The organism is Flagellimonas amphidinii (genome assembly GCF_013090115.1).
In the GTDB taxonomy this organism is placed as follows: Bacteria; Bacteroidota; Bacteroidia; order Flavobacteriales; family Flavobacteriaceae; genus Flagellimonas; species Flagellimonas amphidinii.
This window is the reverse complement of sequence record NZ_JABFNN010000039.1, coordinates 230,005-287,675: the sequence shown is the minus strand read 5'-3', so window position 1 is coordinate 287,675 and position 57,671 is coordinate 230,005. Positions and strand designations below refer to the sequence as shown.

Annotated in this window: 58 protein-coding genes (2 of these 58 only partly in view); 24 read left to right on the top strand and 34 right to left on the bottom strand. The window is 37.2% G+C overall.

Translation table 11 applies throughout. The features are described 5' to 3' along the window. Positions 1-871, bottom strand: the 5' portion of a protein-coding gene (locus HJC33_RS13205) for an AAA family ATPase (RefSeq protein WP_171659293.1). 416 nt of this gene lie to the left of the window's left edge; only the first 871 of its 1,287 coding nucleotides appear in the window; the start codon lies at positions 869-871; its stop codon lies off the left edge, out of view. 188 nt (positions 872-1,059) lie between these two features. Between HJC33_RS13205 and HJC33_RS13200 the strand changes: the two genes are divergently transcribed. The 3 genes from HJC33_RS13200 to HJC33_RS13190 all read left to right on the top strand — a co-directional run bounded on the left by HJC33_RS13200 (position 1,060) and on the right by HJC33_RS13190 (position 2,462). Then, positions 1,060-1,284, top strand: a complete 225-nt coding sequence (locus tag HJC33_RS13200; protein ID WP_171659292.1) for a DUF2188 domain-containing protein — start codon at positions 1,060-1,062, stop codon at positions 1,282-1,284. Between the two features lie 111 nt (positions 1,285-1,395). Further along, entirely contained in the window at positions 1,396-2,265 is an 870-nt protein-coding gene (locus tag HJC33_RS13195; RefSeq protein WP_171659291.1) for a hypothetical protein, read from the top strand. Then, the gene (locus HJC33_RS13190; RefSeq protein ID WP_171659290.1) at positions 2,262-2,462 is read left to right on the top strand and encodes a hypothetical protein; all 201 of its coding nucleotides are present in this window, start codon (positions 2,262-2,264) and stop codon (positions 2,460-2,462) included. Before HJC33_RS13195 ends, HJC33_RS13190 begins: the two co-directional genes overlap by 4 nt. 327 nt (positions 2,463-2,789) lie before the next feature. Here the strand turns inward: HJC33_RS13190 and HJC33_RS13185 are convergent, their stop codons facing one another. Both HJC33_RS13185 and HJC33_RS13180 read right to left on the bottom strand, forming a co-directional pair. Continuing rightward, positions 2,790-3,251, bottom strand: coding sequence for a hypothetical protein (locus HJC33_RS13185; protein WP_171659289.1), 462 nt, complete (start codon positions 3,249-3,251; stop codon positions 2,790-2,792). A gap of 236 nt (positions 3,252-3,487) precedes the next feature. Next, a complete protein-coding gene (locus HJC33_RS13180) occupies positions 3,488-3,700 on the bottom strand; it encodes a hypothetical protein (protein ID WP_171659288.1) in 213 nt (70 codons plus the stop codon). A gap of 44 nt (positions 3,701-3,744) precedes the next feature. Between HJC33_RS13180 and HJC33_RS13175 the strand changes: the two genes are divergently transcribed. Further along, positions 3,745-4,257 (top strand): hypothetical protein, encoded by a 513-nt coding sequence (locus HJC33_RS13175; protein WP_171659287.1) that lies wholly within the window; start codon positions 3,745-3,747, stop codon positions 4,255-4,257. A gap of 201 nt (positions 4,258-4,458) precedes the next feature. Here HJC33_RS13175 and HJC33_RS13170 read toward each other — a convergent pair whose 3' ends face one another. Genes HJC33_RS13170 through HJC33_RS13160 form a run of 3 tightly spaced genes read right to left on the bottom strand, consistent with a single transcriptional unit; the run spans position 4,459 to position 8,481 of the window. Beyond that, on the bottom strand, positions 4,459-5,136 hold the full coding sequence (locus HJC33_RS13170) for a LytR/AlgR family response regulator transcription factor (protein WP_171659286.1): 678 nt from the start codon (positions 5,134-5,136) through the stop codon (positions 4,459-4,461). Beyond that, on the bottom strand, positions 5,133-6,167 hold the full coding sequence (locus HJC33_RS17375) for a sensor histidine kinase (RefSeq protein WP_171659285.1): 1,035 nt from the start codon (positions 6,165-6,167) through the stop codon (positions 5,133-5,135). Before HJC33_RS17375 ends, HJC33_RS13170 begins: the two co-directional genes overlap by 4 nt. Before the next feature lie 7 nt (positions 6,168-6,174). Continuing rightward, positions 6,175-8,481, bottom strand: coding sequence for a TonB-dependent receptor (locus HJC33_RS13160; RefSeq protein ID WP_171659284.1), 2,307 nt, complete (start codon positions 8,479-8,481; stop codon positions 6,175-6,177). 1,238 nt (positions 8,482-9,719) lie between these two features. Here HJC33_RS13160 and HJC33_RS13155 point away from each other — a divergent pair. The 6 genes from HJC33_RS13155 to HJC33_RS13130 all read left to right on the top strand — a co-directional run bounded on the left by HJC33_RS13155 (position 9,720) and on the right by HJC33_RS13130 (position 15,683). Next, a complete protein-coding gene (locus HJC33_RS13155) occupies positions 9,720-10,022 on the top strand; it encodes a hypothetical protein (RefSeq protein WP_171659283.1) in 303 nt (100 codons plus the stop codon). A gap of 465 nt (positions 10,023-10,487) precedes the next feature. After that, positions 10,488-11,006, top strand: a complete 519-nt coding sequence (locus tag HJC33_RS13150; RefSeq protein ID WP_171659282.1) for a hypothetical protein — start codon at positions 10,488-10,490, stop codon at positions 11,004-11,006. Further along, positions 11,003-11,773 (top strand): hypothetical protein, encoded by a 771-nt coding sequence (locus HJC33_RS13145; protein ID WP_171659281.1) that lies wholly within the window; start codon positions 11,003-11,005, stop codon positions 11,771-11,773. Before HJC33_RS13150 ends, HJC33_RS13145 begins: the two co-directional genes overlap by 4 nt. 221 nt (positions 11,774-11,994) lie before the next feature. Beyond that, positions 11,995-14,589: a sensor histidine kinase gene (locus HJC33_RS13140; protein ID WP_171659280.1), complete on the top strand. Its 2,595-nt coding sequence runs from the start codon at positions 11,995-11,997 to the stop codon at positions 14,587-14,589. Further along, positions 14,567-14,974, top strand: coding sequence for a hypothetical protein (locus tag HJC33_RS13135; protein ID WP_171659279.1), 408 nt, complete (start codon positions 14,567-14,569; stop codon positions 14,972-14,974). Before HJC33_RS13140 ends, HJC33_RS13135 begins: the two co-directional genes overlap by 23 nt. Before the next feature lie 10 nt (positions 14,975-14,984). Then, the gene (locus HJC33_RS13130; RefSeq protein ID WP_171659278.1) at positions 14,985-15,683 is read left to right on the top strand and encodes a hypothetical protein; all 699 of its coding nucleotides are present in this window, start codon (positions 14,985-14,987) and stop codon (positions 15,681-15,683) included. Between the two features lie 858 nt (positions 15,684-16,541). Here the strand turns inward: HJC33_RS13130 and HJC33_RS13125 are convergent. From HJC33_RS13125 to HJC33_RS13115, 3 genes are all read right to left on the bottom strand, one after another. Continuing rightward, on the bottom strand, positions 16,542-17,333 hold the full coding sequence (locus HJC33_RS13125; RefSeq protein WP_171659277.1) for a universal stress protein: 792 nt from the start codon (positions 17,331-17,333) through the stop codon (positions 16,542-16,544). A 134-nt stretch (positions 17,334-17,467) separates the two neighbouring features. Further along, positions 17,468-18,838 carry an aldehyde dehydrogenase gene (locus HJC33_RS13120; RefSeq protein ID WP_171659276.1) on the bottom strand — a complete coding sequence of 457 codons (1,371 nt, stop codon included), beginning with the start codon at positions 18,836-18,838 and terminating at the stop codon, positions 17,468-17,470. Between the two features lie 136 nt (positions 18,839-18,974). Then, positions 18,975-19,766: a hypothetical protein gene (locus HJC33_RS13115; protein ID WP_171659275.1), complete on the bottom strand. Its 792-nt coding sequence runs from the start codon at positions 19,764-19,766 to the stop codon at positions 18,975-18,977. A gap of 151 nt (positions 19,767-19,917) precedes the next feature. Here HJC33_RS13115 and HJC33_RS13110 point away from each other — a divergent pair, with 151 nt between their 5' ends. Further along, on the top strand, positions 19,918-20,397 hold the full coding sequence (locus HJC33_RS13110) for a hypothetical protein (RefSeq protein WP_171659274.1): 480 nt from the start codon (positions 19,918-19,920) through the stop codon (positions 20,395-20,397). Positions 20,398-20,407: 10 nt separating this feature from the next. Here HJC33_RS13110 and HJC33_RS13105 read toward each other — a convergent pair whose 3' ends face one another. From HJC33_RS13105 to HJC33_RS13095, 3 genes are all read right to left on the bottom strand, one after another. Further along, positions 20,408-21,058 carry a class I SAM-dependent methyltransferase gene (locus HJC33_RS13105; RefSeq protein ID WP_171659273.1) on the bottom strand — a complete coding sequence of 217 codons (651 nt, stop codon included), beginning with the start codon at positions 21,056-21,058 and terminating at the stop codon, positions 20,408-20,410. Between the two features lie 8 nt (positions 21,059-21,066). Next, complete coding sequence (locus tag HJC33_RS13100) at positions 21,067-24,318, bottom strand: WD40/YVTN/BNR-like repeat-containing protein (protein ID WP_171659272.1); 3,252 nt, start codon at positions 24,316-24,318, stop codon at positions 21,067-21,069. Positions 24,319-24,421: 103 nt separating this feature from the next. Further along, positions 24,422-24,838, bottom strand: coding sequence for a DUF3052 domain-containing protein (locus HJC33_RS13095; protein ID WP_246245552.1), 417 nt, complete (start codon positions 24,836-24,838; stop codon positions 24,422-24,424). 132 nt (positions 24,839-24,970) lie between these two features. Here HJC33_RS13095 and HJC33_RS13090 point away from each other — a divergent pair, with 132 nt between their 5' ends. Both HJC33_RS13090 and HJC33_RS13085 read left to right on the top strand, forming a co-directional pair. Beyond that, positions 24,971-25,399 carry an SRPBCC family protein gene (locus tag HJC33_RS13090; RefSeq protein ID WP_171659270.1) on the top strand — a complete coding sequence of 143 codons (429 nt, stop codon included), beginning with the start codon at positions 24,971-24,973 and terminating at the stop codon, positions 25,397-25,399. Then, positions 25,389-25,709, top strand: coding sequence for an ArsR/SmtB family transcription factor (locus HJC33_RS13085; protein WP_171659269.1), 321 nt, complete (start codon positions 25,389-25,391; stop codon positions 25,707-25,709). Before HJC33_RS13090 ends, HJC33_RS13085 begins: the two co-directional genes overlap by 11 nt. A 2-nt stretch (positions 25,710-25,711) precedes the next feature. On the opposite strand, the gene HJC33_RS13080 is transcribed toward HJC33_RS13085, so the two are convergent. Further along, positions 25,712-26,797 (bottom strand): DUF2652 domain-containing protein, encoded by a 1,086-nt coding sequence (locus HJC33_RS13080; protein ID WP_171659268.1) that lies wholly within the window; start codon positions 26,795-26,797, stop codon positions 25,712-25,714. Between the two features lie 212 nt (positions 26,798-27,009). On the opposite strand from HJC33_RS13080, the gene HJC33_RS13075 reads away from it, so the two are divergent. Continuing rightward, complete coding sequence (locus tag HJC33_RS13075; RefSeq protein ID WP_171659267.1) at positions 27,010-27,633, top strand: GntR family transcriptional regulator; 624 nt, start codon at positions 27,010-27,012, stop codon at positions 27,631-27,633. 232 nt (positions 27,634-27,865) lie between these two features. On the opposite strand, the gene HJC33_RS13070 is transcribed toward HJC33_RS13075, so the two are convergent. Genes HJC33_RS13070 through HJC33_RS13025 form a run of 10 tightly spaced genes read right to left on the bottom strand, consistent with a single transcriptional unit; the run spans position 27,866 to position 37,135 of the window. Then, on the bottom strand, positions 27,866-28,453 hold the full coding sequence (locus HJC33_RS13070) for a nucleotidyltransferase family protein (RefSeq protein WP_171659266.1): 588 nt from the start codon (positions 28,451-28,453) through the stop codon (positions 27,866-27,868). A 3-nt stretch (positions 28,454-28,456) separates the two neighbouring features. Continuing rightward, positions 28,457-29,464 (bottom strand): XdhC family protein, encoded by a 1,008-nt coding sequence (locus tag HJC33_RS13065; RefSeq protein WP_171659265.1) that lies wholly within the window; start codon positions 29,462-29,464, stop codon positions 28,457-28,459. A gap of 1 nt (position 29,465) precedes the next feature. After that, positions 29,466-30,662, bottom strand: coding sequence for a molybdopterin molybdotransferase MoeA (locus HJC33_RS13060; RefSeq protein ID WP_171659264.1), 1,197 nt, complete (start codon positions 30,660-30,662; stop codon positions 29,466-29,468). Beyond that, complete coding sequence (locus HJC33_RS13055) at positions 30,659-31,441, bottom strand: sulfite exporter TauE/SafE family protein (protein WP_171659263.1); 783 nt, start codon at positions 31,439-31,441, stop codon at positions 30,659-30,661. Before HJC33_RS13055 ends, HJC33_RS13060 begins: the two co-directional genes overlap by 4 nt. Next, positions 31,432-32,496, bottom strand: a complete 1,065-nt coding sequence (locus HJC33_RS13050) for a HesA/MoeB/ThiF family protein (protein ID WP_171659262.1) — start codon at positions 32,494-32,496, stop codon at positions 31,432-31,434. Before HJC33_RS13050 ends, HJC33_RS13055 begins: the two co-directional genes overlap by 10 nt. Before the next feature lie 3 nt (positions 32,497-32,499). After that, on the bottom strand, positions 32,500-33,096 hold the full coding sequence (locus HJC33_RS13045; protein WP_171659261.1) for an NTP transferase domain-containing protein: 597 nt from the start codon (positions 33,094-33,096) through the stop codon (positions 32,500-32,502). A 27-nt stretch (positions 33,097-33,123) separates the two neighbouring features. Continuing rightward, a complete protein-coding gene (moaA, locus tag HJC33_RS13040) occupies positions 33,124-34,110 on the bottom strand; it encodes a GTP 3',8-cyclase MoaA (protein ID WP_171659260.1) in 987 nt (328 codons plus the stop codon). Positions 34,111-34,133: 23 nt separating this feature from the next. After that, positions 34,134-34,388, bottom strand: coding sequence for a MoaD/ThiS family protein (locus HJC33_RS13035; RefSeq protein WP_171659259.1), 255 nt, complete (start codon positions 34,386-34,388; stop codon positions 34,134-34,136). Between the two features lie 4 nt (positions 34,389-34,392). Beyond that, positions 34,393-36,633: a xanthine dehydrogenase family protein molybdopterin-binding subunit gene (locus HJC33_RS13030; RefSeq protein WP_171659258.1), complete on the bottom strand. Its 2,241-nt coding sequence runs from the start codon at positions 36,631-36,633 to the stop codon at positions 34,393-34,395. A 40-nt stretch (positions 36,634-36,673) separates the two neighbouring features. Then, a complete protein-coding gene (locus tag HJC33_RS13025) occupies positions 36,674-37,135 on the bottom strand; it encodes a (2Fe-2S)-binding protein (protein WP_171659257.1) in 462 nt (153 codons plus the stop codon). Positions 37,136-37,313: 178 nt separating this feature from the next. Here HJC33_RS13025 and HJC33_RS13020 point away from each other — a divergent pair, with 178 nt between their 5' ends. Together HJC33_RS13020 and HJC33_RS13015 are read left to right on the top strand one after the other, a co-directional pair. Continuing rightward, positions 37,314-38,408: a vWA domain-containing protein gene (locus tag HJC33_RS13020; protein ID WP_171659256.1), complete on the top strand. Its 1,095-nt coding sequence runs from the start codon at positions 37,314-37,316 to the stop codon at positions 38,406-38,408. Positions 38,409-38,478: 70 nt separating this feature from the next. After that, the gene (locus tag HJC33_RS13015) at positions 38,479-39,426 is read left to right on the top strand and encodes a 3-keto-disaccharide hydrolase (protein WP_171659255.1); all 948 of its coding nucleotides are present in this window, start codon (positions 38,479-38,481) and stop codon (positions 39,424-39,426) included. Positions 39,427-39,443: 17 nt separating this feature from the next. On the opposite strand, the gene HJC33_RS13010 is transcribed toward HJC33_RS13015, so the two are convergent. Continuing rightward, positions 39,444-40,052: a 3-keto-disaccharide hydrolase gene (locus HJC33_RS13010; protein WP_171659254.1), complete on the bottom strand. Its 609-nt coding sequence runs from the start codon at positions 40,050-40,052 to the stop codon at positions 39,444-39,446. Between the two features lie 167 nt (positions 40,053-40,219). Here HJC33_RS13010 and HJC33_RS13005 point away from each other — a divergent pair, with 167 nt between their 5' ends. After that, a complete protein-coding gene (locus tag HJC33_RS13005) occupies positions 40,220-40,387 on the top strand; it encodes a hypothetical protein (RefSeq protein ID WP_171659253.1) in 168 nt (55 codons plus the stop codon). On the opposite strand, the gene HJC33_RS13000 is transcribed toward HJC33_RS13005, so the two are convergent. The 5 genes from HJC33_RS13000 to HJC33_RS12980 all read right to left on the bottom strand — a co-directional run bounded on the left by HJC33_RS13000 (position 40,384) and on the right by HJC33_RS12980 (position 45,344). Next, positions 40,384-41,850 carry a M14 family zinc carboxypeptidase gene (locus HJC33_RS13000; protein ID WP_171659252.1) on the bottom strand — a complete coding sequence of 489 codons (1,467 nt, stop codon included), beginning with the start codon at positions 41,848-41,850 and terminating at the stop codon, positions 40,384-40,386. The genes HJC33_RS13005 and HJC33_RS13000 overlap by 4 nt on opposite strands. 4 nt (positions 41,851-41,854) lie before the next feature. Beyond that, positions 41,855-42,514, bottom strand: a complete 660-nt coding sequence (locus HJC33_RS12995) for a peptidoglycan recognition protein family protein (RefSeq protein ID WP_171659251.1) — start codon at positions 42,512-42,514, stop codon at positions 41,855-41,857. Beyond that, positions 42,515-42,955: a 3D domain-containing protein gene (locus HJC33_RS12990; protein ID WP_272620393.1), complete on the bottom strand. Its 441-nt coding sequence runs from the start codon at positions 42,953-42,955 to the stop codon at positions 42,515-42,517. Then, positions 42,952-44,403, bottom strand: coding sequence for an FG-GAP repeat domain-containing protein (locus HJC33_RS12985; RefSeq protein ID WP_171659250.1), 1,452 nt, complete (start codon positions 44,401-44,403; stop codon positions 42,952-42,954). Before HJC33_RS12985 ends, HJC33_RS12990 begins: the two co-directional genes overlap by 4 nt. Positions 44,404-44,471: 68 nt before the next feature. After that, on the bottom strand, positions 44,472-45,344 hold the full coding sequence (locus tag HJC33_RS12980; RefSeq protein WP_171659249.1) for a pirin family protein: 873 nt from the start codon (positions 45,342-45,344) through the stop codon (positions 44,472-44,474). A 48-nt stretch (positions 45,345-45,392) separates the two neighbouring features. Here HJC33_RS12980 and HJC33_RS12975 point away from each other — a divergent pair, with 48 nt between their 5' ends. Further along, complete coding sequence (locus tag HJC33_RS12975) at positions 45,393-46,727, top strand: serine hydrolase domain-containing protein (RefSeq protein WP_171659248.1); 1,335 nt, start codon at positions 45,393-45,395, stop codon at positions 46,725-46,727. 249 nt (positions 46,728-46,976) lie between these two features. Then, the gene (locus HJC33_RS12970) at positions 46,977-47,381 is read left to right on the top strand and encodes a hypothetical protein (RefSeq protein WP_171659247.1); all 405 of its coding nucleotides are present in this window, start codon (positions 46,977-46,979) and stop codon (positions 47,379-47,381) included. A gap of 37 nt (positions 47,382-47,418) precedes the next feature. On the opposite strand, the gene HJC33_RS12965 is transcribed toward HJC33_RS12970, so the two are convergent. Both HJC33_RS12965 and HJC33_RS12960 read right to left on the bottom strand, forming a co-directional pair. Continuing rightward, positions 47,419-48,261 carry a 1,4-dihydroxy-2-naphthoyl-CoA synthase gene (locus HJC33_RS12965; protein ID WP_171659246.1) on the bottom strand — a complete coding sequence of 281 codons (843 nt, stop codon included), beginning with the start codon at positions 48,259-48,261 and terminating at the stop codon, positions 47,419-47,421. Positions 48,262-48,348: 87 nt separating this feature from the next. Then, positions 48,349-49,137, bottom strand: coding sequence for an NUDIX hydrolase (locus tag HJC33_RS12960; RefSeq protein ID WP_171659245.1), 789 nt, complete (start codon positions 49,135-49,137; stop codon positions 48,349-48,351). A 90-nt stretch (positions 49,138-49,227) separates the two neighbouring features. Here HJC33_RS12960 and HJC33_RS12955 point away from each other — a divergent pair, with 90 nt between their 5' ends. Beyond that, the gene (locus HJC33_RS12955) at positions 49,228-51,153 is read left to right on the top strand and encodes a glycoside hydrolase family 3 protein (protein WP_246245551.1); all 1,926 of its coding nucleotides are present in this window, start codon (positions 49,228-49,230) and stop codon (positions 51,151-51,153) included. Between the two features lie 52 nt (positions 51,154-51,205). On the opposite strand, the gene HJC33_RS12950 is transcribed toward HJC33_RS12955, so the two are convergent. Next, a complete protein-coding gene (locus HJC33_RS12950; RefSeq protein ID WP_171659244.1) occupies positions 51,206-51,568 on the bottom strand; it encodes a winged helix-turn-helix transcriptional regulator in 363 nt (120 codons plus the stop codon). 118 nt (positions 51,569-51,686) lie between these two features. Here HJC33_RS12950 and HJC33_RS12945 point away from each other — a divergent pair, with 118 nt between their 5' ends. From HJC33_RS12945 to HJC33_RS12930, 4 genes are all read left to right on the top strand, one after another. Then, positions 51,687-52,556 (top strand): SDR family oxidoreductase, encoded by an 870-nt coding sequence (locus tag HJC33_RS12945; protein WP_171659243.1) that lies wholly within the window; start codon positions 51,687-51,689, stop codon positions 52,554-52,556. Positions 52,557-52,614: 58 nt separating this feature from the next. After that, positions 52,615-53,445 carry a 4,5-DOPA-extradiol-dioxygenase gene (ygiD, locus tag HJC33_RS12940; RefSeq protein ID WP_216366710.1) on the top strand — a complete coding sequence of 277 codons (831 nt, stop codon included), beginning with the start codon at positions 52,615-52,617 and terminating at the stop codon, positions 53,443-53,445. 180 nt (positions 53,446-53,625) lie between these two features. Further along, complete coding sequence (locus HJC33_RS12935) at positions 53,626-54,507, top strand: hypothetical protein (RefSeq protein WP_171659241.1); 882 nt, start codon at positions 53,626-53,628, stop codon at positions 54,505-54,507. A 6-nt stretch (positions 54,508-54,513) separates the two neighbouring features. Then, a complete protein-coding gene (locus HJC33_RS12930) occupies positions 54,514-54,939 on the top strand; it encodes a hypothetical protein (RefSeq protein WP_171659240.1) in 426 nt (141 codons plus the stop codon). 71 nt (positions 54,940-55,010) lie between these two features. Here the strand turns inward: HJC33_RS12930 and HJC33_RS12925 are convergent, their stop codons facing one another. Together HJC33_RS12925 and HJC33_RS12920 are read right to left on the bottom strand one after the other, a co-directional pair. After that, a complete protein-coding gene (locus HJC33_RS12925; protein ID WP_171659239.1) occupies positions 55,011-56,252 on the bottom strand; it encodes a glycosyltransferase in 1,242 nt (413 codons plus the stop codon). 84 nt (positions 56,253-56,336) lie between these two features. Then, on the bottom strand, positions 56,337-57,671 hold the 3' portion of the coding sequence (locus tag HJC33_RS12920) for a DEAD/DEAH box helicase (protein ID WP_171659238.1). Its footprint extends 177 nt past the window's final position; 1,335 of the gene's 1,512 nt are visible here — the last part of the coding sequence; the start codon falls outside the window, past its right edge — the gene reads right to left on this strand; the stop codon is at positions 56,337-56,339.

Sequence of the window (57,671 nt, the reverse complement as noted above, 5' to 3'; positions counted from 1 at the left end):
TAAAGTAAATTTCATCAGATGCATTGTTTTTGTCATCAAAAACCAGGTGTTTAGTAGTGACAATAGTATTCTTTTCCCTTTTCTCAAGCAAAAATTTTCTTATTTCTTGAGGGATGTTAGATTTAGCTAAGACTTCTTCTGTTAAACTTATTTCTTTAGTTTTTATCTCTTCAAAACCCAATCTAGCACCTTTGATAAAATTATTAACGTAAATTCCATATTCAGGATCATTCAATAGGTCTACTGTAAAATCGATAGTTGACCTATCATCAACACCTGATAGATATTGAATATCACTTATTCCTTTAATAATTTCAATAGCACTGGTTATGTTAAATTGAGCGCACACCGATAAGAAAAGTGCATTTTCTCTAGTAATAGTGGTTAAATTGTTACTTGCAGAATCAAACTTGTTTGAAATTACAATATCTTGAAGAGTACGTTCAAATAGGAGGTTCTCTGTAGTTTTTTTTACTTCATATAACCATTCCTTATGTATTTTGAGCATATCTACTTCAAATCCATATCTATATTGTTTTTTACCAGCTATAAACTCTAATTCAAAATAGCTCGGTTTTAGACGGTTTTCTGTTGATAAAAGGAAAGGTTCGACCTTAATGGATTCTTCAGCTTGTGAATCTTTAGAAGAATTTAAAATCATTCTTCTAACAAATTTTATTGCTTTAAATAAATTACTCTTACCACTAGAATTTGCACCATAGATTACCAAACTTTTTAAAAGAGACAAGTTGTTAATCGACAAATTGAAAATGTTTTCGTCTCTATATTCTGATAATGAAGAAGCATTTAAATCTATAACAGTCTCATTTTTAAAAGACAAAAAATTACTTAATGTGAATTTTACGAGCATTTTAAGTGTAATAAGTTTTAAAAACGGGCAAAATTAGCCAATTATGAGAGATATTCTCATCAAATTTAAATGTTTTTTTGCACATAAAAAAAATAAATTGTATATTTGTGAGAAATATACGTGAATAATGAATATTTATTAATCATTTTTACGGTATTCATCATACATAAAACGAAAAATTCGATAATATGAGCGGAAAAAATCAACATGTAGTAAAGCATCAAAATGGTTGGGCTGTAAAGGGCGAGGGCAATTCTCGTGCAACAAAAGTTCTAAAAACACAAGAACAAGCCATAGAAATTGGTAAGTCTATAGCCAAAAACCAGAGAAGTGAATTATTGGTACATGGCACTAATGGACGGATAAGAGAAAGAAACACCTACGGTAAAGATCCATTTCCACCCGAAGGTTAATTTTTAAAATTAAATTAAATGAGTAACACTATTAAAAAACCCAGATTTTCGGAACATTTTAAAATAAACAAAGCCCAAAGGCATTTAGAGTTTGTAGATATTCTAGTCGACATGGACATTCCTTTATTTATAAGTCCTTGGAGAATCGCGGCTAGTGATTGTGAAATGAGCTATAGGATAGAAAAAACATTAAAAGTTTATTTCTCTAGACTCCTACAACTGATTAAGGATGAAAAAAAAGCCAAAGCAATTCATCATCTTAAATTCTTGAGGGAACCCAAAGAAATTCATTTAGGGTATAGTCAAGACAAATATAGCGGGAAGGCTATTGGAGATGAAAAGGCCAACCATTTGTATACAGTTTTTTCAGATTCAAAGGCAGGAAAGACAAGTTTATTATCAGATATCTGCAATAGCCAGATTTTGGTTGAAGGCATTGGTTCTGACAATGTTTCAGACATGATAGCGACAATCTGCAGAGGCATTTTTGCCGAATTTACTACGCAACAATGTATTTTAAATGGTGTTGAAACGTACGAAACAAAGTTAGAAGTCTTTAATCCTGAGAGTGAAAAGTGGGAAATAAGAAAGTTTTCTCTACCAACGTATTTGGGTGAGCACATTATTCTTGTTCCAAAAAAAATCATTTCGCATGATAAATATTACTCTGATTTGTTTGACAAATATGTAATAAGAAGCAGGACAATCCCTGAGGTAATGAAAGATGGAAATCAATTATCTGCACTATCTGGATTATTCAGGATTTTAAAAGATGACACTAAAAAGCCTAAGCTTAAAGCTTTTTACGGAGAGTTTTCAAAATCCAAAGGAGATTTGTTTGACCATGTGAAGAAACATGGGGACCTACCTTTAATAGAGTTTAAACAGGATGTTATTGAAAAATCTACCGCATTAACTGATGATGATATTAATATTACAATTAGTAAATTTTTGGACGAGATTTTGAAAAATCAAAAATGAGTAAGTTAAAAGATTACAAGGCAGTAGCGCTAAAGCAATCAACGTTAAGTGGAGAAAGCAGCTACACTTTTATAATAAAAGGTCATAATAGAAGCGAAGCTTTTATTAATGCAAAATATCACATCAAGAATAGTTTTAACGCCGATGCTGATTATCATATAGAATTGACATTTATAGGGGATAGCCTAATACAATAACTAAAAGCGTTAGCTATGGGACAGAAGAAAATGCGGGCCGGCGTTGGAGTGAATTTGTGGCTTGCTGCAAAGAGAGCCATTGCCCTGGGCTTTGTGTGTAGGCGTAAACGCCTAAAATAGCGAAGCTATTAAGACACAAAGGCACGAGAAATAGTCATTAGCCAGTGGCTGATTACTATTTTCGGTGAGATGGAGCGGAGGAGAAGCATGGCCAAGCTTCGGCTGCCCCATCATTCGAAAGGTAAATCGTTACCTTTCTCATTCTGTCCTCTTCTTGATTTTTTGTTTCTTTTTTATCAAGAAAAAAGAAAGGAATATTAAATTCCTTTATCCGTATTTTTTTTCTAAAAGATAGCAATCAAAAGAAACACTGTCATCGAAAACTTCCATTTCAAAAGCTTGTTCACAAATAGCCAATTTAGTCTCTGAATCAAAACTCGTTTGATTCATTTCTTCAACTTCCGCTAAATGAAATTGCCACATTAGCAGGTCAACTTTATGTTGATTTTCATAAAGAATTTTTGCAATTTTTAAATCAGGCTCTGAAGCTTTAATTAAAGCGGTCCACTTTTCAAATCCAGCCATTCGTGCAATTGCGTGTTGGGCTTTCATTAAGCTCAATTTTTCTTCATCAAGATTGAAATCTATCATTACCAGTAGAACGTCAAAATACTTTGGCTCATATTCATATAACCAAGCATTGTTCAGTTTGTCGGAGACAGGTTTTCTCCTTTTAAAATCTCTGTGTAAGTTTTTAGATTGAAGTTTGAAGAAATCAATAGTATTCATAATATAATCCTTTGTTTCAAAGATTATTATCCAAGAGATTATGCGTTCGTATACTATTGCTGGACAATAAGCCTTGAAGGTTTATATTATCTAATATGGTGGATGAAATCTTTGCACGAACGAGCAGGCGTACCATAAACACCTGACTAAATTTACACATTTTGTTTTAATTATTATCGGGTAAAGTATTTTTTATCAACGTATAGAATGTTTGCATAGAGCAAGTGCTTAGAAATTTATGCTCTTTCCAGCGCACCATCTCGCTCATATTTTAAAAGGTCTACAAGACCTTCCAAAATACTGCCGTAAGCTTTTGCGACAAGCTGGCGAGATTTTCCTGAAATTTTTCTTCTCAAAATTTTCAAGTAAACAATAGGATAGTATTTTACAACCAAAACTTTGTTGCAGAATTTGAATTTTCGATGTAAAACATCAATAACAAGTCTCATTTTTTTTTCTTTAAGTTTATTAGTGCAAAAATGAACTGACTGCAATGAAGTTTATAATTCTATTTTTTTCTTTAGGTGGATTGCTGCTAATTACATATAGGATGTTGTCCTTTAGATATCGAAACCGAGTTAGTGGACCAGAGCAAAGGAAAGCGTTAGATTTTTTTAATGAGAGAGTACTATTTTCTGAAAAGAATTTGAAATGCCATAATTGGAATCCAGGAATCAAAAATTATCACTACTTGTTCAACTTGGCCGATTTATATCTAACTGATAAATATTTACTTGTAATTCCATATATAAAATCAGTCTTAGGAACTGAAAAATGGACACCAATCTTACTCTATCTGGATGAACAACCAGAAAATGAAATTAAATCGCTCCATGGAATCATAAGAAAGCAAGTGCACCGTATTGAAAATAATCCAGTAGACGAAATAAAAATATTCTTTAAAGAAAAAAATCTTATTAGTTCAACAGTTGAACTAAACTTCAAATGCGTAAGCAAAAACTTTGTTCAAGAAGTTATTAAGCGAAAAAACAAGAGCGTATCATAATGTTCTGCGTTATGTTACTTTGCTTTGGAAAAGCAAAGTATGCTAACGTAATTTTCTTCGAAAAAAATCTCTTCTAAAAAGGTTCTTAAACTGAAACTAATGGAACACTCTTTGCCCGAAACGACAAAGAGGAGAGTAGGGGAATGTGTGTGGAATGGGTTCTATAAACCATTTACCAATAAAATTATGGGCTTAATCTCATCAAATATTTAAAGATTTCATAAAAGAATTTTTATATGATTGTCCAATGGGAATAGCTTCATTGTTTACAAACACTTGATTTCCATAAACTTTATCAATTTTATTAGTATTTATTATATAAGAACGATGTGATCTCAAAAAATCATGTTCAGCTACTTTCTCCTCCCAATTGCGCAAACTATCTAATACCAATAAGGAGACATTATTAGTAACTACTTTTATATAATCTACTTCTGCTTTTAAGTACAAAATATCATCAATAAAAATTCTGTGATGTGTTTTATCGGTGTAAACAAAAAGATACTTTTCCATTTCGTTTCTGCCTTTCAGAATTTGGTCTTTTGCACGTGCTATAGCCTTGAAAAAACGTTCATAAGAAAAAGGTTTTACTAAATAATCCAAAACGTTTTCTTCGAAAGCATCTACAGCATAATTAACATAAGCCGTGGTGATTATAACCTTTGGTGGTTTGTCTATGGTTTTTAAATATGATAAACCATTTAATTCTGGAAGTTCGATATCAAGAAATAAGATATCAGCTTGCTTTATGAGTAAGTGGGGAATGTCAATACCACTTTCATAAATCCCTATACATTGTAGAAAAGGTGTTTTTTCAATAAAATCCTGTAAGATTTCTTGAGCTGCTTTTTCATCTTCTAAAATCAAACATTTCATCATAATTGTATTTTCAATAGCACTCTAAAAATATTATCCTCTTTGGATATATGAAGCTGATAATTGTCTTTATAAAAATAATCTAATCGTTTTTTAGTATTTTCAATACCAATACCGCTTTCTTGCCAGTTTTTATCCATATGATTTTTTGAATTGGAATTAAATGGATTTTCACATTCAAAAGTTAACGTCTTGCCTTTTAAAATAACCGAAATATAAATTGGATATTGAGAACCCTTGATTGAATTAACATATTTGAAGGCATTTTCAATAAAAGGCAAAAATAGTAGTGGAGCTATTACTTGATTCTCGTCATCAATATCTGTAGAAAAATTCACTTGAATTTTATTAGCAAGACGCTCTTTTTGAAGACTTACATAATCTCTAATATGTATAATATCCTCTTGTATATTTACAGAATTATCTTGCCCTTTTTGCAATAGATATCTAAAATTGTCAGATAATTTCAATATCATTTCTGGAGTTTTATCATCCTTTTTTAAAGCACTCGAATAAATCATGTTTAAAGTGTTAAACAAAAAGTGTGGATATATTTGTGCTTTTAAGCTCGATAATTCGGCCTGCTGTCTTTCAATAATTGTTTTTTCTATCGTTTGTTGTTGTTCATATGCCTTTTTTATAGAATACAAAACATAGCCAAACAAAGCTAATACAGCATACGCGGAAAAATAACCTAAGCCATAATACCAATACGGTTCTTCATGTTTTCCTTCCAAAATAGCATTGTGCATTTTTAAATTCACATAGCCTAAAAGAAAAAATAGAATAAGTAATAAAATACTATTGGCTATCTTATTTTTTGAAGGTAGAATTAATAAGTAAGTAACATAAAAAACTACCATTCCAAATATAAGGTTGATAAGCTCATTAAAGAAAACGTACGTATAGCCGCTAGTAATACTTTTTATATAAGGGTAGAACAAATAAAACATCCAAAAAACGAGATGGATAAAAACTTCTCTTTTTTGTAAATTCTCTAAAAATAAATTTTTATTTGGTTTAACAATTCCCACTATATTTCTAATCTATCGGAGCTTCATTGTACTGACGTTCTTTCCTCTTTCTATTTTTACCTTTATTTTCAAACAATGTATAACGTAAACTAAACAAAAAATTCCTTGTCTGCATTTGTATATCCCAGTTGGTTTCCTGAAAAAGGTTGTCTGTAACGCTGGTTCTATTTAGCATGTAATTATTAAAAATATCTACAAGCCTAAATCCTGCCATTAATTTGTTTTCCAAAAAGCGCGCACGCAAAGCCCAATCTAATCGATTTCTGGGTTCGTTAAAACTGTATGTTCGTTGGTTTTTGAACCTATAAATATAGGTTAAGTCTGTAGAGATTGCCTTATTGATTTTGATGATGTTTTTAAACTGAAATGTGGAAGAGTATAACTTGTCCCATGTAACCAATGCTGACTGATTCACTTTTGTAAAATAGTAGTTGGCCGTAAGTCTCGAATTCCAATATGAAGCAATTTTGTAGCTTAAATCACTTTCTAATCCATAAGAATTGAAAACTCCCGCATTTTCATATCTAAAGGTTTGTTGGTTGTTCGTGCCAGTTTGTGTCCACAAAATAACATCTTTTCTGTGACGATAAAAAGTTGACAAGTTAACATTCAGATTTTTGATTTTTGTTTGATAGCTAAATTCTATATTATCACTAAATTCTGGTAAAATATCAGGATTGTACTCCCATATATAAAGTGGGCTAACAATTTGAAAAGCATTTACATGATGAAAGTTAGGTCTAGAAACACGTTTGCTATAACCAAGATTTAAGGTATTATTATCTTTTAGTTTATAGGATAGATGAAGAGATGGAAATACATTAGAGAATTTCATTGAGGATATGAAATTATTTGTTTGGCTTTTGGAGTTAGATGTAAAATATTCATACCGTAGCCCTGTCTGAATAGAGAGCTTACTTACAGCAAACTTTGATTGTGCATACATACCCCAAAGTACTTCGTCGTATTCAAATTGATTGTTTTCCTCGATTCCTGAAACTGGCACAAATAAACGCGCACTTTCTAAAAACTGTGTGTTTTTTGAAACACCTGTTTCAACAATAACTTTTTCTTTTAAAGGAAATGTGTAATCAAGTGCAAAAGACTGTAACAAAAAATCTTCTGTGAGTCTCTCATCAAAAAGCTCTACATCGTTTTCAGAATCTGTTAGTGGATATGTGTTCTCACTATTATTCAAATTGAAATCTAGCTCTAGAAAATGGTTGTTATCACTAAAGCTAAACCGATAATTGCCGTTAAAAATAGTAATGTAATGTTTGTGGGAATTCTGTCGTAGATATTCATAATCATCTCTATTTGTTACGTTGAAGTAGCTGGAATTATTAATATAATCATGCGAATCATCCGTATAATCAACATTTATGGACAATTCTTGTTTAGCACCAATAAAAAAGTCGATACCAGTAGCAATATTATTTACGATTCCATCAAACTCATAAGGTGTAAAAATACTTTCAGTTGTACCATCGCCAAATTCTCTTTTTAGAAGCTGATTGTTAGTTGTTTTATTTTTGGATTGTGAAATACGTGCTTTAAAATTGTACCATGAATTGTTATAATTACCATCAATTCCAAAGCCATATCTTCTAGTTCCTATGGAAGCATTACTTACTATATTTAATCCAAGATTTCTTTGTCTTTTCAAGATAATATTTATGATTCCGGATAAGCCATCTGCTCGATTTTTTGCGGAAGGAGACGTTATAATCTCAATGCGGTCAATATTAGATGCTCGGATTTGTTGTAATAGTTCTGAAGTATTTAAAGGCGATAATTTCCCATTGACAAGTATTTGTATGTTTTCACTACCGCGAAGTGCTATAGTTCCAGTGGCAATATCGGTTTCTACTTCAGGTATTTGCTCGAAAGCTTCCAAGGCATTAACACCCGATTGTTGGATATTACTTCCCAGATTAATGATTTTTCTATCAATCTTTAATAGGGAAGTAGTGCGCTCGCCTTTAATGATAACTTCATCTAGCGCATTGATATCTTGAAAAAGGTGTATCGTAATACCATCGGTAAATTCTGAAGCTTTGATAGTCGACTTTTTGTATCCAATAAAGCTAACTTCTATATGCGTATAAGTCTCTTTAACCCTAATTTTAAACGTTCCATCTTCATTGGAAGAAACACCATTAATTAATAGATTATCGTTAAATATAGCGATAGTAGTATAGGGAATAGGCTTTTTAGTATCAGCATCTATTACGGTTCCAAAAATGATGGTTTCTTGTTGGGGAAAAACTAAAAAACCATACATCGAAAACATAAATGCTAATATATACTTCATCTCAAAACTATTTGATGAACAAATATCCTTTTAGAAAATCATCAAATAAATTTTAATCTGTTAACCATTATTTTTTCTCTGTTAAAACTAAAGGCCTCATAAAATTTTGGCTAAAACAATAGGTGAGTAGAGCGGTCATATTTTAGAGGGTGAGAACTTAATATTGTTGAGTTCTCACTTTTTAATTGGAGTTCTATATAATCTAAAGTGTTCTAATGTTTTCCAAAATATAGCGAAACGAGCCGTAGATTGTTTCCAAAATTATATGCAGCCTTGATTTTTTGTTTCTTTTGTATCAAGACAAAAGATAGAGATTAATAACTTCAAAACTTAAATTTCTATTTTACATAATGTCAAACAGCTTAATTTAAAAATTTCAATTAGAAACAGAAAGTGAGCAAGTGTACAGAAATTTGCCTAAGCAAATTTTGTACTGTTGCGTGAGGCTTGCACAAATGATAATGAGATTTTTTTATTGCAGAATATTCAATTCTAAACAAATGCTCAATACGAAGCTAAAAGCATTTGCTTTTTTGGCGTGGGCAAAGCGGCTGGGAATTGTGTATAAAATAAATTGTGAAGACAATTTGATTTTATTTAAACAATAAGCGTTTGCGCGCGGCAATTTTACATAACGTCTAATTATAGATACAAATGGAAAGATGCGGCGTAGCCGACCGCTAAATGAAGTTTCATGACCCTGTTGCTACGTTTGATAAAAAGAATACTGCTGAGGGATATTTGATATAATATATAATTATAGCTTACGAATGCGGTCAAGAAATAAGCCAACATGTAAAACTGCTATGACATAATTGTTGACGATATGAGCCTAAAGGCAGTCATATCTACAATTATATCAAATACGGTGGTATTGGCGCAGTTTTACCCAGACAAGCATTTGTACTATAATGTACCGCGTTATGTAACTTGAGCTTTGGTAAAAGCGAAAGTTTACCGTGCAGCTCGTGGAAAATTTCTTCTAAAAATCTTCTTCAAGAAAAGGTAATGGAACACTTTTTACACGACCCGAGGTAGGAGGGGAGGTAATGTGTGTGGAATGGGATATGATAAACATTTGTATCTTTAACACGTCTACACAGTTTTAGGAAAATTCTAAAACAATTATTTATCGATAAGGAGTCGCTCGCAAGCCCAGCGGCCACGAAAGTACCGCTTCCAGTCCTAGACTGTGTAGACAGGGCTGACGGGGTGGCTCCGCATTTAAAATTTTCTTTATGTCTACAAGAAAAAATCAAATCCATGATGAATGGTACCAGCAACTACAGAAGGAACTCTCCTTGGCAGATTCAAAACAAAAGAATGCAATCCTTGAGATTATTGCCATTATTGATAACTATTTCGACGTAAACTCTCTTGAAGGCCATATAGATGGTTTGCATGGGATGCTATCAGGCAGTATCGAAAATAAGGGATTGGGTTTATCCAAAAAATACATTTTTGATTGTGTGTCCCAAACGAGTGTTCATGTCAATTTTTTATTGAAATTATCCACTAGACTTTCTGTGCTCAAAGCATGATGAATCCCTATTTAGATAACCAAAAGTCCTTCTAATTTTTTTGGAAGGATTTTTTGTTTGAAGTCAACTAATTATTTCTTGTAGTTCGAAATTGCGGAAAAACCCCAGAATTTCTAAGGTTTTTCTACAATACGATTTAACAATCTATTTATATATTTAGATTCTCCAAAACTACATTTAACTTCCTCTTATTTTTCAAATAACTACTCTGTTACAAGAATAGGGTTTAATGTTTTATTCGTTAAAATTGAAATTTTGAAATTGAAAAATAATATCAAATACTTATTCAAATCATTATTACTAATAGGAAGATCAATAGAGAAATCCAATTCTATTAAAAACTCATTAAGACTTATAACGTTCGTATTTATCTTATCCAGTTATAATATTTTAAACTCTACAACCAATAAGAAATCTTCAAGTTTAAATCACAAAATGTTATCGTATTGTCTATCAAATAAAGGTTTGAAGAATAAAGAAAATGTGAAGTCATTAGATAATTCTATTTCAGTAATTAATGATCATGCCTTAGACATTCTATTCAAGCTAAGATATCTCAAAAAGAAAGGGAAAGAAATGGATTTTTCAGGAAATTATATCACAACAAATAGCGAGTTAGACGATTTACGCGAAACCTACGGTGAAGTAAAACGAGAAGCTGATTTAATAGAAAAGTCTTTAGGAGAAGAACCCAAGTTGTTTGAAACACTTAAAATGAGTCACAGATTATTAAAGTTTGAGTTAGAAAATTTTTCCAATTTGCTTTATATGAAAAGGTTGATGAATCAAGAATATGGAAAAAATGACCAGCAGAAGGTTTTTTATAATGAAGTAAAAAAGCTGCTAGCTAACTTTTTAGAAGATGCCATTTTAAGGTCACAGTTACTTCATGCCAAAACAAGCAATCTGTTATATGATAGAAAAATAAAAATCGAGAATACGAATATCCAATTAAATGAAATAACCATAATCGAAAATCAATGAAAACCAAAACAATTACAATCGTCTTCCTTTTATTTACAATTTGCAATTTGAGTGCTCAAACAATTGAAATAATTAAAGCAATAAGTGATAACGTATTACCAACTGCAATAAGTGGGGTCAAGGACCTATTGGGAACTTCAAAAAACAATGGCAATATAAAAACAACAAAAAAAGAAGTAGAAAGCAAAATTGAGCCTTTCAAGAATTACGCTGTGAAAATTGCTGCCTCGACTGAAAGTACAGCAAGAAATTTCAAAGCTCTTTCCCTTGTGGTTAATCCTGCATCGATGGTTATGGATAATGTTGGAGCTTTGCACGCTCTTTCAACAGATCAGTTGATTAGTGCCGTGACAGAATCAAATAATTTATTAGTCCTGAGGGAGTTTAGTTTTCAGGTGGAAGCTTCTTTTGCAGAAGTTGATAATAGTATAGAAGGATTGACAAGAAGTGTATCAGATTTGGATATAGATCAAAGTTTGAAGGATAGATTAACAGAGAAAACAGATCTTATTAGAAGCAAGTTCACGCAAATTAAAATTGAAGTACAAAACAGTGGTGTTACCAATGTTAGTGCACAAACATCACCTGAAGACCTTCAAAGATACCTAGAGTATTTTTCAAGAGCTGATAATCAAATAGAAACGTTAAAAGATAACATAATGGGATTCTTTTCAATTCAAAAATCTAGAACATCCACTTTTGTGAATGAGTCACAAAATCTAGCTGAAGAGATTGCCGATAAATGGAGTGAAATTGATTTCGATTAAGTATTTACTATCTAATAAAATATTATTAACCAAAGAAAGCAGTTATGCCAGTAGGAAAGGTATTATTCCACTTGACAATAAGTTCAAATTTGGTCAATACCCTAGTATAATTTAGAATTTTGATAAACTAAAATCCGACAAAGATGAATTACTTAGAAATTTATCATAAAGAAATATTTAATATCCTATTCTAAAAAGAATATCTGTTCATTCTTTGTTATATGAAAATCATATCCACACATAGGTTCGTTAGTCTTTTAGAAAAAGAGAAGACTTTAAATTCTATTAAAAAAGAATTTCCTAACAATCAAAACTACTTAGATTACATTTCCAGTTTAAGTATCATTGATGAGATAATTAAATATTCGGAATCCTTATTCAATTCTTCAATAAAAGATCTAAGCGTAAATGATTTTTACAATAAGTTAAACCAGCTTTCTGAGTATTTAGGAAAGATTCTTGAATATGATTTTATTGTTTTCGGATATAAAAATGCGAATTCATTAATTGACTTAGTACCATATTTTCAGGGAGAGGAACTAGTAACAGATAACCTAAGAAATTTAAAGGAAGTAGAATTCCATAAGTCATTTGTAGGTCAACTCTTAAATAAATCTAATGAACCATATATCTGGCAATCAGAAGTAGATGGTAACATCCTAGATTACTCGAATTTTTCAAAATCGAATAAAAGTTTTGACATAGATAATTATGGGCATGAAAGATTAAAAGAATACTTCAATTTTCTTCCTAATGGACCAAGTGAATTAGTAATATGTCCGATAAGCGTAAAGTCAACAGACAACCACAGTCCCTTAGGTTATCTCATTTTAGCAAACAAAAAATCGAAAATTACTCCATCCATAGAGTTTAAAATCTTAAAGACTTTAGGCTATTATCTTGTACAAGTTTTTAAAAATCAATCAACTATATTCCAACTTGACAAAGATGCAAGGTTCATAAGTGAAATATATGAGATGTTTTTTAATGAAGGTATTGTTGAAATCCTTGATTTTTGCAATACAGAATTTAGTCTTGAATATTCAAGTTTTTGGGTCCCCACCAAAGAAGAGGAAGAAATAGCTTTTGGACTAAGAGCTTGTAATTCAACAACTCTTGACAATAACAAGCTTTTGATTTGTTACGAACAGGATTTTTATTTAGGCACTGATTGCATCCTTGGAGAAATCTACAATAATAATCTTAATCCTGACTTTAACAACTTATATATAATAAGAAAACCGAATCAAGATAATACTGGATTTAAAAGTCTAGGAGAAGTTATCAAAAGTAATTTCTTGATTGTTTTCCCAATTATAAAGTATTCACATAGCAGATTAACTTTAGGTCATGAAAATGAAGATATTACTCTCGGTTATTTTTGTTTTTACATTTCTGACAAAACTGAAATAGAACAATTACCAAATGAGAGAATTCATAACTTCATGGATCAAATCTCATTTTATATAGAACATATCCTTTATGACCACACTTTTCATACCCTAGAACTAATTTCTAAAGATTTATTTAAAATTGATGATATCACAGATGTGCCTAAATACTACAATAATCTGGTAGCAACTGTGAATGACGTGATGAATTCAGAACATACATCAATTTTTTTTCCAAACGAAGATGGTGAACTTTATTTAAAATCATCAACTTCAAAAGAATTTTGGAAGGTTGACAGGGAGAATAAAGATATAATCGACACTTTAGATAAGTTGGAATACGAAAATGTATCAATTTCCCCTATTTATAATAGCATAGACAGTATAACATTTAGATGTTACACGAATAAGAATACAATCATTATACATGATATTCACGATAAGAATATTAAAGCAGATTGTTCCTTTTATGAAGCTACTAAAACGTTCCATAAGAGTGCAATTTTTTGCCCTGTTGTCGAAAATGGAAAATGTGTTGCTGTAATTCGCTGTATAAATAAAAAAGAGTTTAATGATTCTTTGTTAAAAACATACACATTTCATGATGCGGATACTATTGAATTGATAAGTTCCTTCATTGCCAGTCAACATCAGAAAATACAATCACTTGATCAACAACAATTATTCATAGAAAAATTGGCTCATGAAAACAAAACTCCTGTATCCTTAATATGGGGAGCCATTGAAAATATTGAAATCAAACTTTCCGATACTGACTTTTATAAGGATGCCTCTTTAACCAAACATTTTGAAAATATAATGTTTGCCACTTCGGTGCTTAATAATAATTATGGGAATCTTAATGCTTTCCTAAAAAACAAAGAGAGAAAACTGTCCTATCATTTCGAGTATATTGAGTTAAAAGAAAAAATTGAGGAAATCTCTAAATTATTAAAGCCTTTTCTTCAAAAGGTTGAAAATAAATCTGTGATATTTAATCTACAAATTCACGAAATGCCTAAGGTTAAAGTAGATGAAACAAGAATGTATCAAGTAATATATAATCTTATTCATAATGCAATTAGGTATTGTGAACCATCTTCAACCATAAGCATTTTCTTTAAAGCCAATAAAACAATCGACTTGAAAGGTGAAGTTATTAACTGCTTTGAGTTGAGATTTGAAAATTATGGAATAGGCATCCCGCGGGAGGATACCGATAAAATTTTCATCCCATATTATAGATCAGAAAATGCAAAAAGAGTTAATCCAAATGGAACCGGAATAGGTCTACATGTTACAAAGACAATAGTAGAGGGGCACGGCGGTGTAATTAGTGTTACTAAAAACGCTAAACCAACTATCATATCAGTTTTTTTACCTAATACCTTAATTCAAGACTATGAAAAAAATATTGTTGTTTGACGAAGAAATTCTATTATCCAATGAAATCCAAGAGGGATTTCAATTGAAAGACCCTGACATTCACTTTGATTGCGTATCAACTTATTCAAAAGCATTAGACAAGGTAATATCAGATAACTATGATATAATTTTAATCGATGTAGTAATTCCGTTTACTAAAGAGGATAGAAATCGAAATTCCAAACTATCCAATAATCAAAACACCGGGATTATTTTTAAAAATCATCTTTTAGAACTAATTGAAAATAATGAGGTTAAAAGCAAACCAAAAATATATTTTTTCACAGCTAGAACAAATCTGACCAATCAGGATAAACAAGGTATTGATAATATTATTCTCAAACCACAGCGGCCAAGTCAGATATATTCTAAGGTTATTTCTTAATCAAATTTCAATGAAGCTTAATTATTATTTTTTTCTTTTATTTTTCTCTACAATATTTTCTTTCAGCCAAGAACAGAATCAATCCTTCAACTCAAAGAGATATATTGATTCAATTTTTTCTGTAAAAGCTAATGAAATTGAAAAAAATAATTATGAAAGTCTAAATAAGATAAATAAAATTAAATCTGACTTAATAGAAAAAGAAAATAGTTTCTGGGCGGATGAAGCTTTTTGGATGATTACTATTTTAGGAGGGCTCTTGGCATTGACTCCCCTTATGTTTTGGATAGTCGAAATTTTGAAGAATAAAACTTTTAAAAGGATTAATAGGTTAGAAAGAGATATAAAGAACGCACAATCTATTGTATCTGAGTATCATGCTTTTCAGTTCTATCAAGAGTACTATTTCGAAGATGTTATAAAGCCAACTTTTGAAAAAATAACAGATATTCTTATCGAGATATCAAAAACCAAGGGTCTTGACGAACAAGTAATTTCTGAAATTACAGAGCAATTCTATGATTTTGAAAGAGTTGTAAATCTTTTGCACTATGATGAAGATAAGAAGCAACAAGCATCTAGATATATTGAAAGTAGAAAATCTGATTTTCTAAAAATAAAAATGAATTCTATTCTAAGAAAAATCAGTTCTAAAAATCATAAATTGGTTATTCTAGAACTACTTAATTCTTATGACAACAAGGTTTGAGGATTTAGTAAGAACTTACTAACATACACCTATTTGATTCCTTTTCTAAATAGCATATACATATCTCGGAACCAAGGATTTTCTTGTTTTTTGATGATGAGATAATTCTTCAGGATTGCCAGAAGAAAATGCGGGCCGGCGAGGGAGTGAATTTGTGGCTTGGCACAAAGAGCCATTGCCCTGGGTTTTGTGTGTGGGCGTTTAGCGCCCAAATAGCGAAGCTATTAAGACACAAAGGGAGCGCGGAAGCATATTTTCTTCTTGATTTTTTGTTTCTTTTTCATCAAGGAAAAAGAAAGGAAGGAATAATAGTAGGGTTCCATCCTATTTGACATAATATTAGAAGCACTCACAAAAGAAAGCTAAATCAGAGAAGGATGTGAGCAAGTGCTAAGAAATTTATGCACTAGCTAAATTTTTAGCTTTTGCGGTAAACTGACGAAAAGTTCCTGAAATTTTTCTTCTCCAAATTTTCAATTAGCCCAAAAGGTTCAATCAAAGACGAAAAGCAGAGCTTTTAATGGCGCTGGCCAAGTGGCTGAGAATTGCGTATAAAAATAAATGCTTGGGCATTTACTTTTTATGAAAGCAATGTGCTATTGGCCGAGCGGCTATTTTACATAGCGACAAATTATGGTACAAATGAAAAGATGCGGCGCAGCCGACCGCTACGGAAAGTTTCATGACCCTGTTCATAATTCCCATAAATGACGAAATGTTGAGGGATATTTTACATAATAGAATTATAGCTTACAAATGGATAAACAGCTAGGAAACCAAAACAATACATTTGTACTATAATTTACATTATGTAAAATAAAAGAATTGTAAAGGAAACACAAACTGTTTCCTCTTCCCTTATGCCATGATCAATACCGGCACTTTGGACTTTCGTAATACTTCTTTGGAAAGGCTTGTTTTAAAAGACAGGATTTTTCTTTTGCTCTTGGGCACCAACAACAATTGTGTATTGGTTCGGCTTACGTAGCTTACCAAACCGTCCAAGGCATTGGCACCTTCGCTAAACACATAAGAAATGGTTTTGTTCCAAGCACTTTGTTCATCCGTGGCATGCTGTCCTTTAATGTTAAACAGATTCACGGGCTTTTTGCTATCACGCTGTAGATCTTTTATGATCTCTATGCCGCTATTTTGTGCACCGTTGCCAAAAACTCCCAAGGTTATGTCCTTAAACGTATGAAATTTATGGTCTTGGCCCATCAATAATACATTGGTCTTGGTTTCGTTCAATACAAAATCCGTAATGCTTTCCCCTAAAAAGCCTATACGGGACCTACGCTTGCCCAGTACCAAAATATCTGGTTTTTTGGTGGATAAATAATCGCGCACCCTATTCTTTACATTGCCATATTCCACTTTATAGTTGATGGAAACCCCTTCTTCTTGTTCCATGGTCCCTATCAGGGACTTTATTTTGGCACGGGTATTCAGATTGTTTTCATAAATGTTGCCCATGGCGGACAATTGACTTTCGCGCTTTACAATTTCCGTTGCCGGTTTTACATGAAAGACCTCCACTGCCCCATTAATTGCTTTGGCAAATTGTACAGCATTGCTCAAAACAAACTCAGAGCTCTTGGATAAATCCAATAAGACAGAAATACGGTATTTGGTGTTTTCTGGTTTCATAGTTGCTCGTTTTAATGGTTTATCCTTAAAGTTAGTTTGCAAATGGTTCAAATCCAATCGTTTAACGTTTATTTATAACGATACCATGTGATTTTCAGTGTATTGTACTAAAAAATTGGGTTATGACAAAATTTTTAGAAAATATGTTTGATTTTCTTAACCAAACCTATAGCAATTTTATAAGGTGCGTAACGGATGGGCACATCCAGCCAATTAGGACGTTTTACCACTCCTTTTTTGTGTGAGAACAGGTCAAAGCTATGCTTACCGTGATATCCTCCAAATCCAGAATGCCCTACACCCCCAAACGGTAAGTTTTTATTACTGATTTGCACCACAGTATCGTTTACACTTCCTCCTCCAAAGGCATATTGGCTCATCATGCGGTTTCGGAATTTCTTATTGTTGGAAAACACATAAAAAGAAAGTGGTTTTTCGTACCGGGAAATGGCTTGGTGCACTTCCTCCTCTTCAGTATATGAAATTATGGGAAGAATGGGGCCAAAAATCTCTCCCTGCATCACGGTACTGTCCCAATCGGGTTCATCCACTAAAGTGGGTGCTATGTATTGTTGTTCATCATTATATTGTCCGCCAACGAGGATTTTCTGGCCTTCCAGCATTTGTTTCAATCCTTTATAATGTTTTGCTGTGGTAATGCGGGCAAAATCTGGGGATTGTGCCACTTCTTCCCCAAAAAATTGCGTGATGTTGTACTGTAATGCCTTGACCAATGCTTCTTTTTGGGAAGCGTGCACCAAAATATAATCAGGGGCCACACAAGTTTGTCCCGCATTGATGCATTTGCCCCAAGCAATTCGCTTCGCGGCCAGTTTTATGGAGGCTGTTTCATCCACAATGCAGGGATTTTTACCGCCCAGTTCCAAAGTAACGGGCGTTAAATGTTCCGCAGCGCTTTTGTACACAATTTTACCCACATGGGTGCTTCCGGTGAAAAAGATATATTCCCAGCGTTGTGCCAACAGCTCCGTAGATGCTTCCACTCCCCCTTCCACAACCGTGACATATTCTGGGGGAAAGACCTTCGCAATAATTTGTGCTATGATTCCAGCGGTATTTGGACTCAACTCTGATGGTTTGAGCACTACCGTGTTTCCGGCTGCCAAAGCACCCACCAATGGAGAAAGCGTTAGCATAAAGGGATAATTCCAAGGAGAAATGATCAATACCTTGCCGTAAGGTTCCGCATAAATCCAATCCGAAGAGGGAAAATGGGTCAGTGATCCCCCTACCCGCTCTGGTTCGCTCCAAAAGCGCACATTTTTGATAGCTGTAGAAAGTTCAGCCAAGACCATTTGTGTTTCGGTGGCCAAGGATTCAAACTTCGGTTTTTTAAAATCGGCATACAGCGCATCACAAATAGCATCTTCTTGGGCAATGATCTCTTGTTTCAGTTTTTTAAGGTATTGCTTCCTAAATGCTACATCTTTGGTTTGCTGGGTAGCAAAAAAATCGTGCTGGGCCTGTACTAATTTCTTAATCATAATGGGACAAAATCAATCCCATAAATATAACTAAACTCTAACTGGTCTGCTAGGATCAAAAGTTAAGGTGTGTTTAGGGTGTCAACAAAAAAAGCACCGAACATTCGGTGCTTTTCAATAGGTTATGAGAAAGATTTTACAGTGTAATCTCTTCAGTAACTCCGTTAGGATAAATCAGTGTAGCTTGGTCATCACAATCTCCATCGCCAAAATCAACGGTAATGGCCAAACCATTTTTGGTCACCACCATGCTGCCCGTGGTCAAATGCTCACAGGAAAGAGTTCCTTGCAAAGCACTTTGGGTTTCAATGGAATAGGTATTGCCATCGGCCTGTACCGTCCAAGAACCAGAGAGGCTAAAAGTGCTGTTCGCCAAATCATCACCAAAGGTGAAGCTGAAGGTTTTAGAGCCTGTTTCCGAAACCACACTTTCGTCTTCCATTTCTACTGTGATATTACTTTCCACAGTAAATGCAATGGTGTTTTGGTCTTGTTCACCACTGATGGTAAAGCTTCGGGTTCCGTTTATTTTGATGTTCCCTACATAAAAATCCTCATACGTTGCGCTATAGGAAAGACCTTCATTGCCTTCATCGTAAGTTACGGTCAAGGTTCCGTTTACATTTTCAGTTCCGTTGAGCACACAATTGTTGAAAGTGGCCACAAAACCGGTTTCAGAATATTCAGCAGTATAACATTCGTTGGATTTTGCAGATTTTCCACTTACTGAATTCTGGGCAAATAACTCGGCCAATGCGTTGTCGGCCACGCTTACCATCTCATCAGTTTCCAAAATGGTACGTACTTCGGTCTGTGACAATTCTTCGGAACCATTGAAAGAATTGGCATCCTCGCTGCAAGATTGTACCATAATAATTGATAAGGCTATGAAAGCCAGACAGCAGAATTTAAGTAGTAGTTTGTTCATCTTGTAAAAGTTTGGGGTTATGCAGTCTTAACGAATACCCTAGTTCTTTAGTGTACAGGTTTAATTTTTATCGATAAAATGTAGGTCAATTCAAAATAATCTAGCTCTAATTGTGTTATTTTACAGTAGAATACATTGAAAAATTGCGCTCATGAAAAATTTATTGAAAATTGCCCCACTAGTTCTATTGTTGTTGAACATTGCTTGTAGCAGTGATGATGGCGGTAGCGGAGATGAAGCTGCCACCATTAATTTTAATGTAACAGGTATCTGGGACTTGGTTGAAGTGAACATTAGCTCGGCCCAAGATATAAACCTGGACAATACTTCTTCCACCAATCTTTTGGATGAATTGGATTGTGTAATTGGTACTTTATTGATTGATGGAGATTTGTCATGGAGTTACGAACAGTCCAGTATTTTTGTCTCCGCCATTACTAACGGACAGTTTAATGCCCAATGTTCTGGAACCATTACAGCATCTGGCACTTGGACCGCAGATGATACTCAAGTGGTTTTCTCTGGAAGCAGTACCTTGAGCACCATGCAGATTGATGGTGAAACCTTGGTGAACAATGTTGGAGATGATTTACCCGGTATTCAAAGTTTTGTGTACAGGCGAAGGAACTAGTTGCTCTTATTTATTGGGGTTTTTGCGCTAGGATGACCCACATTTGTTTGTCGGTTTCCCGCTCCCAGTTACCATGGTTCTCTATTTGCGATAAGATTCTAAATCCGGCGTTTTCCAGTTCTTCCCTTACATATCCTGGACTTAGGGAATGTGCTGCTACTTGTTCTTGTCTGGATTTACCTCGTATTCTATCCTTTAACTTTTCCAGTATAAGTATTTTGCCCCCGGGTTTTAGTGCATCTTTGACATGCCTCAGGATTTTTTGGTAAGCTTCCATTTCGTGATAGGTGTCAATGATGAAGACAAAATCCAATTCTCTTTCTGGTAATTTGGGGTCATCATAATCTCCTAAAATGGTGATAATGTTTCTCAGATTTCTTTTGTTGGCATTGATGCGCAACTCTTCCAAACGGTCAGAACGTACATCAACGGCATACACTCTTCCATTGCCTTTTACTTTTTTTGAAAGATGTATGGAAAGATAGCCTTCGTGACAGCCAATATCTGCAACCTTGTCCCCCTCCTCCACTCCAGCTTTGTTCAGCAGGAGATTGGTTTTCATCCATTGGTCACGGTCGGTCCAATCCGCTTCGGTGTATTGGGCCTGTAGCCCAAACACCGAAACAAAGATTAGAAATACAATAAGATTGTTGTGCTTCATTGAGGGGCTTAATCTTGAATAAGACCTTGACCTTCAATCCAAGGAGCCCCAGCAGCTTTCAGTTCAGATTCTAGAGCCGGTAATGTATTTTTCACCAAAACGGTCAACTCCTTTTTAATATCCTGAAGCTGGCTTTTAGCTCTTTGCATAGCCGTTTTTTGATTGCCCGTAGGTCCATAAGTGTTGCCCAAGGCCACATAGCCTATAAAAGAGCCATCCTCTGGAGACAGGGCATTGTTTTCCCCAATCTCATTCTTAGCAGGATTTCCTTTCAGTTGTGCATTTATGGACAATAATTGAACTTTGGCATTATAGATTTTTGTTGAAAGTGCTGCACTAGGTCTTTCAGCTTCATCCAGGGCGCGCTTCATGGCATCGACCTGGGCCAAACTTCGTTCCAAAACCTTGTTGGTGGCTGTAAGGTCTTGCTGGAATTTTTGGAATCCTTGCCTAAAGGCATCAATTTCGGCAGTAGGTTTAGATGGCAAAGCTCCTTTTTCCAACGGTTGTACTATAAATGTTTGTGGTTCTGAAAGCATTTTTAGTTCTCCATCAACACGTTTGTACAATTCTACGGTGTAATTGCCGGGAGTGGCTAAATAAGGTGATCCAAAAAAGTCATCTCCACCACCGCTTGGTTTTTTCAAGGGAATTCCTGCTCTATCCGCATACGTTAAATTCCACGCAACTCTGTTGAATCCTTTTTTGTTGGTGCCACTAACAGTGTTTACAACATTACCATTGCTATCCTTAACCAAAAGTTCAATGGCAGGTTGCTCTTGATTGGTTTCATCAGCCAAAGCCCCCCAACCTGGGAAAGCAATATTGCTCTTTTGTTTGTTCAGGTCTTTTTCCTTTTTGGTTCTTACTTCCTTTAAGCTGGTTAGCTTTTCAGGTAGGAAATAAGTGAATGTGGCTCCATAAGGTGGGTTTTTGGCTGCATATTCTGAATGCCCTTGGCCATACACCCCATCTTTTTGAATGTACCAATACGCTGGTTTTACTTTAAAAAGCGTTGCATCTTTTTTGGAAGCATCAAAATCACGCAAAGCGGAAATATCATCCAATATATAAATACCTCTACCGAAAGAACCTGCTACCAAATCATCTTCTCTACGTTGGATAGTGATATCTCTAAATGAAATGGTTGGGAGTCCGCCATCCAATTTGATCCAACTACCACCACTATTTTTGGTAAAGTAGACCCCGAACTCAGAAGCCAAGAACAAAAGGCCAGGCTTTTTATGATCTTGCACAATCCTCCAAGTCAATAATCGCTTGGGTAGATTTCCATTGATCAAACTCCAAGTATTTCCTCTATCGGTACTTTTTAGAACGTAAGGTTTAAAGTCACCTTCTTTGTGGTTATCCAATAGCAAATAAACCGTATTGGCATCATAAAGGTCAGCTCTAACATCGTTTACAAAAGCTCTATTGGGAACGCCTTTGATGTTACCGAGCATGATTTTCCTCCAGCTACTCCCTCCATTTTCGGTAACTTGAAGAATACCATCGTCTGTTCCAGCATAAATCAATCCTTCTTGTACTGGTGACTCCGCCAGTGAGGTTATGGTGTTGTAGTTGGACATGGCCGCTACATCCCAAGGGTTGTCCCAGCTTTGCTGTCTCCCCAAAATTGGGAGCGAAAGGCGTTCTTCATTTCTTGTCAAGTCTGAAGAAATTGAAGTCCAATCATCACCACGATTTTCAGATTTCCATACACGATAAGAAGCAAAGTACAAGCGTTTTGGGTTATGTGGGCTTACCAAAATAGGAGCATCCCAATTGAAACGTTCGTAAGGATCTCCGGCTGCTGGTTGGGGTTGAATGTATACTGTTTCACCAGTAGTTTGATCAATTCTCCAAAGCCAACCTTGTTGAAATTCTCCATAAGTAATGTCAGGATTGCCCGGTTCTGTGGCTGATTGATGTCCATCTGCACCTAAGGTAATCCACCAATCAGAATTTAAGATTCCAACGCTACTCTTAGTGCGTGAAGGACCTCCATGGGAACCATTGTCCTGGGTACCACCATAAATATGATAGAAAGGCTCGGCATCATCCACAGCTATTTTATAGTATTGCGTTAGAGGAAGATTGGCAAAAAACCTCCAAGTTTTGGTTAAATCATAGGATTCGTACAAACCTCCGTCTGTACCAAATAAAACATAATCGGGGTCTGATTTTTTAAAGGCCATGGCATGGCTGTCCACGTGCTTTTTGTCCTCGTTCATGAACTCAAAATGCTTACCATGGTCATCTGAAATCTGGACAGTATTGCTCATCAAATACAATTTTCCATTTTGATGGGGCGAAGCATATAGTTCTTGATAATAGTGAGGTCCAGTTCCACCTGAAACTGCATCAGATTGTTTGGACCATGAGGCTCCTTGATTTTTTGAGATGAAAAGGCCTCCTTTTTTACGGTCCAATTCTATAGCTGCATAAATGGTTTCATTATCGAAAGGAGAAATGGCCAATCCTATTTTCCCCAAATTGGATGTTGGAATACCGCTGGTGAGTTTTGTCCAAGTTTCTCCACCATCAATGGATTTGTGGATTCCAGAGCCAGGACCTCCACCCATGTAGGCAGCAACTGTTCTATGTCTATCCCAAGTGGCAGCATACAGCACATCAGGATTGGTTGGGTCAATAACAATATCGGTTACCCCGGTCCATTCATTGTTGCCCAAGGTTTTTTTCCAACTTTTCCCCCCATCAGTGGATTTGTAGAGGCCTCTTTCTCCACCTTTGCTCCAAAGAGGACCTTGGACAGCAGCCCATACCACATTGGAGTTGGCAGGGTGTACAATAATCTTGGAAATGTGTTCTGAGGATTTCAAGCCTACGTTTTTCCAAGTGTTACCCTCATCATGGCTCACATAAATACCATCACCAAAGCCGACGTGTCTTCCACCCACGTTTTCCCCAGTACCTACCCAGACCGTGCTGGGATTATTGGGGTCTATTGTAACACATCCGATGGAATAACAGGTCTGTTTGTCAAAAATGGGTTTCCAAGTAGTACCAGCGTTGATTGTTTTCCAAACCCCACCAGAACCTACAGCTACGTACCAAACACTTTCATTCTTAGGGTGAATGGCAATGTCGGCAATTCTACCAGAAGTTAATGCAGGACCAATACTACGAAATTCCAATCCAGAGTAAGTAGTGGAATCTGTGTTTTGGGCGAAAAGTTGAAGAGAGCAGGAAATAAATAATAGAAGAGCAGGAAAGATTTTAGAATAGTTTTGTTTCATGTATAATGTTTTTTGGTTGAATTAGTGCTGTAAGTTAACCAAAAGCTATTGCCATGATTCTAAAAAAAATGTGAAAAAACTGTAACTTGAACTAAAAGATGTCCTACGTTCTATCCTTTAGCCGAAAAACAAACTTTAGTCCGCTCCAATCTTCATCAACAGCAGCTACTTTAGTGTCCACCAAACCTATGGATAGTAAATGTTCTCGAATAGGGTCTCGTTTAAGGTCGGTCTGGATTTTGGAGGAACCTTTGGGCCAACTCACCCAAAGCATCCCCGTTTTTTTAAGTGTATCTTTAAGTGAAATTGAAATTTTCTGAAGCTCATCAAAAGAGGTACAAAATAGATGTATAAAATCCACCTCCCCTACTGTTTTGGTTTTGATGTTTAGATGGTCTGGTATTGTATCAAACAACTCCCAATAATGGGAAGGAGCATTAACCAGTAAGATAGAAAAGCCCTCTTTTATGCCCAACTTTTTGGCTAGTGGCGTTTTTGAGTATCCTGTGGTAGTTTTCAAACTAAAAATTGATTTTATATAAATGTATGGCATATTTAGAAAAATTAAAGCAACTAAACAGTTGCATATATTAAGATGTTTTGTAAATTAGCAACCATATAGTTGCATTATTAATCAAAAACAATACATACAATGAAAGATGTAATTACTAAAGAGCACGTTTTCCCGCATCCTATCCAAAAAGTATGGGATGCCATTTCAAAAGCCGAAGAAATCTCAACATGGTTTATCAATGCTGATTTTAAAGCTGAAAAAGGTTACAAATACACTTTTAACGCAACGGATGAACCTGGTTGTACAGCGATTACCGGCGAAGTTAAAAATGCAGACCCCTATACCTTAATTTATACATGGATTGTGGAAGGCACAGATACGGAAACAGTGGTGAAATGGGATTTACAAGAAACCCCCGAAGGTACCAAGTTGTTTTTAGAACATTCAGGAATATCAAAATACCCAGGGGATTCCGCAGTATCATTTTTTACTAGTTTTGACAAGGGATGGGATGGTTGTATCAATAAGCTCACCCCCTATTTAGCACAACAAGTACATGCAGGATAAAATTACTACAGTTTTAAAGGCAATAGCAGATCCCAAAAGGCGTGAAATTTTTCACGCCTTGATCATTGCTTCATCTGCCCTTTCCATTACACAGATATCCGGTCAGTTTGATATTAGTAGACAGGGTGTAACCAAACACATTAAGACTTTGGAGGAAGCCGGTCTGGTTGAAATCACTTCTAAAGGCAGAGAACGGTTTTGCACGGCAGATGCCAATCCGTTAAAGCAAGTAACCGAATGGGTGATGTTCTACGAAAAGTTCTGGGACAAGGCCTTAGGGGATTTAGGGGCCTTCTTGGATGGAAAATAATTTTATCCAGAGGTGGTTTGCTTCGCAAATTGTAGCATATTATCCACAGTTTTTCCCAAATTCTTCTGGAATGATTTTTTGAGTATCAATAAGGCTAAAAATCTCTTCAAAGGGGATTTTATCTCTAAAAAGGTCTCTATGGTTAACTCGCAGGTGTTCTCTGAAGTTGGGTGAAAAATATAAAATTGTGCAAGCTCATCAATAAATGAGGGACTTGTGGTTAATTCTCCATATACCAAATCCCCTTCATCAACTTCTTTGGTTATAGTGATGAAATCCAAATGTTTTCCATTCACCACACAGGTGTGTTCTGAACCTATCCGGGTAACCTCATTATGGTTATATTCTAGCTTATCTACTCCCGATTGCCAATACTTACGGTAAGAATAATTGGCAATATATTCCATCAATTTTGCAGCAGAAATGGGAAAATCCTTTTTTACAACAATTTGGGGAGGATAATCAAAATGAATTCTTTTAGGCTCTGGAACCGTTTTTAGTTTGAGTTCTTTTGGGTCGATCAGCGAATAGATATAATCCATTTCTTGATCGTCATAGGAATCAGAACCCTGTCTGAATCTAAAAATTTTACTGGAATAGTATGGGGAAAGTTGAATATCCAAGGCCAACGACCGGGTAATTAAGGCATAATTATCACTATCCACAGAGTTTTTTAATAATCTATGCGCTTCAATTACTTGTTTTCCAAAGGGTTTTCTATTTCCTTGAACTTCTATATGTTGGATGTGCCCGCTGTGTACAATGATCTTTAATTGCAAATTGGGAGCAGTGGCACAAGCATTGCAAGGGCATATCCGATTCTTTTCCAACATTTTTAAGTGACTGTAAAATGCCGTGAACATGGATTCAATTTGTGCCAAAAGATTTTCTTGGGATGGAACTTCGTTTTCTTTGTAGAAGAAAAGTGCGTCACCTTCTATTTCTGCCAGCTTTAAAGATTGAATATTAGCATCTACCAACACTTCAAGCAATTCAGAGATGACATGCTGGCTATGCTCTACCTCTGTTGTTTGGATGAACTTTGTATACCCAGAAATATCTGGAATGAACAAAAGGGATTTTGACATTTTTTGATTGATAGTTAGTTGCTGTTTAGTCTTCCCGCAAAAGCGAAACTTACCGTTTCTTAGGAGAAATCAATTGGTTTGTCGTTTTATCTCTTCCCAACAAGGTGGAACAATCGAGAAGATACATAATTAATCTTATCTAAAAGATATATGCCAGATTGTATATGCTTTGAATTTTGGCTGTTACCTAAAACGATTTGTACCTTAACCTAATGAATCGTATCTCAATCTTACGAAATAAGGTCCGGGATCACTTGTTGGACCAAATGCAGCAAGGCGAATTGAGTATTGGTGAAACCGTGAATCTTGCCAAACTTTCCAGAAATATTGGAGTTAGTGTTACTCCCATACGTGAGGCTTTAAGCCAGTTGGAACATGCGCAAGTTCTCAAAGCTATTCCCAATAGGGGTTTTGTTGTTGCTGAACTCAGTCAAAAAGAAGCAAAGAATCTTTATGAAACCATTGCCCAATTGGAAATAATGGCATTGGAAAGTTCTTCTTTTACTGATGAAGATAGCGCTTTGTTAAAATCGATTTTGAGAAAGACTCAATTTCCCAACCCAGCATTGTCCCGCTTGCGTTTAAGGTTTCAATTTCATGAGTCTTTGGTAAAGAATTGCAAGAATACAGTTTTATTGCAGATACTGGATAATTTAAAGATGCGGCTTTTGTTTTACGAACATGGGTTGGTTGAAGATATGTCCTTTTATCAGCTCATGGACAATCAAAATGAAGCGATTGTTCAAGCGATTGAAGAAAATAATATTCCAACCGCGACCTTAATTCTTAAAATGAACTGGATGACTGTTTTAGAATATGTTGAGAAAAGAATATAAAGCTAACTTTTTGTAAATTAGGAAAATAAATATGTAACTAATACGTTTCCTTAAAAAACTTTATATGCAATTTTTGAATAAGGAAATTGAGACTTTGGCCAAACAGAAGAAAACAAAGTCATTGATAAAGAAACAGATTTCCTGCGGTATTTTTCAAGATTTGGAAACTTTAGACTTAGATTCCAAAAAAACGAAACTCCAAAAATAGACTGAATGTATTCTTACTTCAAGATTATTGGACCATTTTATGGTACGTATCTAAAGTGTCAATATCAATTTCCCTTCCTTTGGGGTCTACACTTTTTACAGCAGCGCTGTATTTTTTAATGATTTGTTTTGCTCCAAAATCCTTACGGAGCTCGGTCAATTCATTCAAAACAGAATTTTGGAAAATTGCAGGCACTCCCAGCTTTTCTCCATAAGAAGTGGCAACAATGGTATATTTTTCTGTTTTAAAAAAATCTACCATTTCATTCAAGTAGGCTGCATCCAATAAAGGTTGATCAGATAGCATAATCAAAAGCCCACGTATTGATTGTTTAGAGGTGAGGATATGCTCAACGCCTATAGCTATGGAACTGCCCATACCATTTTTCCAATTAGGATTGAATACGGTTTGTACTTCTGAGGGAATTTCTTGTTGAATAACATTGGCGTTTGAGCCTAAAACCACAAAAACATGAGATGTGATTTTAGTGGCTTGTTTTATGGCATGTCCAATGAGGGTAGTTTTCTTCCAAGGTAATACTTGTTTTATTTCCCCTTTCATTCTGGAAGAAGAACCAGCAGCCAAAATCAGAATTGCAAATGGATTGGACATCAATTAGGTATGTATTTTACCCATTTTATGTTTCAAAAGTTGAGGCTCTTTGTTGTTGGTGACCGCCAAAACTTCAGATAAGATGGAAACAGCAATCTCTTGTGGAGTTTCGGCTCCAATATCAATTCCAGCAGGACCATGGATGTTTTCCAAAAATTCTTCCGAAATATCAGGACATCGTTCCAACAATTCATCAAAGAGTTTTTCACGTCTTCGTAAAGGCCCCAATAAGCCCATATAAGCCGCTCTTTCTTCCTTTAAAGCGATGAGAAATTGCAAATCTTTTACAAAACTGTGGGTCATGATGATTACAGCGGTTTGTTCGTCCAATTCCAAATGGAAAAGCTCAGGGTCTGTCTGAATCAATTGATGTATTCCCGGGAAGTCAGTTTCAGTTTTTTCTTCCTTGGGATTTGCGACTACGGTTACCTCCCATCCCATGGCTGATGCAAATGTGCATAACTGAACGGCATCATGCTCTGCCCCAATAATCACCAATTGAAAACATGGATTCATTTCTTGCTTAAAAATATCCAGTTCAGTAGTATTTGTGGTTGAATTATTTGATACAGGAAAGGAGCTGTCGCCAAACTCAAAATAGGTATGGTAATTTGTATTGTCACTTTGCTCTTTGCGGTAAAACGATGCAATCGAAAATGATTCCCTACCCTGAATAGTATTCCAAAATAGAGTTAAAAATGCTTTGTTTGGAGCGAAGACTTCCAACAAAATATATAAAATGCCTTCGCAACCCAGTCGATATCTTCCATCGTAGACCATTATTCTTGAAACACCAGTAGAAAAAACGGATTGCGCTTGACGCAACACCTCTTTTTCCACACATCCACCGCTAACAGCACCAACCATGTCATCATTTTCAAAAATAAGCATACGTACACCTGGTCTGCGGTATGATGAACCATCCAAAGCTACAACTGTGGCCAAAACAGCAGCATGTTTGCCCTGCCTTTTCTCGTATTGTTGAACAATGTTCTTGAGTTCGTGTGTCATATCAAATAATGCTTCTTGTGGGAATGAATGGCACTTCCATCCCATCTTCCACTTCTTCCTCTGGTCCTAGTTGCACAAAACCATCTGCTTTGGAGAGACTTACCAAGTCGCCAGAGCCTGTTGTGGATACTTTTTTGGCGAATAGGACACCCCCTTGGAAAAAGATTTTCACCCCTACAAAAACAGTCAGATTGGTTGAGTTTGTAATGGAATCCTTTAAAAATACGGTAAAAAGCGATGTGCTGTGTGCCAAAGTTTTGTTAAGCCATGGCACAAAGTAGAGGTGGTAATTGACAAAGGTGGATACTGGATTCCCTGGAAATGAAAAAATGATGGTGCTAGAGCTTCTGTGTGTTCCATACCAAAAGGGTTTTCCAGGACGTTGCAGCACTTTGTGGAATAATTTTTCTACTCCCAGAGCTTCAAAGACCTCGGGTAAAAAATCAAATTTTCCTTTGGAAACACCGCCACTCAGCAGTAATACATCAAAATCAGATACTAAAGTCCTTACCATTTTTTGAATGGTTTCTGGATTATCTGCTAGATGAAAGATCTTTGCTGAAATACTTTGTTTATGCAATAGAGCAGCAACGGTGTGCGAATTGGATTTTCTAATTTGATAGGGTTCTGGAGTTTGATGCACATCCACCAATTCATTGCCAGTGGAAATCACAGCTATTTTAGGAAGCTTTTTTACCAAAACTTTGGGTTTACCCACAGAAGCGAGTACCCCAATTTCAGCAGCAGAGATTTTTATCCCAGGAGATAATAATTCTTCTCCCTCTGGAATATCACTTGCTTTATAATGGATATTCTGCCCTTTTTTAACCGGTTCATTAATGATAAAGCCCTTATCCGTTTTGGTCACATGTTCATACATGACCACCGTATCTGCGTTTTGAGGTACAATAGCGCCTGTCATTACCTCCAAACAATGATCAGGGTTTTCTAAAACAAGCTGTGGGTTGCCTGCTTGCGCTACACCGGTATTTTTAAATTCTGGTAATTCAGATGTAATTCCATCAAAACGAATAGCAATGCCATCTTTTGTGGATCTATCAAAAGGAGGGAAATCTCTATCTGCCAAAACAGTTTCTGCCAATATTCTTCCAGTGCTGTCATCTAGACTTACCGGTTCATTGCCATAGTTTTTGCAAGTTTCCAGCACTATTTGTAAAGCCTCATTATATGAAATCATGCGAATAGGTTTATTTCCAGTCCATTTTTAAGCAACACGCGAACCCCAACAAACAACACCAAGATAGCGGTCAATATTCTAACTCGTTTAGCGGATAATTTACTTATGCTAAGTCTTACTCCCAATTGCCCCCCAAGAAGAACAGCAAAAAGCAAGGCCAAAATTTCTGGCCAGAAAATTTCAAAAGAGTTACTGAAAAATAATCCGCCAATGCCCGAAATAGAGTTGACCAGAATAAAGAAACTGGCCAATGATGCTATGACTATAGGTTTGTCCCATTTCATATGATTCAATACTGGAGCAAGGAAAATCCCTCCTCCAATACCGACAAGTCCAGACAGCAGCCCAATACCAGCACCTATTATGTATGGAGCAAATACGGGGTATTTTTTGACATTTAAGTTAGTTTTCAATACTACTGTTTGATAAATGAGGGTCAAAGCAGAAATAATTAAGGCTACCGCTAGAATAATGAAAAAAATATATTCTTTTAATTTAAATACTGCTCCAATGAAAGCCATTGGTATACTTGTTAAAATGAATGGCAGGAATTTCTTGAATTGCAAATGCCCCTTTTGATAGTATAGCAAGCAACTGCCCGAAACTACCGTTAAGTTGCACAAAAGTGCTGTACTTCTTATGGCAAAAAAACTGGTCAAAACTAGGGTCAGAATAGCTAAATAGCTAGAGCCTCCACCAAATCCAACTGCAGCATATAATGTTGCAACTACAAAAAAAGCTAAAACCAAAAGGATAAAATCACCTGAGGTTAGTGACATACAGTCATCATTTTGTTCATTCCCCCTAAAATATGACAAAAACTTAGCTCAGGATAGTTGTTTTGTAGTTGTTTGACGGCAATCTCACTACGTTTTCCGGACTGACATATCACATAAATTAGTGTGTTCCTAGTGTGATTTAAATGCAATTCCAATTGGTCCAACGGAATGTTGGTGGCTTCTTCCAGATGATGATCTTGAAATTCCTGGGGAGTTCTCACATCAATAAGAGTGTATTTTTCAGCCTTGTCTCGTAAAGATTGAAAATCATAAACAGTGATGGTAGGAACTGTGTCACAATCCGAAGACTCATAGAATTCCTGTAGTTTAGAGATGGTTTTGAATTCATTTCGGCCTTTAAAGCCAATTTTGTTGAATTGTTGGTGCAATCCATCAAATACCAACAATTTTCCAGAGAGTGTCTCCCCTACTCCCGTCAATACTTTTACAGTCTCCAGTGCCTGCAAGGTGCCAATGATACCTGGAATAACCCCAAGAACACCATTATCATTGCAATTCGGGACTTCTTCGGGAGATGGCATGTTGGGATATAAGCAGCGGTACGTTGGACCATCGTTATGATTAAAAACACTTACATGACCTTCAAAACCATGGAGTGCTCCATAAACGAAGGGCTTGTTCAACACAACACAAGCATCATTGATCAAATACCTTGTGGGAAAATTATCAGTCGCATCTACAACAACATCATAATTTCTAATGATTTCCAAGACATTTTCCTTCACCAAAAAGCTGTCATGCAACTGAAATATTGTTTGCGAATTTTGTTGGTTCAGTTTTTCATATACTACCTCCAACTTAGTTCGTCCTAAGTCGTTTTCGGTGTACAGCACTTGACGTTGCAGGTTATGAAGTTCCACCACATCTTGGTCCATCAGACCTAAAGTACCCACCCCCATAGCGTTAAGGTATTGTAGTGCGGGAAGTCCAAGTCCTCCCAAACCAACCACTAAAACCTTACTTCTGCTTAGTTTTGCTTGGGCCTCCGGACCAAAATCCTTCAATTGGGTCTGTCTGATGTACCGGTTATCCATTTACTACGCAATTTTTGATTTTGCATATTCGTAATCACCAACGGAATTGGCATTGTAGAGGACTTCATCCTGTTCTGGAAAGATCAATGCAATATCAGAATTGATCAAAAATTTGCGGGGGCAGCTACTTTCTGTTGATTTTAAATGTACAATAGCTGATTTTAAACCTTCAGGTTCCCAAATAGTAACCAAAGGTTCTGGTAGTTTTGTTTCTTGGGTTGCAAATGATGTAGCCAGTTTTGTTGGATTTCTTTCACTTACCATCTGGGTCAGTGTTTTTTGGTCCAATAAGGGCAAATCACAAGCTAGGACCAGCCAAGCTACATCAGGAAACTCAGCATGAGCACTCAATATCCCGTTAAAGGGGCCGCGATACTCATTCCTGTCATCAATTGTTTTGTAGTGCTCTGGAATTGTTACTTTTTGTTCTTCGCGAACACTAAGGAAAACAACATCGCAAAGCCCATCTAAAAGTTGGTATAGGTATTCTTGTTGGGGAACTCCGTGATAGGTCAGCAAACCTTTATCTGAGCCCATACGGGTACTCTTCCCTCCTGCCAATACCAATCCATACAATTTTGGAATATTATTCTCTTGCATACTTCCAAATTAAGTTTTGTTGAATTATTATCCTCCAATAGAGGTCATTGAATTGCCAAAAACCGTTTGACTGTGTTCATTTTGTGCTTCAAACCCGGTCTTGGCCCTGGTGCCGATCACACCAAGGATTGTTTTTTTGATATTTTCTTCACTTTTTTCTTGCCTTACAATATCCCTGAGATTTGCTTTGGGTTTTCCATAGAGACAAGTAATCACATCCCCGGTGGCTGTTATCCGAAGTCGGTTGCAACTTCCACAAAAGGTTCTGCTGAACGAAGGAATGATTCCAAAAGTACTTTGGTGTCCATCAATTTTATAGTTGATGGATGTTGATGTCTTTGGAGATTCCAATTGCTGAAATTTAGGATATGTAGTTGCAATATGTTCCAAGATGGCCTTGTAATTCCATTTAATGGTGTTGAATTTTTTGGAGCCGCCATTAAAGGGCATTTCTTCCAAAAACCGAACAGAGACATTATAATGTTTCATCAATTCGAGAATGGGAATGATATCTTGTTCATTCTGTCCGTCCAATACGATAAAGTTGATCCGCACATTGAATCCTTCCGTAATCAACCTGATCAGGTTATTGTGAACTGTATCGAATTGTTTCCTGCGAGTAATGCGTTCAAAAGTTTCCCTATTGATGGAATCCAAGCTTACATTCACGTTTTTGATGCCCAGTTCTTTGAGTTCATCAATATGAGGGCCAATTAATGTGGCATTGGTGGTCACGGAAATGTCTTTGAGTTCATTCATTTGGCTCAACTCACGAAGCAAAACCATTAAATCCTTCCGAACAAATGGTTCACCACCTGTTATGCGAATCTTGTCGATACCCTGTGAAACTAAAATTCGACTGACCTGAATAAGTTCTGGGATAGACAGTAATTTGTCGTTGTTGACAAAGTTGATTCCTTCGGCGGGCATACAATAATTGCACCTGAGATTGCATCGGTCCGTTACCGCCAGTCGCAAATAGTTGATTTGTCTTCCGTGATTATCGATCAACATAAGAGATGTTTCACTTTAAGGTTTTACCCGCCACTTACGGGAGGAATCAGTGCAATTTCGTCATAAGCATTGATAGTTGCATCATCTTCCGCATAAGAATTGTTTACTGCAACCGCTAGAGATGTTAATTTATTGAGTTCAGGATAGGTTTTGCCCAAATAGGCTTTTAGTTCTTTAACGGTATTTGGGACTTTTTTTCCTGAAATATTAGATGTTGGAACGGACAACGTGGGGGATCCCACGATGTCCTTGGTTATTCCAAATAAGAGTATCGTCATATAATTATCCTATAATTTCCTTTTCCGGCATTTTTAATAATTCTGGGTTTTTGGTGAAAGGTTGCTTATAGAGTCTATTGCCCGTTGCGGCTTTGAAGGCATTGGCTATTGCCCCGCCTGCAGGTGGCAAGGTGGGTTCGCCCAATCCAGTTGGGGAATATTCGTTCTCTACAAAATAGGTGACTACTTCTGGTGCCTCTCTCATACGAATCAATCGATATTGATCAAAATTAGTTGCCAAAGGCTTACCATCTTTAAAATTCATTTCACCGTACATGGAATGTCCAACACCATCAAGAACGCCTCCTTCAATTTGGTTAAGGGCACCAAGAGGATTGACCACAATACCACAATCTACCACGCAAGTGATCTTCTTTACCACAGGCTCTCCATTTTCAATTTCAACATCGGCAACTTCAGCAACATGGGAATTGTGGCAGTAGTAATTGACAAAACCTTGATACACATTGCTGGGTTTGGTACCCCAACCTGATTTTTCAACAGCCATATGGATGACCTCTTTCATCCGTTCTGGGGAATATTGGATACGTTCATCTTCCTCTGGTTTTACCTTGTCCAATAAATCCAAGCGCATCTGGATTTTGTCCACCTCCATCAATTCCGCCAACTCGTCAAAGAAACTTTGTTCGGCATAGGCCAAAAAGTTGGTGTATGGTGCGCGCCAAGCTCCAGTGGTAATATTACTGTCATAGGCAACTGAATCCACTTGATAGTTTTCAATGGCACCTGCTGGGAAGAAATTGGGAATCAATCCATACATATTATCATTAATGGCAGCTTCCTTAAGGTGATAGGCCGTTACTTTTCCGTCTTTTATACCGGCTTTAATACGATATTTAATGGCCATTCGGTACACCCCGGCTTCCATATCATCTTCCCTGCTGTATACTACTTTCACAGGTTTTCTGATGGTATCGGATATTTCTGCGGCTTCCAAAACAAAGTCTCCGTAAAGTCTTCTTCCAAAACCACCTCCTATTCGAGTCATTTCCATTAGAATTTCCTCTTGTGGGCGATCTAACATTTGGGATACTAGTCCCGCTTTCCATTCCGGTGTTTGAATTGGTCCTACCAAATGAACTTTTGCATCTGTCACATTGGCATAGAAATTCATGGGCTCCATACAACTATGCGGCAAGAAAGGCGACTCGTAAGTACGTTCCAAAATCTCATCGGCTGCTGCAAATGCTGTTTTTATGTTCCCATCTGAGCGTCGAGTCTCGAATTTACCATTATCTAAAAGATCTGTCAATATCTTGTCATGATCATCTGTGCTTTCCATTTTCTCACCATCTTTCCATTCTGCTGTAATGGCTTCTTTTGCTTTCATGGCTTGCCATGTGGATTTTGCTAGAACCACAACCTTGTCGCTAGAAGAGATTTTACTGCCAAATCCTGCATCTTTTTCTAAAAGACCTCTAAGCTTCTCACCAATTTTTATGATGTCAACCACACCGGGCATGGTTTTGGCCTTGGAGTCATCATAGGAAACCAAGGTCTGACCAAAACTTGGGGGTCTCAGTACCGAGGCATAGAGCATTCCTTCTGTTTTGTAATCCATTCCGAAGAGTGGTTTTCCAGTCACTATCTTGCTAATATCAACATTGGAAGCATCTTTGCCCATGATTTTGTAATCCTTGGGCGATTTTAGCTTGAGTTGCTCAATATCAGGGACTTCCAAAAGGGCTGCTTCTTTCACTACGTCTCCATATCCCAAAGTTTCTCCGGCTGCATTGGATATGACCCCCTCACTTACGGTGCACTCGGAGGGATCAACGCCCCATTTGGCTGCAGCTGCGCTGATCAACATTTGTTTGGCCGCTGCTCCTGTCTGACGTAGGGCGTCCCACCCGAATCTGATGGATTGGCTTCCTCCAGCTACTTGTCTTGTATAGTTCTCGGTATCTAAAACACCTTGCTCAACGTATACATCTTTCCATGCTACGTCCAATTCTTCAGCAATGATCATAGGCATGGAGGTCTTAACTCCCTGGCCTACTTCCGGATTTGGAGAGAAAATGGTGACCGCACCGTTGTCCGCAATCTTGATAAAGGCATTAAAATCATTATAGTCCAAACTTGCTAAATCAATGGCAGGCTCGGCAATGACTTTAGGTTTGCACGCCTGGAAAAGGTTAAAGCCAATCACCAAACCTCCTCCTGCCAAGGAAGTATTGCGCATAAAGGCTCTTCTACTTAGATTGTTATTGTTATTTGTTGACATCTTTTTGTTTTTAGGTATATAAGGAAAGGTAATCTTGCAATCAACCCATATTGTCCGCAGCAACTTGCACTGCTTTTTTGATACGGGTGTAGGATGCACAACGACAGATGTTGCCATGCATGGCATTCTTAATGTCTTCCTCGGAGGGATTTGGATTATTTTCCAAAAACGCTGAAGCTGTCATGATTTGTCCTGCTTGGCAGTAACCACATTGTGGAACATCCACTTCTTTCCAGGCTTCTTGAACGGGATGCGTTCCATCTTCGGAAAGACCTTCAATTGTAGTGATTGATTTTCCTTCGATTTGAGCCAAGGTAAGCGAACAGCTTCGCATGGCAGTTCCATCTACATGAATGGTACAGGCTCCACATTGACCTATTCCACATCCATATTTGGTGCCTACAAGGTCTAAATGATCTCGTAGCACCCACAATACTGGAGTATCTTCCGCTACATCAACTGTTTTGGAAGCTCCATTGATTTTAATTTGATACGTTGGCATAGTTTTTTGAATTGATTACTAGATAGTTCTTGTTGAAGTTACCAAAATTTACTTGGAGTGCGTTTTTTTTAACAAGCACTACCTTTTTTTAACTTTTCTTTAGATTATTTACCCGAATAAAAAATAATTTTCAATAAAGTTGAGCGTTTTCCTTGGAGAACCTCAAACTGAATAGAAAATGAAAAATGTACTTCAATACGTTGTTATTACCATTTTGACATTGCTAATTGTTTCCTGCGGAAATGCAGATGATGATGTAAGTTTTGACATCAACCAAAGTGAATTAGGCCTAGGAGAAGAACCGGATAAATGTTTAGGTTTTGATGACAATGAACTGTTGCTGTCCATCCAAGATGAGTTTACTGCACTTCCAGGAAAAGTTTCCATACTTTTTAAAGTGACCGACCTTTTGGGCAATCCTATTTCTGGGTTAACTGCCAATCAGTTCACTATTTATGAGCAGGGACGGAACGATGATTGCTTTAATACGATTTCATCCTCAGAGTCCCAAGCCCGTATTTCCCCAAATTCGCAAGTCTTCAATAATAATACCTTATTGGTTTTGGATTTGAGCAATAGTGTGCTTGAAGGTAGTTTGGCGGAACTGAAATCTGCAGCCAGCAGTTTTGTAAACAATGTAATGCCAGCACCAGAGTCAGAATCAGAATCCTTTCAAATGGCCATTTATTGGTTTGATGGTGAGGATGAATTGCACCAACTCAATCCATTGACATCTTCCAGCGCAGAATTAATAACTTCCATTGAAGGAATAACCGCAGATATTAGTAACGATCCCTCCACAGATTTGTATGGGGCGGTAATCAAATCCACTAATATTGCTGAAAATTTAATCAATGCCAATAAACAAGCTTCCACTATTGGTGCGGCCTCCATTGTCCTTTTTACTGATGGAACGGATCAGGCATCACGTTATTCTGAGGAAGCCGCCCTTAAGGCTGTAAACGATGCAGATAAAAACATATCCTTTTTTACTATTGGTTTAGGTGCCGAGATTGACACCGAAGTGTTGACCAATATTGGTAAAACCGCAAGTGTTTTTGCTGGAAATAAGGAAGAATTGGAAACTACATTCAACCAGATATCCCAAAGAGTTTCTGAACAGGCAAATAGTTTTTACCTTTTTGAGTATTGTACACCTAAAAGAGATGGTAGTGGAGACAACAATTTAGTGATTCAATTGACTGATGGCGGATTGCAAGGAGCTGTCCAGACCAAGTTCAATGCAACTGGATTTATTGGGGGATGCGAATAATTTGCCACTCTTTCAGCCTGAAATTTTAGGAAATATAACTTATCTTGGACGTCATCTAAAACTGTATGTAATGATTTCTCCACTAAAGTCTATTGTTAGTTTCTGTTGTGCCTTTCTTTTTTTCTTTTCAGGAAGTTTACTTGCACAAAAGAGTAGCCCTCTGGAAGGCAGATGGGACTTGGAAATGGAGTTTATGGGGAAGACCGTTCCCTCTTGGCTGGAAATAAGACATTCGGGGCATGCAACATTAACGGGTCGATTTGTATTTGCTTTTGGTAGTGCGCGACCCATAGCAGAGATTAAAACTTCGGAAGAGAATAAATTCAATTTTAGTATTCCTAGACAATGGGAGCCAGAAGGTGGCGATATGATTTTTAATGGGGAATTGGTTGGAAATGAAGTAAAGGGAACCATGATCTATACCGACGGTTCTGAAGTACAATGGAAAGGTTCCAGGGCTCCAAAATTGGAATATGCTGAAAACCCGTCTTGGGGAGAGCCTATTGCTTTGTTCAATGGGAAAGATTTAAGTGGATGGCACATGGAAGGCGATAAAAAACAATGGGTGATTAAAGATGGAATTTTGACCAGCCCTGAATCGGGTTCCAATTTAATTTCTGACCAAAAATTTGAAGATTTTAAACTGCATGTTGAATTTCGTTTTCCCGAACATAGTAATAGTGGTATATATCTTCGAGGTAGATATGAGGTCCAAATAGCGGATAATGTTGGTTTAGACCCAATGGATATTTACCTAGGAGGGGTTTATGGCTTTTTGGAACCTAATGAAAATGCAGCTAAGGCGGCTGGAGAATGGCAGACCTATGACATCACTTTAATAGGAAGAAGAGTGACCATAGTTGCCAATGGTCGTACCGTTATTAATGACCAAACCATTCCAGGAATTACTGGCGGTGCTTTGGACAGTAAAGAAGGAGAGCCAGGCCCCTTTATGATTCAGGGAGACCATGGCCCTATTGAATATCGAAGTTTTGTGGTTACGCCAACAATGTATTAGATTAAGCCTTTAGGGTATTATTGAACCTCTAAAGGTCTTAACGTGATATTCCTCCATTTTACTTTAATACCACCGCCGTCATGGATTTGTAGTGCAATGGCACCTTCACCTTGACCTATTTTTTCATCTTCCAGATGAATCATTTCCTCTCCATTGAGCCAAGTTGTAACGCTAGGGCCAAACACTCTAATTTTCATGGTGTTCCACTCCCCCATTTTTAAGGCCTTGTCTTTTTCCGGCTCAGGTTGAATTAACCATCCACGGCCATAAGATTCGTAAATACCTCCGGTATGTTTGGCTGGCGGAGCAACTTCAACCTGCCATCCGGTCACCTTTGTTCCTTCAAATGTAGATCTGAAGAAAACACCACTGTTACCGTCAGCTTCTTGTTTAAATTCCAGAGTGAGCTCAAAATTTTTGTAATCTTGGGCTGTGGACAAATAACCATATTGTGCTTTGGGACCGCTTTCACAAATGAGTTCCCCATTTTCTACATACCATTTTTCCTCTCCATGATTTATCCATCCCTCCAAATTTTTACCATTGAATAAACTGATGGAATTTTCTTGGGCAATACCCATTTGTAATGAAAATGTTGCTAGAAGCAATAAAAGAACTTGTTTCATGTGGTAAGTTTTATTTAAAATCTTAAGATAAGGAATCCCTGTTGTTTTTAGCACTTGTGTTTTGAATAATAGTAGGGTTTTTAGACCAACGGTTGTTCATATTACACAGACAACAACTAATTGCACCTTAATGGGCTATAAACCAAGTTTCATCAAAAACATAAGTTATGGGTGTAATAAAAGAAATCATACAGAAAAGTGCCATAGGCCACCTATCCAATGCCTATAAAAGCCTAGTCATCTCCCTTTTTGTATCTATCGTAGGCGTATTGATGGGCATGTTCATCACATTGATGATCAATGGATTTAACACAAACATTCAATTTGGATATTAACGATAAATCAAAGCATTGCCGAATTTTTGCTCTTCAAGGGTTTTGGATAAATCCAACAAAAAGCCATTGATTACTGCATGTGTAAGTACTCCATCCTTTTCCAAGAAAAAAGTAGGGTTTACGCCAGGTTTAAGACTGAAATTAGGGATTTTAGAAGATTCGGAAACAAAATGCCCCGGTAATTCAGTGAAGGGAATAGGAGGCAAAAAATCTGATTTGAAATACCCGTAGCCTGATTTAAAAGGACTTCCCTCTGGATTCCAGAATGCCCTGCTATTGGTGTTTATTGGTCTTGGATACATTTTAGGTGGAACTATTTTATACCCTGATGCATCAAAAGTTTCATAACCATAGTAAGTGGACAAATCACCTTGATCTACAATTACACTTTTGATGTAAAAATGGTCATGGTCTTCCAAATCAATTTCTTGACGTTGAATACCCAAATCCAAAATGTAATCATTGCCCAGCAGTTCATAAGTCACATTTTCAATCTTTAAATCGAACAACTTACGGTCGTTTCTTGGGATTTTTTCATAATCATCAATTGGGATATCCTTGTATGTGCCTTTGGCAATGGTATACAATGCTGACAAGATGGAAACATAGTTCAATTTTCTGATTTCTTGTTTTTCCACATCGTTGGCATAACCACCAGATTCAATCAAAATAAGGCTGGTGCCCCATTTGGCAATATTGTCTCCAAAAGCACGCGGTTCAAAATCATCACTATAGCGTCCAACTTGTCCCGGAGCATAGTTTTGAATGATTGAATTCATATAGACAATCACCTTCATAGCATTGGATCGTACTTCATTGATATCTTTTTCGTAATTATAAGCAGTGGCCAAGTAAGAAATAGTAGCTGGTTTGTCTGTCAACTCGGCATTGTAATAAGTACTTTGATCGTGCAAGTTGAATCCAAAATCGGCATCAAGACTGTCCCTTATCCTTTTTAAGACCCGTCCTTCAGGAGATTGCAGTCGTAATGCGTCCCTATTAATGTCTATACCCAATGCATTTCTTCTTTGATAAACCTCGGCACCATCTGGATTGAGCATGGGCAAAAAATGTAACTTTAACTTGGATAACATTTCCTCTTTTTCCGCCTTAAAATCTGGGGAATCCAAAAAATGAAGAATATCAAAAGTGGCCATGGTTGCTGTGGGTTCATCCCCATGCATTTGAGACCATAGAAAAACATCTGTTTCTCCTGTTCCTATGCTTATCAAATGCAAATCTCTGCCTTCAATGGATTCTCCTACTTTTTGAACTTCAAATTTTGGGTTTTCCTTGATTTTCTGAATCAAAGGTTGAATCTGATGGTGTTTGATTCTTCTTTTGTTAAGTGAAGACTCCTTGTATTTTGCATAAGTTTCATACAAATTGGACGTAAAGTCTTCTTGCGCATGTATAGTAAAAGCTGTTAGCGCAAAACAGCATAAAAGAAATTTATGTAACATCTTATTATTTTGTTGGAACGGGTTTAAAGTTAAATTTTTTAGTGGCTTTTCTCACTTTGGTCATAAAATCCATGCCGGGGTCAGTTTTTTCTGTGCGATATCCATCGTCCACCTCCAACCACAGCGGATGATTCTCAAACAAAGCGTATTCCAGATGCCCAATCAGATATTCAATATCATATTTTGAAGTCAAATAATTCACCAAATAAATATTGGACTTCAATTGTTTTTTGGTCAAAGGGTTGTCTTCTGTACCTCCTACGTTTTCAATCCCAATGGCACAGTGGTTCAGTCCTATTACATGTCTTGCCATCGTCGTTTCTGGCATCAGTCGGTAAATAGTTCCATCTTGATCCACCAAAAAATGGGCCGAAACATTCAATCCGCTTACATTTTTAATATCAGGTCTCCAATTAGGAAGTGTTGGCGGATTAAAAGCTTCAAAAGATTTTTTTAATGTTGGAATGACCGTCCAATGCAAGACAATCATTTTGGGTGTAATTTCAGGAGTTTCCTGATTTAGATTGTATCGTTGTTGTAAATATTCCTTGGTGAGTTCAATACGTTGCTCATTGAACAGGATTGGGACATCTACAATTTGTTTTTTGGTGGAGCAAGAACATAAAATGCATGCAAATGCGGCACATAACAAAAATTTCTTCATTTAATCAAACTTAGTTGTGGTGGTGTCAATGGGCAGGGCATAACAGATTTGTAATTTCTTTTTGCCCCATAATCTGGCTTTTTTTACATCCAATCCCATATAAATATCAATTCTATTTTTCCATCTTCTGTGCATTTTGTCCTTTACATAAAAAGTATCGGGAAAAGTATCTATTTTGACCATAGTATTATGGGTCAATCCCAATTGTATCAAATCCCTGGAAATTGCAATACATTTCATGCCTGGTTTTAACGTATCTCCCCATGCCGCAATGCTAGGGAAACTTTTATCTGTTTGCCATGCAACGGAATTGTAAGCTGATGCTGTGACTTCATAACCATACCAAACATACTGGGAATCTTGTTTTGAAAGTGGTGTTTTATCCCTGCAACTTGTCAAATTAAAATGCGTTAAAAGCAATATAGCAAGAATTGTTTTCACTTCAATTTATTTTCCAATACCAAAATATCTACATTGTTTTCAGACCATTGTTTTGAATAAGCTTCAGGTACTGGTGTAAAAACATAGCTGAAAGCACTCAGAACAATGTCTTCATCGCCATCATTGTCAATATCAGAAGTATCCATCAGAAACCAGCGTCCTGCTTTATGTTCTTTTAATGTTTGAGTGGAAAACTTAAAATTTTTTGCGTCATTGTTTTCCAAATAGACAAATGAAAGCTCTGGCGCGTTTTCATAATCTGGAAATGTGCTGATTAATCCAAAATCCATATCACCATCTTGATCAAAATCACGGGCCACTACCCTAGTGGCTCCATTCAAGGGATAAAAATATGATTCGGTAAAAGTATTGTCACCGTTGTTTAAATGGATGCGCATGCCATGATACGGTTTGTGTACATAGGATTTATCGGCATTATCTCCATTCACTGTAATGATGTCATCAAGACCATCACCATTATAATCCACTAGTTCAAACCAACTGGTTCCATAAACTGGGCTAAATTCCAAAACTTTCTCTGCTCTAAATTTTAAATCTTGGGTTTGGTATAAAATGGTAATACTTTCATTTCCTTGGGAAGTAATGGTAACCAAATCAGTTTTTCCATCTTTATCCATATCCTTGGCAAGGGTTCGAATGCATCCCGGGAGATTGATCAGAACAGTTTTATCATAGGTCATGGAATCGGTTTGGGTCAAGAGTGACAACCTACCGGTTTCATCACCAAATTCACTTACCACAAGCTCCTTCTTGTTATTTCCATTTAAATCCTCTAAAAGGGTATGTACGGGTCTGTAAAAATTGTTTTGCAATGCGAACGTATCCTTTTTTTTCATTGTTAACTTTCCTCGTTGTAGTTCTGAGGGGTCTAGAATGCCAACTTCTGTAAAAACTTCTAGACTGTCATTTATGCTGTACCAAGTAATTGGGGTTTTGCCTGAAAATATATTCTGTTGGCTATTGTCTTTGAAATTGTATAAATTTAATTTTCCGGAAATGTCCCCATAGAATAATTCTGTTTTATTTTTTGCAAATCCTAAATAGGTAATAAAGGCGCCATTCTGTTCATCAAGAGCCATCTCTTTAGATTTGAATAAAGTAAGTGGTTCCAACTTGGGGATTTTGTTGGAGTCTAATTTTTCTGGGGCCATTTGAATTACATAATTCTGAATTTGAACCCATTCTTTCAATTTAATTTTTGGCCTAAAACCTGACTTTATTTCATTGGTATCTTGATACATTTCCTCAATTTCCATTCTTGAGGCCATATCGGGCAGGACCGCATTTTTCCAAATATCTTTTGGGAGTTCATCAATTTTTGGTGCTATATGGCAACTAGCACAATAAGTATTATAAAGTTCCACCTCTTTTCGGGGCTTTTCTGGAGCGCAAGAAATTAGAAATGATATAAAAAGTAAAGGGGTCAAAAATAATCTTTTTTGAATAAAGGACATTGAAGGTTATTTAATGCTACGTACTGTTTTTTTTCAAGAACCTAATTTGGTAGAGGCACATAGGTATTATCGTTTTCCATCATAGGAAAGGTTTTGTTTTGCCAAGCTTTTTTGGCTTCTTCAATTTTTTCCTTGCTTGAAGATACAAAGTTCCAATAAATATGTCTTTCTTCCGGGAGTGGCTCTCCCCCAAATAATATAAGATGGGTATCGGGCTCTAATTCTATATTGCAAGTATCTTCTACTTTGGACACTAATATATTGCCTTTTCCAACTTTTTCATCACAGGCCTTTAAACCGCCTTCAACAATACAAATCCCAATTTCTCCCTTCAATTTTCCATTCACATTGAGATTGTAAGTTGATCTGCTCTTTACCTCTACCATAAAAAGAGGGGAGTATGTGGGCACAGGGGATTTTTTATTGTACCCCTCTCCAGCAACCAAAGTGAACTCAGTTTCTCCATCTTTCCATTGGGGAAGTTTGTCTCCATCTATATGATGGAATTCTGGTTCCATTTCTTCCAATTCCTTGGGCAGGGCCACCCAAATTTGATAACCATGAGCTGTAAAAGTGGTGCCGTTCCGTAATGCTTGTGGAGTACGCTCTGTATGTGTGACTCCTTTTCCTGCCGTCATCCAGTTCACAGATCCAGGTTTAATGTTTTGGGAAGTACCCATACTGTCTTGATGAAGGATTTCGCCTTCTAACATAAAAGTTAAGGTGGAAAGTCCAATATGGGGATGTTGGTCTACATCCATATAGTTGGATGGACCTAATTGCGTAGGCCCCATATGATCTATAAAAATAAATGGACCTATCATTCTTTTCTTTCGAAATGGGATAAGACGCCCCACGATAAAGTCGCCAATATCACGACTTCTTTCTTCTATAATTAAACCAACATTGGACATACTTTAATGCTTATATTTAGACATAGAAAATTACAATAAATCTTGATTATGAAACTACTTAAGCGTACTCTTCTTTTACTTCTTTTAATTATAGGCGTTGTTGTCTACCTCAATTATCCCAAATTGAACATTGTTTCTGGATATGCAGCCAAAAATATGGCCTCTGGGGTTTTTGTTGCTGAACGTACCGCAGCTTCCATCAACTTAAATGATAATAATGTCCCGTTGATAGAGTTGGCGGATACTGAAGTTGATACTGAGCATGAATCTGCTTCTTCAAAAGTGTACGGCTTTATGAAGCGTACAGCTGTCTATAGAGATGGCCTTGGTGCAGTTTTGATCAATGATGATTATGAAGAGAACAAGATTACCATCAGTCCTAATCGTAATCAACCTATGGACACTATTCCCTATCCATTTGGTCAGGCCAATCCAAAGGATACCGTTTTGCCAGAGGTGGATATGGATCAACTTAGTCAGGCAATGGCTTTAGCTTTTGCTGATCCAGAAGTTCAAAAGACAAGAACCTTTTTGGTTTTATATAAAGGGCATTTATTGGCTGAAAAATATATTGAAGGCTTCACGGCTGAAACCCCAATATTGGGTTGGTCCATGACCAAGAGTGTTTTGGCCACTTGTTATGGCGTATTGGAACATCAAGGGAAATTGAAGATGGATTGGCCTGCTCCTATTCCTGAATGGAAAGACGATGAAAGAAAAGAAATCACCTTGAACCATTTGCTCCGTATGCAAAGCGGTTTGGAATGGGAGGAAGATTATACCAAAATGTCCGATGTCACCAAAATGCTTTTCATGGAAACCGATATGACCCAATCTCAAAAAGAAAAACCGGCCATAGCAAAACCTACGGAAATATGGAATTATTCTTCTGGAACGTCAAACTTGCTTTCTGGAATACTGCGGCAGCAGTTTAGAACGCATCAAGAATATCTGGATTTCCCCTATGCTTCGTTTTTAGATAAAATAGGGATGTATTCCATGGTGTTGGAGGCGGACATCGCCGGAAATTACGTAGGTTCATCCTATGCTTGGGCCAATACAAGGGATTGGGGCCGTTTTGGTCAGCTTTATTTGGATAGAGGTCAATGGAACGGTGAACAATTGTTCCATCCAGAATGGGTAGATTATATTACTACGCCAACCGTACATTCAAATGGGGAATACGGAGCGCATTTTTGGTTGAATTCAGGAGGTAGGTATCCAGATGTACCCAAGGATTTATTCTCGTGCAATGGGTATCAAGGGCAACATGTTTATGTAATTCCTTCTAAAAACTTGGTTATTGTGCGCACTGGATTGGCTGAGGAACCCGAATTTGATGCAAATAAAGTATTGTCAGCCATCGTTAAATCTGTACCTTAAAACGATATAATACACTAAAAACTGTGGGAAACCACAACAAATAGCCACTTCACAACAATAATTTCATTTGCGGGAACACTGGTGGTACATTTACCATGTAATTAATTAGCAAGTAAATTTTTTCATTTTCATATAGTGTTCTCGTAAAAGAGTCTTGACCCAAGTGGCAAGGCTCTTTTTGGTTTATGCCATTTTGTACCAGAATGTGACCTAAAACAATTGTAGGTGTCTAAATAAAAAAACATTCTGATGAGAACAACAATTTTTATAATCGCATTTTTTTCGTTGACCTTAGTTAGAGTCAATGCGCAGACTGATCAAAGTGAGGTTGCCCTTGCTGAAGTTGAAACAGAAACAGTAGCCACTGTCCAAAAATCGGATTACCAACTAAAACTGGAAGAAAAAGAGGCTAAAAGAACGGTTAAGGCACTCAAGAAAAAGAACAAACAGGAAAGGTCTGTCTTAAAGTTGAAAAATACCCAAAGGACGGACGGTATTAAATTGGAGAAATTGAATACACGTCATTTGGCTTCACAAAAAAATCTTTCAGATGTCAAACGCGAAAAGCTAGAGCTGAAAATTGCAAAGCTGGAAATGAAAATGGCTCGTGATAAAGCCAAACTGAAAAAGTTGGAAGATAAACTCCTCTTATAGTCAGTTCCCCTTACTACACGAGAGGCAAATGGATTCCCTAGGGAATCCATTTGTTTTTTCCGAAATTTGGTTTTCTTTTTTCCAAGAAAGCATTTCTACCTTCTTTTGCTTCATCTGTCATATAAGCCAATCGAGTGGCTTCCCCAGCAAAAACCTGTTGTCCTACCATACCATCATCGGTAAGGTTCATCGCAAATTTCAACATCTTTATGGAAGTTGGGGATTTGGCCAGTACCTCTTGTGCCCACTCATAGGCGGTGTCTTCCAATTCTTCATGGGGAATCACCGCATTGACCATACCCATTTCATAAGCTTCCTGCGCGGAATAATTTCGACCTAAAAAGAAAATCTCGCGAGCTTTTTTCTGTCCTACCATTTTTGCCAAATAGGCAGAGCCATAACCACCATCAAAACTGGTGACATCAGCATCGGTTTGTTTAAAAATAGCGTGTTCTTTGCTGGCCAAAGTCATATCGCATACCACATGAAGACTATGTCCCCCACCAACGGCCCATCCGGGTACTACCGCAATGACCACTTTAGGCATGAAACGAATCAATCGCTGTACTTCCAAAATATTCAAACGATGATATCCATCTTCTCCCACATAACCTTGGTCTCCTCTAGCCTTTTGGTCTCCACCACTACAAAAAGCCCATTTACCATCTTTGGTTGATGGTCCTTCTGCTGAAAGTAGCACTACCCCAATAGAAGTATCTTCTTGCGCATCATAAAACGCTTTGTACAATTCGCTGGTAGTTTTGGGTCTAAACGCATTACGAACGTTTGGCCTGTTAAAAGCTATACGAGCTACTCCATCACATTTTTTATAGGTGATATCCTCAAATTCTATAGCGGTTTTCCAATTGGGTGCTTTCATTTTCAAAATTTAAAGTCTACAAATTAAAGGAATTTACTCGTCTTGGGGAGTATTATCTCTAACAATGAAAGTGCTCTTTTGTGGAATCTAACTTATGGAAAACCCAATCCCACTTTCCAGTAGCTCTTGATAGGTTTCCTCATTAAAACTATACAGATATGGTGCTTTGTTCGCTGCTCCGGTCATAAGTTTGTCATGCCTCACCAGCATGTTGAGGCCCAACATTTTTCGTTGAAAATTACCCCGATCCAATTTCTTTTCTAAAATGGCCTCATAAAGCTGTTGCAACTCTTTCATGGTAAACTTTTTGGGTAGTAAAGACTTGCCAATTGGCAAATAATTCATTTGGATTCTAAGTTGCTGTAACGCTTTTTTGATGATGGTACCATGATCTAGTATAAGATTTGGAAGTTGATCTAAGGGAATCCATTCGCACTTTTCACTTAAGTGATCGGCAATCAAGTTCACTGATTTATGATTCACCAAGGCCAAAAAACCTGTGCTAATGAATCGTTGTGAAAACCAAGCGGAGATTTTTTCTTTGTTTTCACCGGAAATTCCCTTAAAAACTTGATAAAAGGAGTCTTTGTTGAACTGATCATCATACCAGTTTCGTTTGACTTCACTGAAAGTATGGAACTGTTTTAGAAATATATTCTGAATTCCGGTACGCTCATAAAGGACTTTATTTGCGGCTTCTTCCATTGTTTCCCCTTTCCCTACAAATCCGCCAGGAAGTGTCCAAGCCGCTGCATTTTTCCATTTCAATAAAAGCACATGTAGAGAACCATTTTGATGACTTAGCAACACACAATCTATGGAAACATTGGGTACAAAGTTTTCCAATCGCTTTATAAAATCATCAAAATGACTCATGTAATCAATACTTTAACTTATCCATTGTGTCAAAATAACAAAATAATTGATATTTTTATTGCGTCATTGTAACACATTAACAAAACAAACATGAAAATTAACCAAAGTATCATGCTAATGGTCACTCTTTTGGCCCTTGCATGTAAACCTGAAGTAAAAACCATTGTCGGCCCTCTTGTTTCGGAGAAGTCGAGCACGGTAGTAGAACAAGATGGAAATACGTTTAGAGATTTGAATCATAACGGAACATTGGATGTTTATGAAAATCCTGCAAAATCCATTGAAGCTAGAGTCACTGACCTTTTAGGTCAAATGACCTTGGAAGAAAAAGCTGGGATGATGTTCATTAACGGTGCTCCTGTTAGTGCTGATACTGAACCTGATGGGAAAGAAGGTCTGGAAGGATTTGTAGCCCACATGCCCAGCGTTGCAGAAAATATGGAAACCAGAAAAATGACCCATTTTAATATCTGGAACATCCCTGCAGACCCAAACATATTTGCCAAATGGTACAATAAGGTGCAGCAATTGGCAGAAAACAAAAGATTGGGTATTCCGATTACCATTGCATCTGACCCACGACATCATTTGGGTAAAAACGTAATTGCTATGGCTTCCACAGGCTTTAGCCAGTTTTGTGAAATGACTGGTTTTGCTGCGATTGGTGATGAAGAATTGGTAGGTCAGTTTGCAGACATAGTTCGTAAAGAATATTTGGCCATTGGAATTCGTGAAGCGCTTCATCCACAAATTGATTTGGCCACAGAACCCCGTTGGGCACGTATTAGCGGAAACTTTAGTGAGGATGCTGAACTGACAGCGCGTTTGGTGAAACCGTATATTTCTGGATTGCAAGGTGACAGTCTTTCGAACGGTGTGGCTTGTATGACGAAGCACTTTCCGGGTGGAGGTCCCCAAAAAGATGGTTTGGACCCACATTTTTCCTTTCAGGAAGGACAAATATATCCAGGAGACAATTTTGATTATCATTTAATTCCCTTTGAAGCAGCATTTGAAGTAAACACGGCGGCTATTATGCCCTATTATGGGGTGCCAGTTGGGCAAACTGATGAAGATGTTGCGATGTCTTACAACAAGGCCATCATTACTACCCTACTTCGTGAAAAGTACAAGTATGATGGTGTTGTGTGTACAGATTGGGGATTGGTTACGGACGCACATTTGGGTCCAGATATTGTATGGAAGGCACGGGCATGGGGTGTTGAAGAGTTGAGTGAAGCGGACCGTGTACTTAAAATCATCAATTCCGGAGTGGATCAGTTTGGAGGTGAAAGTAGACCGGAATTGGTGATTCAATTAGTGAATGAAGGAAAGCTGACGGAAGAGCGTATTGATACTTCCATCAAAAGATTGCTAAAGCAAAAGTTTGAATTGGGGCTTTTTGATAATCCTTTTGTAGATGAAACCCGAGTGGATACCATTTTAGGCAATGAAGAATCCATGGCACTTGGCAAACAGACCCAGCGCGAATCCATGACACTCTTGAAGAATCCAGACAATACATTACCGCTTCAAAAGGAAAGTATAAGTGTTTATGTGGAAAATATGGACAGCACAGTAGTGGCTCAATACGCCAAAGTAGTGGCAACACCTGAGGAGGCTGATTTTGCCATTATTCGTTTGAACACCCCTTGGTACCCTGTAGAAACCAATAATTTCTTTGCCAAAAGCTTTCACCATGGCGATTTGGACTTTAAAGGACAAGAAAAGGAAAGAATTATGAAGTTGTTGCAAACTGTTCCCACAGTGGTAAATATTTATTTGGATAGACCGGCGGTTATTCCAGATATCGCTGCTGCGTCCAAGGCCTTGATTGCAGATTTTGGGGCCAGTGATGAATCGGTTTGTGAAGTGTTGTTTGGGAATAGTGCTCCCAAAGGGAAACTCCCTTTTGAGCTGCCTTCCTCCATGGATGCCGTTAAAAATCAGCAAACAGACGTTCCTTATGATAGTGAAAACCCTCTATTTAAATTTGGTTTTGGTCTGAGTTACTAAAATTGAGTTTCAGTTGATGAAAAGGAAGGTGCATTCATGTGCCTTCCTTTTTTTATTCTCCTGACAGCACACTTTGTCGGTGGGCAAGCCCCCACGCTATCATCGCGTCCATAACACTAAGAATCTTTTTGCCGGATTCTGTAAGCTCATACTCTATCCGAATGGGCATGGTATCGTACACCTTCCGCTTAACCACACCGTTGATTTCCAATTCCTTTAATTCTTTGGAAAGCATGCGCGGGGTAATTTTCTCTATATTTTCCTGAAGGTCCTTAAAGCGGTTTTTGCCATACAACAACGTAGCAATAATGGGCATTTTCCACTTGCCGCTAATTACGTTCAGGGTATCATTCACCGCCAAAACATATTGTCGTGGACATTGTTTGGCCTCTGCCAGATTCATCAAGTCTTCCATTTCCATTGATTTTCAACTTACTATACAAAAGTATATCGATATTTTTTAATTAGCAACTATACTTTGTATACTAAATGAAATACTTTTGAACTATTCTAAAATTCAAAAACAGAAAATTATGATATTGGTTACAGGAGCAACAGGAGCTTATGGCACAAGTGCCATCAAACATTTATTGGAAAAAGGAGTGGCACCCTCCAACATTGCAGCTTTGGTACGAAACCCGGAAAAAGCTTCAAGCTTGAAAGATTTGGGTGTTGAACTGCGTATGGCAGATTACAACGACTATGATTCTTTGGTTGCGGCTTTTCAAGGGGTGGATAAATTATTGTTCGTTTCGGGCAGTGACATTGCCACGCGTGAAGCACAGCATGAAAACATCATTAAAGCGGCCAAAGCAGCTCATGTTGGACACATTGCCTATACATCCTTCATTAGAAAAGTGGCCGTTGCAGATTCCGCTATTGGTTTTTTACAGGGGACACATGAAAAGACCGAAAATTGGATCAAGGAAAGTGGTATCAACTATACCATCTTGCAAAATGCTTTGTACATGGATATGATTCCTATGTTTGTTGGCGAAGGCGTTGCAGAGATTGGTGCAATCGTTCAACCTGCAGAACAAGGAAAATCAACCTCTGTTTTGCGTGATGAATTGGCTGAGGCAGCTGCAGAAGTACTTACTTCCGAAGGACATGAAAACAAGACCTACCCGTTGAGCAATGTCGAGTCGCTTTCGTATCAGGATATTGCAGAAGAGTTGACAGCAGTACTTGGGAAAGACATTCAGTACCAATCCCCTAGCCCCGAAGAATTCCAATCGCTCTTAAAAGGGCATGGAGTGCCCGAAGAATATATTAACTTGTTCACGGCTTTTTCCGTGGCGCAGGCCAAAGGCGAATTGGATTTGATGGATGACACTTTGGAAAAGCTTTTGGGTAGAAAACCGGCCACGGCCAAACAATTTTTGACCCAAGCCTATAGTTAGGATGGACCGCAAGGATTTCATCAAAACCATAGGTTTAACCACCATATCTGTTCCTATAATGGCACATTTGAACAAATTAGATCGTTTTACAGACTCGTTCAAGAATTCGGAGCGCATGCCGGCCCTATTTTTAGGGCACGGCTCTCCGATGAACGCCATAGAGGACAATGAGTTTGTACGGAAGTTTAAGCAACTGGGCAACCAATTGGAAAAACCCAATGCCATTCTAGTGGTTTCTGCCCATTGGGAAACCAGGGGCACTTTTGTCACCGCTATGGAACAGCCCCGTACCATTCATGATTTTGGTGGATTTCCCCCTGCTTTGTACCGGGAACAGTATCCGGCACCCGGGAGTCCTGGCTTGGCCAAAGAAGTCTCGGAACTCGTACAGCCCCAACACACCGTTGGTTTGGATGAGCAATGGGGCTTAGACCATGGTGCTTGGACCGTGGTGAAACATTTATTTCCAGCTGCTGATGTTCCTGTAATTCAGTTGAGTCTGGATTTTACCCGACCTGCAGCCTACCATTATGCCTTGGCACAACAACTTAAAAAATTACGGAACAAGGGTGTTTTGATTATTGGCAGTGGCAACATCATCCATAATCTGCGCCGGGTGGCCTGGGACAAACTTTCTGAAAATTATGCCTTTGATTGGGCTATAGAAGCCAATGACCAAATCAAAAAATGGCTATTGGACGGTGACCACCAAAACCTGATAGATTTTAAAAAGCACGGAACCGCTTTTGATTTGGCCATTCCTACCCCAGAACATTATTTACCCCTCCTCTACACGATGGCCTTGCAGGACAAAAACGAGGAACTCACCCTCTTTAATGACAAACCCTTGGGTGGTTCGTTGTCTATGACCAGTGTGAAATTGGGTTAACTCTCTCGCTCTCTTTTTGTAGTTGCACTGTTGATAATTCTGTAAGGTTGGTTCAATCTTTTTGTTTAAATTTGTAAGAACTTCCCCTCAATCGTATTCCGGCAATCTAAATTCAATAGAAAATGCTAATCTACGTGGACTTGTCTATAATGACATAAGTTTTAAACTTCAATAAATATCATGGCAAGATATTATTATTTATTATCAATGTTATTTATCTGTTCAATTGTAAAAGGGCAAGCTGATGAATTACTGAACGAATTGAACAATTGGATTGAAAATGAAAAATTATCATTTATAAAAATAGATTTTGAAAATTCAAACTATTCCAATGATTCTTTAATCATTGGAATAAACATTATCCATTTGAATGATGCATTAGGTGATGATATAGATTTGCTACCATTATACTTTAAAATATATGATAAAGTGCAAAAAAATAATCAGATAAATAAAAGTAAAGTCAGATTACAATTCAATGATTATACTGGTTATTGTAATACGGGAACTATAATGACCAATATTTCCATGAATGATAACACTGGAATAAAATACAAACAAACTTATATACCTCCCTCAACAGAATATGCATGCATGTTAGATTTTGAGGCTATAATCAAGAGAGAGAATAAGACACAGGAAGAATTTGCAAGTGCAAACAAAAGTTCTAAGCTCGGAACAAACCAAAAACTAAGAAAAATAGATGTAAATCTTTCTCATATACCAAGCTATCTGGAACAAAAATTTAAGAATAATGGTTCTATGATTTCATTTTCAAATACATCAGCCAATTATATAAGTGCGGAAATAAGTCAAATACAAAGTGCAGTTATATATGATAAATCATTCTGGGAAAAAATACAAATAGCCATTTTCCTTTATGAACTACCAGACAACTATTTAAAACTTTTATTGCTTGTAGATGGTCAATATGCAGCAGGTTTAGCATCACCTTCCGAGTTAGGTTTTACGGATATGGAACCAAAATATTCCAACTACCTTGTGAAATTTGGAAAAAAAATATTGAAGGACACCCAAGATGTATTAATTAATCAAAATTAATAGTGCATGAACGAAGTAAACTTAAAAAGACAAGTAGGAATCTTTTTTGTCCTATCTCATTTCTTAGTAGTAATATTGATATTAATATATTATTTTTTGGGAGGGTTTCTATTTTCAGAAATGACAACATCTATTAGTTTAATTATACCACTTTTAAGTGTTTACACTCTTACAATAATTAAATTCTTTTTTAAAGAACGTTATAAAATAAATCTTAAAGGAAAAAAAGTCACAAGGTATTACTCTATTATAACTTGGTTTATTCCTATTCTTCTTTTTCTTTATTTAATAACGATAATTACCCTTAAAGCTTTTAATCAAGTGTTTTCCACTTTTGAGGAATTCAAAGGAATGTTGGCCCTTACTGAAGTTGTTTTTGGAGGATATTTTGGTTTCATAATACCTTCTATGTTCAAAGAAAAGATTGTTTAAGAGAAACCTATATATTTATTATAAAAACTACATACGATAATATAATTACCATCTAATTGGATTTAATTCAATTAGTATGATTTATTTTTCTCCTCAATCCATTTGCCCATAAACTTGGTGGCAGCAACACCTTGTTGTTGTAGCAAACGACCCAAGATATTTTGGTTGCGGTGGTCGGTTAAATTGTCGCCTAGTTTTGCTAGTCGGGCCTGCAATTTTTGTTGGAGAGGTGTTTTAGCGTAGTTCTTTGCTAAAAGTTCCAGTCCGTGGGTTTGTGCTTTTTGCCATTCATCTGGGTTATTACATAAGGCAATGGTTGCTTGGGCAAAATGTTCCCAATCGTTGCAAATGGCTCCGTTCCACGGTAAGTCGCCCTGCATACCTTCTGTACCTATTGTGGTGGTGACACTTGGGGTGCCGTTGCGCATAGCGTCCACTAGTTTCCCCTTAATACCCGCTCCAAATTGTATGGGCGCTAACAATACCCTAGCGTTTTGCAAGGTCTTGTCCAAATCTTCCGCCCAACCCAGTACCTCAAAACCAGTTTTGGGGTTGTGCAATTCCAAAATCTGTTGTGGTAGATAAGCCCCATAAATGCAAAGCTTTGCTTTGGGCAAACTTTTCTGGATCAAGGGCCAAATATATTGTTGCAAAGTTTTTATAGCTTCTACGTTGGGGGCATGTTTCCCATTGCCTATGCAGACAAAATCCTGTCGCTCCGCAAAACTGGGCCAAGTTGCTATTTGTTCCTCGTTGGGTGTTTCCAACATAAAGGGCAAATGCAGCAGTAAGTTTTCAGGAATGCCCACTTCTTGGGTGAGCAATTCCAGTTCAAAAGAGGAAATCATCAGTGTCAGGTCAGCGCGGTAAATGCTGGCGACTTCCCGCAGGATCATGGGATGGTTTTTCCAGTGGTTCAGGCTAAATTCCTCCCCTTTTTTATAAGCTTCCTCCCTAGCCTTTCGTAGCGCATGCAAATCTTCGGTGTTCAGTACCCGTAGCGCCTTCGGTGCAAACTCCGCTACGCGCCATCCAAATTGTTCTTCCACCATAAAACGGTCAAAAACCACCATGGATGGGGCCAAATCGGCCACAAAAGCATCAAAACTGGCATGGTTGAGCTGTAAATTGACACATTGCACGCCTTTGGCCTCCAAGTCCAGACTGTATTCGGTACGCGTGGCTGTGGAACCAAAGACCACGGTATGCCCAAATTCCAAAAAAGCATCAATCAATTGCAACATACGGTGTCCGGCAGCCGTAGTAGCTGGCTCTGGCCATACATATCCAATGATCAAAAGGGTTTGGTCCATTCTTTATTGGATTTAAGATGTGAGATTTGATAAATGAGAAATTGGATAACTAACGTCTCATATCTAATACTTCATATCCGTAACCTACATAAGGGCGGCAAATTTCTTGGAGATACTGGAACGTAGTTTACGCTCGTAATCTTCCTCCAACCACTCTTTGTAGTTTTTGGTGTTGTTCATGATGCAATAGGAATACTGTCGTACCCGGTAGGCAATCTCTTCCTTGAGCTCCTTGGCCAAAATACGGGCATCGAACACATCTTCACTGTTTTCCACACAGATTTGGGCATGTTGTTCAATGCTTTTTTCCAATACTTCTTTGGATTTTCGGCCTTGGGCAAAGATTTTCTTGTACTCCTCTTTTACATCAAAGAAAATGTTCTGCGACTTGCTAAACTTGGCCTTGAGCTCATCGGGCATTTCGTAGACAAAATCACGCTCAATTTCCTCATCATTTTTAATGTTCTCCAGATAAAAATCCGGAAAATGGAAAATTTCCTGCCAGTCCACTGGCGAATCCCAAGGGCCAAAACGGGCAATATTGTTACCCATATCAATTACACTGAACTCATCCTTGTTAGGTAAAATTCTGGATCCCCTCCCTATCATTTGAAAGTACAGCGTCAAGGAACGCGTAGCCCGGTTCAGTATAATGGACTGAACCGTAGGCTCATCAAAACCAGTGGTCAAAATACTCACAGAGGTCAGGATGGCATCCGGTGTATTGGCAAACCATTCCAAAATCTCTTTTCGCTCGCTGGCAGAGCTCTTATTATCCAAATGCCGAATGTTGTAGCCTGCCTTTTTAAAGGTTTCGTACACATAGAGCGAAGTATTGATCCCGTTGTTGAAAATAAGGGTCTTCGTGCCTTTAGCAATCTCCTCATAAGCGGATACAAGTTTACCCAGCATGCTGTGGTTGCCATAGAACTCATCCGAAGACTTTACCGTATAGTCCCCATTGATACCCAGTTTTAGGGTTTTAAGGCTTACATCATAATTATAGAGGTTGGCCTTGGCCAAAAATCGCTTTGCTATCAAGGATTTTATAGATTCCCCAATGATCAAATGTTTGTAATGATCCTTCATGGGGAGTTTGATGTTGGAGCTCAAAGGTGTGGCCGTGACTCCTAAAATGGTGGCTTTGTCAAAGTATTTAAACAGTTTTCGGAAGGAGTTGTAATGGGCCTCATCAATAATGACCAGTCCAATATTATTAATGGCGACCTTTTCTTCCTGCAATCGGTTATTGAGGGTTTCCACCATGGCCACAAAGCACATGTATTCATCTTGATCTACAAGTTCCTTGACTTCACTATTGATGATTTTATTGGTAACCCCAAAGCCGCGCAGCATTTTGGAAGTCTGTTTGCTCAGCTCGATCCTGTGCGTGAGCACGATTACCTTTTTGCCGGTACT

Excerpts from the sequence above, each read along its gene's own strand:
- HJC33_RS13060 (WP_171659264.1), bottom strand. The coding sequence starts at position 30,662 with ATGATTTCATATAATGAGGCTTTACAAATAGTGCTGGAAACTTGCAAA.
- HJC33_RS12965 (WP_171659246.1), bottom strand. The coding sequence starts at position 48,261 with ATGAAAGCACCCAATTGGAAAACCGCTATAGAATTTGAGGATATCACC.
- HJC33_RS13130 (WP_171659278.1), top strand. The coding sequence starts at position 14,985 with ATGAAGCTTAATTATTATTTTTTTCTTTTATTTTTCTCTACAATATTT.
- HJC33_RS13080 (WP_171659268.1), bottom strand. The coding sequence starts at position 26,797 with ATGTCAAAATCCCTTTTGTTCATTCCAGATATTTCTGGGTATACAAAG.
- moaA (WP_171659260.1), bottom strand. The coding sequence starts at position 34,110 with ATGTTGATCGATAATCACGGAAGACAAATCAACTATTTGCGACTGGCG.
- HJC33_RS13070 (WP_171659266.1), bottom strand. The coding sequence starts at position 28,453 with ATGTCCAATCCATTTGCAATTCTGATTTTGGCTGCTGGTTCTTCTTCC.
- HJC33_RS13075 (WP_171659267.1), top strand. The coding sequence starts at position 27,010 with ATGAATCGTATCTCAATCTTACGAAATAAGGTCCGGGATCACTTGTTG.
- HJC33_RS13175 (WP_171659287.1), top strand. The coding sequence starts at position 3,745 with ATGAAGTTTATAATTCTATTTTTTTCTTTAGGTGGATTGCTGCTAATT.
- HJC33_RS13145 (WP_171659281.1), top strand. The coding sequence starts at position 11,003 with ATGAAAACCAAAACAATTACAATCGTCTTCCTTTTATTTACAATTTGC.
- HJC33_RS13000 (WP_171659252.1), bottom strand. The coding sequence starts at position 41,850 with ATGTTACATAAATTTCTTTTATGCTGTTTTGCGCTAACAGCTTTTACT.
- HJC33_RS13155 (WP_171659283.1), top strand. The coding sequence starts at position 9,720 with ATGTCTACAAGAAAAAATCAAATCCATGATGAATGGTACCAGCAACTA.
- HJC33_RS13100 (WP_171659272.1), bottom strand. The coding sequence starts at position 24,318 with ATGAAACAAAACTATTCTAAAATCTTTCCTGCTCTTCTATTATTTATT.
- HJC33_RS12925 (WP_171659239.1), bottom strand. The coding sequence starts at position 56,252 with ATGGACCAAACCCTTTTGATCATTGGATATGTATGGCCAGAGCCAGCT.
- HJC33_RS13090 (WP_171659270.1), top strand. The coding sequence starts at position 24,971 with ATGAAAGATGTAATTACTAAAGAGCACGTTTTCCCGCATCCTATCCAA.
- HJC33_RS12935 (WP_171659241.1), top strand. The coding sequence starts at position 53,626 with ATGGCAAGATATTATTATTTATTATCAATGTTATTTATCTGTTCAATT.
- HJC33_RS13190 (WP_171659290.1), top strand. The coding sequence starts at position 2,262 with ATGAGTAAGTTAAAAGATTACAAGGCAGTAGCGCTAAAGCAATCAACG.
- HJC33_RS13170 (WP_171659286.1), bottom strand. The coding sequence starts at position 5,136 with ATGATGAAATGTTTGATTTTAGAAGATGAAAAAGCAGCTCAAGAAATC.
- HJC33_RS12930 (WP_171659240.1), top strand. The coding sequence starts at position 54,514 with ATGAACGAAGTAAACTTAAAAAGACAAGTAGGAATCTTTTTTGTCCTA.
- HJC33_RS13110 (WP_171659274.1), top strand. The coding sequence starts at position 19,918 with ATGAAAAATTTATTGAAAATTGCCCCACTAGTTCTATTGTTGTTGAAC.
- HJC33_RS13160 (WP_171659284.1), bottom strand. The coding sequence starts at position 8,481 with ATGAAGTATATATTAGCATTTATGTTTTCGATGTATGGTTTTTTAGTT.
- HJC33_RS13065 (WP_171659265.1), bottom strand. The coding sequence starts at position 29,464 with ATGACACACGAACTCAAGAACATTGTTCAACAATACGAGAAAAGGCAG.
- HJC33_RS13045 (WP_171659261.1), bottom strand. The coding sequence starts at position 33,096 with ATGCAAGAGAATAATATTCCAAAATTGTATGGATTGGTATTGGCAGGA.
- HJC33_RS13010 (WP_171659254.1), bottom strand. The coding sequence starts at position 40,052 with ATGAAACAAGTTCTTTTATTGCTTCTAGCAACATTTTCATTACAAATG.
- HJC33_RS13200 (WP_171659292.1), top strand. The coding sequence starts at position 1,060 with ATGAGCGGAAAAAATCAACATGTAGTAAAGCATCAAAATGGTTGGGCT.
- HJC33_RS13055 (WP_171659263.1), bottom strand. The coding sequence starts at position 31,441 with ATGTCACTAACCTCAGGTGATTTTATCCTTTTGGTTTTAGCTTTTTTT.
- HJC33_RS12995 (WP_171659251.1), bottom strand. The coding sequence starts at position 42,514 with ATGAAGAAATTTTTGTTATGTGCCGCATTTGCATGCATTTTATGTTCT.
- HJC33_RS13050 (WP_171659262.1), bottom strand. The coding sequence starts at position 32,496 with ATGGATAACCGGTACATCAGACAGACCCAATTGAAGGATTTTGGTCCG.
- HJC33_RS13140 (WP_171659280.1), top strand. The coding sequence starts at position 11,995 with ATGAAAATCATATCCACACATAGGTTCGTTAGTCTTTTAGAAAAAGAG.
- HJC33_RS13025 (WP_171659257.1), bottom strand. The coding sequence starts at position 37,135 with ATGCCAACGTATCAAATTAAAATCAATGGAGCTTCCAAAACAGTTGAT.
- HJC33_RS13115 (WP_171659275.1), bottom strand. The coding sequence starts at position 19,766 with ATGAACAAACTACTACTTAAATTCTGCTGTCTGGCTTTCATAGCCTTA.
- HJC33_RS13005 (WP_171659253.1), top strand. The coding sequence starts at position 40,220 with ATGGGTGTAATAAAAGAAATCATACAGAAAAGTGCCATAGGCCACCTA.
- HJC33_RS12980 (WP_171659249.1), bottom strand. The coding sequence starts at position 45,344 with ATGTCCAATGTTGGTTTAATTATAGAAGAAAGAAGTCGTGATATTGGC.
- HJC33_RS13135 (WP_171659279.1), top strand. The coding sequence starts at position 14,567 with ATGAAAAAAATATTGTTGTTTGACGAAGAAATTCTATTATCCAATGAA.
- HJC33_RS13125 (WP_171659277.1), bottom strand. The coding sequence starts at position 17,333 with ATGAAACCAGAAAACACCAAATACCGTATTTCTGTCTTATTGGATTTA.
- HJC33_RS13180 (WP_171659288.1), bottom strand. The coding sequence starts at position 3,700 with ATGAGACTTGTTATTGATGTTTTACATCGAAAATTCAAATTCTGCAAC.
- ygiD (WP_216366710.1), top strand. The coding sequence starts at position 52,615 with ATGGCACATTTGAACAAATTAGATCGTTTTACAGACTCGTTCAAGAAT.
- HJC33_RS12960 (WP_171659245.1), bottom strand. The coding sequence starts at position 49,137 with ATGAGTCATTTTGATGATTTTATAAAGCGATTGGAAAACTTTGTACCC.
- HJC33_RS13105 (WP_171659273.1), bottom strand. The coding sequence starts at position 21,058 with ATGAAGCACAACAATCTTATTGTATTTCTAATCTTTGTTTCGGTGTTT.
- HJC33_RS12970 (WP_171659247.1), top strand. The coding sequence starts at position 46,977 with ATGAGAACAACAATTTTTATAATCGCATTTTTTTCGTTGACCTTAGTT.
- HJC33_RS12955 (WP_246245551.1), top strand. The coding sequence starts at position 49,228 with ATGAAAATTAACCAAAGTATCATGCTAATGGTCACTCTTTTGGCCCTT.
- HJC33_RS13015 (WP_171659255.1), top strand. The coding sequence starts at position 38,479 with ATGATTTCTCCACTAAAGTCTATTGTTAGTTTCTGTTGTGCCTTTCTT.
- HJC33_RS12950 (WP_171659244.1), bottom strand. The coding sequence starts at position 51,568 with ATGGAAGACTTGATGAATCTGGCAGAGGCCAAACAATGTCCACGACAA.
- HJC33_RS13185 (WP_171659289.1), bottom strand. The coding sequence starts at position 3,251 with ATGAATACTATTGATTTCTTCAAACTTCAATCTAAAAACTTACACAGA.
- HJC33_RS13085 (WP_171659269.1), top strand. The coding sequence starts at position 25,389 with ATGCAGGATAAAATTACTACAGTTTTAAAGGCAATAGCAGATCCCAAA.
- HJC33_RS13020 (WP_171659256.1), top strand. The coding sequence starts at position 37,314 with ATGAAAAATGTACTTCAATACGTTGTTATTACCATTTTGACATTGCTA.
- HJC33_RS13035 (WP_171659259.1), bottom strand. The coding sequence starts at position 34,388 with ATGACGATACTCTTATTTGGAATAACCAAGGACATCGTGGGATCCCCC.
- HJC33_RS12945 (WP_171659243.1), top strand. The coding sequence starts at position 51,687 with ATGATATTGGTTACAGGAGCAACAGGAGCTTATGGCACAAGTGCCATC.
- HJC33_RS13120 (WP_171659276.1), bottom strand. The coding sequence starts at position 18,838 with ATGATTAAGAAATTAGTACAGGCCCAGCACGATTTTTTTGCTACCCAG.
- HJC33_RS13195 (WP_171659291.1), top strand. The coding sequence starts at position 1,396 with ATGGACATTCCTTTATTTATAAGTCCTTGGAGAATCGCGGCTAGTGAT.
- HJC33_RS13030 (WP_171659258.1), bottom strand. The coding sequence starts at position 36,633 with ATGTCAACAAATAACAATAACAATCTAAGTAGAAGAGCCTTTATGCGC.
- HJC33_RS12975 (WP_171659248.1), top strand. The coding sequence starts at position 45,393 with ATGAAACTACTTAAGCGTACTCTTCTTTTACTTCTTTTAATTATAGGC.